At 61.1% G+C, this 47,930-nt stretch carries 44 protein-coding genes and 1 pseudogene; 21 read left to right on the top strand and 24 right to left on the bottom strand.

From position 1 onward, the window contains the following. Positions 1-116 precede the first annotated feature (116 nt). From OLZ32_RS36655 to OLZ32_RS36630, 6 genes are all read right to left on the bottom strand, one after another. Positions 117-1,037, bottom strand: a complete 921-nt coding sequence (locus OLZ32_RS36655; RefSeq protein WP_130787458.1) for a sugar kinase — start codon at positions 1,035-1,037, stop codon at positions 117-119. A gap of 218 nt (positions 1,038-1,255) precedes the next feature. After that, positions 1,256-2,242, bottom strand: a complete 987-nt coding sequence (locus OLZ32_RS36650; protein ID WP_012758516.1) for an ABC transporter ATP-binding protein — start codon at positions 2,240-2,242, stop codon at positions 1,256-1,258. After that, positions 2,235-3,242: an ABC transporter ATP-binding protein gene (locus OLZ32_RS36645; RefSeq protein ID WP_130825752.1), complete on the bottom strand. Its 1,008-nt coding sequence runs from the start codon at positions 3,240-3,242 to the stop codon at positions 2,235-2,237. The genes OLZ32_RS36650 and OLZ32_RS36645 overlap by 8 nt, the downstream gene beginning before the upstream one ends. 2 nt (positions 3,243-3,244) lie before the next feature. After that, positions 3,245-4,162, bottom strand: coding sequence for an ABC transporter permease (locus OLZ32_RS36640; RefSeq protein ID WP_003541889.1), 918 nt, complete (start codon positions 4,160-4,162; stop codon positions 3,245-3,247). Beyond that, on the bottom strand, positions 4,159-5,082 hold the full coding sequence (locus OLZ32_RS36635; RefSeq protein WP_003541883.1) for an ABC transporter permease subunit: 924 nt from the start codon (positions 5,080-5,082) through the stop codon (positions 4,159-4,161). The genes OLZ32_RS36640 and OLZ32_RS36635 overlap by 4 nt, the downstream gene beginning before the upstream one ends. Positions 5,083-5,130: 48 nt before the next feature. Next, positions 5,131-6,711 carry a peptide ABC transporter substrate-binding protein gene (locus OLZ32_RS36630; RefSeq protein ID WP_003541881.1) on the bottom strand — a complete coding sequence of 527 codons (1,581 nt, stop codon included), beginning with the start codon at positions 6,709-6,711 and terminating at the stop codon, positions 5,131-5,133. A gap of 286 nt (positions 6,712-6,997) precedes the next feature. Here OLZ32_RS36630 and bglA point away from each other — a divergent pair, with 286 nt between their 5' ends. The 3 genes from bglA to OLZ32_RS36615 all read left to right on the top strand — a co-directional run bounded on the left by bglA (position 6,998) and on the right by OLZ32_RS36615 (position 9,307). Continuing rightward, positions 6,998-8,644 carry a beta-galactosidase BglA gene (gene bglA / locus OLZ32_RS36625; protein ID WP_264399861.1) on the top strand — a complete coding sequence of 549 codons (1,647 nt, stop codon included), beginning with the start codon at positions 6,998-7,000 and terminating at the stop codon, positions 8,642-8,644. A gap of 74 nt (positions 8,645-8,718) precedes the next feature. Beyond that, positions 8,719-9,024 carry a type II toxin-antitoxin system RelE/ParE family toxin gene (locus tag OLZ32_RS36620; RefSeq protein ID WP_264399862.1) on the top strand — a complete coding sequence of 102 codons (306 nt, stop codon included), beginning with the start codon at positions 8,719-8,721 and terminating at the stop codon, positions 9,022-9,024. Continuing rightward, positions 9,017-9,307, top strand: coding sequence for an addiction module antidote protein (locus tag OLZ32_RS36615; RefSeq protein WP_264399860.1), 291 nt, complete (start codon positions 9,017-9,019; stop codon positions 9,305-9,307). Before OLZ32_RS36620 ends, OLZ32_RS36615 begins: the two co-directional genes overlap by 8 nt. Positions 9,308-9,335: 28 nt before the next feature. Here the strand turns inward: OLZ32_RS36615 and ade are convergent, their stop codons facing one another. Together ade and OLZ32_RS36605 are read right to left on the bottom strand one after the other, a co-directional pair. After that, positions 9,336-11,033 (bottom strand): adenine deaminase, encoded by a 1,698-nt coding sequence (gene ade / locus OLZ32_RS36610; RefSeq protein WP_264399859.1) that lies wholly within the window; start codon positions 11,031-11,033, stop codon positions 9,336-9,338. Between the two features lie 119 nt (positions 11,034-11,152). Next, positions 11,153-12,256, bottom strand: a complete 1,104-nt coding sequence (locus tag OLZ32_RS36605; protein WP_264399858.1) for a branched-chain amino acid ABC transporter substrate-binding protein — start codon at positions 12,254-12,256, stop codon at positions 11,153-11,155. A 481-nt stretch (positions 12,257-12,737) separates the two neighbouring features. Here OLZ32_RS36605 and OLZ32_RS36600 point away from each other — a divergent pair, with 481 nt between their 5' ends. Then, positions 12,738-13,652, top strand: coding sequence for an HD-GYP domain-containing protein (locus tag OLZ32_RS36600; RefSeq protein ID WP_264399857.1), 915 nt, complete (start codon positions 12,738-12,740; stop codon positions 13,650-13,652). A 187-nt stretch (positions 13,653-13,839) separates the two neighbouring features. Here OLZ32_RS36600 and OLZ32_RS36595 read toward each other — a convergent pair whose 3' ends face one another. From OLZ32_RS36595 to OLZ32_RS36570, 6 genes are all read right to left on the bottom strand, one after another. Continuing rightward, positions 13,840-15,165 carry an aspartate aminotransferase family protein gene (locus OLZ32_RS36595; protein ID WP_003541859.1) on the bottom strand — a complete coding sequence of 442 codons (1,326 nt, stop codon included), beginning with the start codon at positions 15,163-15,165 and terminating at the stop codon, positions 13,840-13,842. A 355-nt stretch (positions 15,166-15,520) separates the two neighbouring features. Continuing rightward, positions 15,521-15,838, bottom strand: coding sequence for an ArsR/SmtB family transcription factor (locus OLZ32_RS36590; RefSeq protein ID WP_003541857.1), 318 nt, complete (start codon positions 15,836-15,838; stop codon positions 15,521-15,523). Positions 15,839-15,953: 115 nt separating this feature from the next. Next, on the bottom strand, positions 15,954-16,703 hold the full coding sequence (locus OLZ32_RS36585; RefSeq protein ID WP_264399856.1) for a HugZ family pyridoxamine 5'-phosphate oxidase: 750 nt from the start codon (positions 16,701-16,703) through the stop codon (positions 15,954-15,956). 31 nt (positions 16,704-16,734) lie between these two features. Further along, positions 16,735-17,787, bottom strand: a complete 1,053-nt coding sequence (gene choV, locus OLZ32_RS36580) for a choline ABC transporter ATP-binding protein (protein ID WP_003541854.1) — start codon at positions 17,785-17,787, stop codon at positions 16,735-16,737. Further along, the gene (gene choW / locus OLZ32_RS36575) at positions 17,784-18,629 is read right to left on the bottom strand and encodes a choline ABC transporter permease subunit (RefSeq protein WP_017961531.1); all 846 of its coding nucleotides are present in this window, start codon (positions 18,627-18,629) and stop codon (positions 17,784-17,786) included. Before choW ends, choV begins: the two co-directional genes overlap by 4 nt. Positions 18,630-18,701: 72 nt before the next feature. Continuing rightward, positions 18,702-19,658: a choline ABC transporter substrate-binding protein gene (locus OLZ32_RS36570; protein ID WP_003541850.1), complete on the bottom strand. Its 957-nt coding sequence runs from the start codon at positions 19,656-19,658 to the stop codon at positions 18,702-18,704. 236 nt (positions 19,659-19,894) lie between these two features. On the opposite strand from OLZ32_RS36570, the gene OLZ32_RS36565 reads away from it, so the two are divergent. The 3 genes from OLZ32_RS36565 (at position 19,895) to OLZ32_RS36555 (ending at position 22,927) form a co-directional block, all read left to right on the top strand. Further along, positions 19,895-20,497 (top strand): thymidine kinase, encoded by a 603-nt coding sequence (locus tag OLZ32_RS36565; RefSeq protein WP_003541848.1) that lies wholly within the window; start codon positions 19,895-19,897, stop codon positions 20,495-20,497. 75 nt (positions 20,498-20,572) lie between these two features. Continuing rightward, on the top strand, positions 20,573-21,646 hold the full coding sequence (locus OLZ32_RS36560; protein WP_264399855.1) for a hypothetical protein: 1,074 nt from the start codon (positions 20,573-20,575) through the stop codon (positions 21,644-21,646). 150 nt (positions 21,647-21,796) lie between these two features. Continuing rightward, positions 21,797-22,927 (top strand): DUF2333 family protein, encoded by a 1,131-nt coding sequence (locus tag OLZ32_RS36555; RefSeq protein ID WP_264399854.1) that lies wholly within the window; start codon positions 21,797-21,799, stop codon positions 22,925-22,927. An 11-nt stretch (positions 22,928-22,938) separates the two neighbouring features. Here OLZ32_RS36555 and OLZ32_RS36550 read toward each other — a convergent pair whose 3' ends face one another. Together OLZ32_RS36550 and OLZ32_RS36545 are read right to left on the bottom strand one after the other, a co-directional pair. Beyond that, positions 22,939-23,400 (bottom strand): PAS domain-containing protein, encoded by a 462-nt coding sequence (locus OLZ32_RS36550; protein WP_017989110.1) that lies wholly within the window; start codon positions 23,398-23,400, stop codon positions 22,939-22,941. Positions 23,401-23,446: 46 nt separating this feature from the next. Beyond that, entirely contained in the window at positions 23,447-24,172 is a 726-nt protein-coding gene (locus tag OLZ32_RS36545; protein WP_003541839.1) for a helix-turn-helix transcriptional regulator, read from the bottom strand. A gap of 267 nt (positions 24,173-24,439) precedes the next feature. Between OLZ32_RS36545 and OLZ32_RS36540 the strand changes: the two are divergent. After that, positions 24,440-24,706: pseudogene (locus OLZ32_RS36540) on the top strand (hypothetical protein); the annotation flags it as partial. A gap of 197 nt (positions 24,707-24,903) precedes the next feature. Further along, the gene (locus OLZ32_RS36535; protein WP_003541836.1) at positions 24,904-26,583 is read left to right on the top strand and encodes a formate--tetrahydrofolate ligase; all 1,680 of its coding nucleotides are present in this window, start codon (positions 24,904-24,906) and stop codon (positions 26,581-26,583) included. A 299-nt stretch (positions 26,584-26,882) separates the two neighbouring features. Here OLZ32_RS36535 and OLZ32_RS36530 read toward each other — a convergent pair whose 3' ends face one another. Then, on the bottom strand, positions 26,883-27,842 hold the full coding sequence (locus OLZ32_RS36530; RefSeq protein ID WP_264399853.1) for an extensin family protein: 960 nt from the start codon (positions 27,840-27,842) through the stop codon (positions 26,883-26,885). Between the two features lie 269 nt (positions 27,843-28,111). Between OLZ32_RS36530 and OLZ32_RS36525 the strand changes: the two genes are divergently transcribed. The 6 genes from OLZ32_RS36525 (at position 28,112) to queF (ending at position 35,397) form a co-directional block, all read left to right on the top strand. Further along, positions 28,112-30,364, top strand: coding sequence for a TonB-dependent hemoglobin/transferrin/lactoferrin family receptor (locus tag OLZ32_RS36525; RefSeq protein WP_264399852.1), 2,253 nt, complete (start codon positions 28,112-28,114; stop codon positions 30,362-30,364). A 263-nt stretch (positions 30,365-30,627) separates the two neighbouring features. After that, the gene (locus OLZ32_RS36520; RefSeq protein ID WP_003541832.1) at positions 30,628-32,817 is read left to right on the top strand and encodes an anthranilate synthase; all 2,190 of its coding nucleotides are present in this window, start codon (positions 30,628-30,630) and stop codon (positions 32,815-32,817) included. A 121-nt stretch (positions 32,818-32,938) separates the two neighbouring features. Next, entirely contained in the window at positions 32,939-33,178 is a 240-nt protein-coding gene (locus tag OLZ32_RS36515; protein WP_003541831.1) for a hypothetical protein, read from the top strand. Positions 33,179-33,193: 15 nt separating this feature from the next. Beyond that, positions 33,194-33,865, top strand: coding sequence for a DUF2161 domain-containing phosphodiesterase (locus OLZ32_RS36510; RefSeq protein WP_003541828.1), 672 nt, complete (start codon positions 33,194-33,196; stop codon positions 33,863-33,865). Between the two features lie 153 nt (positions 33,866-34,018). Further along, on the top strand, positions 34,019-34,933 hold the full coding sequence (emfA, locus tag OLZ32_RS36505; protein WP_264399851.1) for a CDF family cation efflux transporter EmfA: 915 nt from the start codon (positions 34,019-34,021) through the stop codon (positions 34,931-34,933). Beyond that, the gene (gene queF, locus OLZ32_RS36500) at positions 34,933-35,397 is read left to right on the top strand and encodes a preQ(1) synthase (RefSeq protein ID WP_003541825.1); all 465 of its coding nucleotides are present in this window, start codon (positions 34,933-34,935) and stop codon (positions 35,395-35,397) included. The genes emfA and queF overlap by 1 nt, the downstream gene beginning before the upstream one ends. A 191-nt stretch (positions 35,398-35,588) precedes the next feature. Here the strand turns inward: queF and OLZ32_RS36495 are convergent, their stop codons facing one another. Further along, positions 35,589-36,386, bottom strand: a complete 798-nt coding sequence (locus OLZ32_RS36495) for a DUF2076 domain-containing protein (protein ID WP_264399850.1) — start codon at positions 36,384-36,386, stop codon at positions 35,589-35,591. A 230-nt stretch (positions 36,387-36,616) separates the two neighbouring features. Between OLZ32_RS36495 and OLZ32_RS36490 the strand changes: the two genes are divergently transcribed. The 3 genes from OLZ32_RS36490 (at position 36,617) to leuA (ending at position 40,777) form a co-directional block, all read left to right on the top strand. Next, positions 36,617-37,201: an ATP-dependent Clp protease proteolytic subunit gene (locus tag OLZ32_RS36490; protein WP_003541822.1), complete on the top strand. Its 585-nt coding sequence runs from the start codon at positions 36,617-36,619 to the stop codon at positions 37,199-37,201. 165 nt (positions 37,202-37,366) lie between these two features. After that, positions 37,367-38,596 carry a benzoate/H(+) symporter BenE family transporter gene (locus tag OLZ32_RS36485; protein WP_264399849.1) on the top strand — a complete coding sequence of 410 codons (1,230 nt, stop codon included), beginning with the start codon at positions 37,367-37,369 and terminating at the stop codon, positions 38,594-38,596. A 429-nt stretch (positions 38,597-39,025) separates the two neighbouring features. Beyond that, entirely contained in the window at positions 39,026-40,777 is a 1,752-nt protein-coding gene (leuA, locus tag OLZ32_RS36480) for a 2-isopropylmalate synthase (RefSeq protein ID WP_264399848.1), read from the top strand. A gap of 90 nt (positions 40,778-40,867) precedes the next feature. Here leuA and OLZ32_RS36475 read toward each other — a convergent pair whose 3' ends face one another. Further along, positions 40,868-41,377 (bottom strand): winged helix-turn-helix transcriptional regulator, encoded by a 510-nt coding sequence (locus OLZ32_RS36475; protein ID WP_264399847.1) that lies wholly within the window; start codon positions 41,375-41,377, stop codon positions 40,868-40,870. Between the two features lie 5 nt (positions 41,378-41,382). Between OLZ32_RS36475 and OLZ32_RS36470 the strand changes: the two genes are divergently transcribed. Next, on the top strand, positions 41,383-42,363 hold the full coding sequence (locus OLZ32_RS36470; RefSeq protein ID WP_264399846.1) for a quinone oxidoreductase family protein: 981 nt from the start codon (positions 41,383-41,385) through the stop codon (positions 42,361-42,363). A gap of 57 nt (positions 42,364-42,420) precedes the next feature. Here the strand turns inward: OLZ32_RS36470 and OLZ32_RS36465 are convergent, their stop codons facing one another. The 4 genes from OLZ32_RS36465 to OLZ32_RS36450 all read right to left on the bottom strand — a co-directional run bounded on the left by OLZ32_RS36465 (position 42,421) and on the right by OLZ32_RS36450 (position 45,594). Further along, positions 42,421-43,266, bottom strand: coding sequence for an anti-sigma factor family protein (locus OLZ32_RS36465; RefSeq protein WP_029873262.1), 846 nt, complete (start codon positions 43,264-43,266; stop codon positions 42,421-42,423). A 2-nt stretch (positions 43,267-43,268) separates the two neighbouring features. Next, complete coding sequence (locus OLZ32_RS36460) at positions 43,269-43,778, bottom strand: RNA polymerase sigma factor (RefSeq protein WP_003541801.1); 510 nt, start codon at positions 43,776-43,778, stop codon at positions 43,269-43,271. 187 nt (positions 43,779-43,965) lie between these two features. Beyond that, positions 43,966-44,526: a tetratricopeptide repeat protein gene (locus tag OLZ32_RS36455; RefSeq protein ID WP_003541800.1), complete on the bottom strand. Its 561-nt coding sequence runs from the start codon at positions 44,524-44,526 to the stop codon at positions 43,966-43,968. Between the two features lie 159 nt (positions 44,527-44,685). Beyond that, the gene (locus OLZ32_RS36450; RefSeq protein ID WP_032986394.1) at positions 44,686-45,594 is read right to left on the bottom strand and encodes a metallophosphoesterase family protein; all 909 of its coding nucleotides are present in this window, start codon (positions 45,592-45,594) and stop codon (positions 44,686-44,688) included. 73 nt (positions 45,595-45,667) lie between these two features. On the opposite strand from OLZ32_RS36450, the gene OLZ32_RS36445 reads away from it, so the two are divergent. Further along, positions 45,668-46,144, top strand: coding sequence for an NUDIX domain-containing protein (locus OLZ32_RS36445; RefSeq protein ID WP_003541797.1), 477 nt, complete (start codon positions 45,668-45,670; stop codon positions 46,142-46,144). Between the two features lie 6 nt (positions 46,145-46,150). Here OLZ32_RS36445 and OLZ32_RS36440 read toward each other — a convergent pair whose 3' ends face one another. Next, complete coding sequence (locus OLZ32_RS36440; protein WP_264399845.1) at positions 46,151-47,137, bottom strand: glutathione S-transferase family protein; 987 nt, start codon at positions 47,135-47,137, stop codon at positions 46,151-46,153. A gap of 194 nt (positions 47,138-47,331) precedes the next feature. Here OLZ32_RS36440 and OLZ32_RS36435 point away from each other — a divergent pair, with 194 nt between their 5' ends. Further along, positions 47,332-47,895, top strand: coding sequence for a GNAT family N-acetyltransferase (locus OLZ32_RS36435; RefSeq protein WP_003541792.1), 564 nt, complete (start codon positions 47,332-47,334; stop codon positions 47,893-47,895). Positions 47,896-47,930 lie beyond the last annotated feature (35 nt).

The following is a 47,930-nucleotide window of genomic DNA, read 5'->3' as shown; positions in this document are numbered from 1 at the left end:
AGCGGGGCAAACGATGCCGACAAAGCGGGGAGCGCTCGCACCTGGCGTTCAACCTGCGCCAGCATGTGCGGCCTAAAAGCATGTTTCGCTAAGCGAATCTGAAAGATCGCGCCGCTTTAGCCGCCATCCAATCCAAGCTTTTCCCTTACGACCAATGCGCCATGTTCGCTGACGACGCGGGCAGCGACCTTTGCTGCGAAGCGGGCGGCGGCAGGTGCATCGCCTGCTTCGAGATATCGTGCGAGAAAAGCGCCGTTGAAGCTGTCGCCGGCGCTGGTCGTGTCGACCACCTTCTCCACCTTTTCGGCCGGAACGAAGGTCTGCTCGCCGGCAAAATTCAGCGTAACACCCTCCGCACCGTTCTTGACGACGATATGGACGGCACCCAGCGCGCGATAGCGGTGGATCGTCGCCTCGATGGAATCATCGCCGAAATGGGCGGCCTCGTCGTCGAAGCTCGGCATGACGAGCACGGAGGAGCGGGCGCCTTCGCTGATCGTCGTGTGCATCACGTCGTAGCTGGACCAGAGCCGCGGGCGGATGTTCGGATCGAAGACGACGAGCTTGCCGGCGGCCTTGGCGCGACGGACTTCGGCAAGCAGCGTCTCGGCATCCTCATGCGGCAGTATGGCAAGCGTGATGCCGGAGAAATAGACGACTTCAGCGCTCTCCACTGCCTCGCGCAGGCGGTCGGGATCGGCTGCCAGGCTGCGGGCGGCGGCGCTGTCGCGCCAGTAGCTGAAGGAGCGTTCGCCGTCCTTCAGGTTGATCATGTAAAGGCCCGGCGTCCTGCCCCTGATGCGGCGAATGAGGCTGGTGCCGATGCCTGCCTTGTCGATGAAGGCAGCCATCTCATCCGACATGGCGTCGTCACCGAGGGCGGTGAAGTAGTCGACCGACCAGTCGGGGCCAAGGCAGGCGCGGACATACCAGGCGGTGTTGAAGGTATCGCCGGCGAAGCCTTTGCGCAGCAGACCATCGCCTGCCTGCGAGAGTTCCACCATGCATTCACCGATCGATAGAAACCGTCTGCTCACCTTGTCCTCCCGGCACTAGAGCGCCGCGCGTCCAACGGGACGCGCTATCACTTTGAATTGGCGCATAACCCCGAAAATCGATTCCGATTTCGGGGTTATGCACTGGTCTCATTCGCTGATACGCGGAGAGTATGAAGGTGGCAAGCGCCGATAATAAGGAAGATGGAACCCCACTTTCGCGGGTGAGGTGAACGCCGCTTGCGCGGCCTTCGTCCCGCTCATGGCCTGTCCATGTGATAACAGGCGGCCTTCTGGCCGGGGCGGACCTCCTCGGTCGGCGGCATTTCGGTGCGACAGATGTCGGTCGCCTTCCAGCAGCGCGGCGAGAAGACGCAGCCTTTCGGCGGGTTGAGCGGCGAAGGCGGGTCACCCTGCAGACGGATGCGGGTGCGCAGGCGCGCAAGCTTCGGATCCGGGATCGGCGCGGCGGAGAAGAGCGCCTGCGTATAGGGATGGGCGGGATGATCGAAGACGGTGGCGCAATCGCCGGCTTCCACCACCCTGCCGAGATAGAGCACCAGCACATCGTCCGAGATCAGGCGCACGACGGAGAGGTCGTGGCTGATGAAGATCAGCGTCAGGCCGAATTCCTTGCGCAGCTTGCGCAGAAGCGTGATGACCTGGCCCTGGATCGAGACGTCGAGGGCCGAAACCGGCTCGTCGCAGATGATGAGCTTCGGTTTGGTGACCACCGCCCGGGCGATGCCGATGCGCTGCGCCTGGCCGCCGGAGAATTCGTGCGGATAGCGGTTGATCATCTCCGGCACCAGTCCGACGGCGGTCATGATCTCGCGGACGCGTTCGGTGCGCTCGGCCCTCGATAGCTTCGGCTCGAAGACGGTGAGCGGCTCGGCGATGATGTCGCCAACCGTCATGCGCGGGTCGAGCGAGGCGATCGGATCCTGGAAGATGATCTGCATGTCGCGGCGGGCGGCGCGCATTTCCTCGTCCGACAGGTCGAGCAGGTTGCGGCCCTGCCAGAGGATACGGCCCTTCTGCGATTTCAACAGCCGCAGGATAGAGCGCCCAAGCGTGGACTTGCCGCAGCCGGATTCGCCGACGATACCGAGCGTGCGGCCCTCGCTGAGGTCGAAGCTGACATTGTTGACGGCTGTGAGAAAGATCGGCGGCTTAAAGAGGCCTTTTGCCGGCAGTTCGAATTGGGTCGTCAGGTTCTCGACCCTCAGAAGCGATCGTTCAGCCATGGTTCAGTAGCTCCTCGCGACGCGGGAAGGGGTGGTAGCATGCGGCGCAGTGATGCGGCGCCAGCGTTTCGAGCAATGGCGGACGGTCGATGCAATCGTCCTGGACCTGCGAACAGCGCGGCGAGAAGTTGCAGCCTTTCGGCAGGTGCTGCAGGTTCGGCGGACGCCCAGGGATGACGACGAGGTCGTCGACATCCTGGTCCGGCCGCGGGATCGAGGCATGCAGCGCTGCGGTATAGGGATGGGCCGGATTGTCGAAGAGCTCATCGACCGGCGCCTCCTCGACGATACGGCCGGCATACATGACGGCGACACGGTCGGCGAGGCCGGCGACGACGCCGAGATCGTGGGTGATCATGATCAGCGCCGTGTTCATCTCCGCCGTCAGATCATTGAAAAGATCGAGGATCTGCGCCTGGATGGTGACGTCGAGTGCCGTCGTCGGTTCGTCGGCGATCAACAGTTTCGGCCGGGTGAGCAGCGCCATGGCGATGACGATGCGCTGGCGCATGCCGCCGGAAAGCTCGTGGGGGTAGAGATGGAAGCGCCGCGCCGGGTCGGGGATGCCGACGCGTTTGAGCATGTCGAGCGCGGCGGCGGATGCGGCGCGTGCCGTCAGCCCGCCGTGCACCTCGAGCTGTTCCGTCAGTTGCCGGGAGATCTTCAGCGAGGGATTGAGGGCGGTCATCGGGTCCTGGAAGACCATGGCCATGTCCTTGCCGCGGATCTGGTCGAGCTCGCGCGGCTTCAGCGAAAGCACGTCCTTGCCTTCGAGCAGCGCCTGTCCCGTCGTTTTGCCGTTCTTGGCGAGCAGGCCCATGATACCGAGGAAGGTCTGGCTCTTGCCGGAACCGGACTCGCCAACGATGGCGATGCGTTCGCCGCGCTTGACCGTCAGGTTCATGTTAGAGACCGCCTTCACCTCTCCATCCGGCGTTTTGAAGGTGATCGAGTAGTCTTTGAGTTCGAGAAGGGTGTCTTTTTGTGTTTCGTGGGACATTCTTAGCGATCCTTCGGGTCGAACGCGTCGCGCAGGCCGTCGCCGATGAAGAGCAGGCTGAGCAACAGGGCCACGAGGAAGCTTGCCGGGAAGACCAGCAGCCACGGCATGCTTTCCATGGCATCGGTTCCCTCGGCGATCAGCGTGCCGAGCGAGGTCAGCGGCTCCTGCACGCCGAAGCCGAGATAGGAGAGGAAGCTTTCGGTGGCGATGATTTCAGGCACCGTCAACGCTGCGAAGATGACCACGGGTCCGACGAGGTTCGGGATGATGTGCTTGATGATGATCTTGAACGGCCGCTGCCCGGATGCGCGGGCCGCTTCGATGAATTCGCGATGCTTGATCGACAGCGTCTGGCCGCGCACGATGCGGGCCATGGTCAGCCATTCCAGCGCGCCGATGGCAGCAAACAGCAGATAGACGTTGCGGCCGAAGATCACCATCAGCAGGATGACGAAGAGGATATAGGGAAGCGCATACATGATGTCGACGAAGCGCATCATGATCGCATCCAGCCTGCCGCCGATATAGCCCGATACTGCGCCGTAGAGCACGCCGATGAAGACGGAGACGACGGTCGCCGTCAGCGCCACGGCAAGCGAGACGCGGGTGCCGTAAAGGACGCGGGCGAGAAGGTCGCGGCCGTTCGGATCGGTGCCGAAATAGTGGCCGGTCTCGATCGAGGGCGGTATGCGGAAGGCCGCCCAATCCGGATCCTCATAGTTGAAGGGAATGAACCAGGGGCCGAGGAAGGCGGCGAGGATCAGCACCGTCAGGACGACGATCGACAGGACGGCGGCCTTGTTGCGCCCGAGGCGGCGCAAGGCATCCTTGGTGAGCGAGCGGCTTTGGGGAGCAAGGCCTTCCGCCTCCAGAAGCTCCTGGGCGAGCAGCTCGCGTTTTGCGGGGTTTAGGATCATCGGTTTCTCACTTTCGGATCGAGCCACGCATAGGCGATATCGACGAGAAGATTCAGGAACACGATGAGCACCATGTAGAAAATGACCGTGCCGAGAACCATGCCGTAATCGCGGTTCAGCGCTGCGTTGACGAAATAGCGGCCGATGCCGGGCAATCCGAAGATGCTCTCGACAACCAGCGAGCCGGTGAGAAGGTAGCTTGCCGCCGGACCCAGATAGGAGACGACAGGCATCAAGGCGGGCTTCAGCGCGTGGCGCATGACCGTCAGCCGCGGGCCGATGCCCTTGGCCTTGGCGGTGCGGATGAAGTTCTGGTTCATTACCTCGATCATCGAGCCGCGTGTGATGCGCGAGATGCGGCCGGCATGCGGCAGCGCCAGCACGACGATCGGCAGGATGAGGTATTTGATCGAGCCATCGCCCCAGCCGCCGACCGGAAACCACGCGAGATGGATGCCGAAGACGAGCTGCAGGATGGGCGCGATCAGGAAGTTCGGCAGTACGACGCCGATCAGGATGAGCGCGCCCAGAATATAATCCGGCGCCTTGTTCTGATAAAGCGCCCCAAGACAGCCGACGGCGACGCCGACAATGATGGCAATCAGGAAGGCAGCCGTACCGATGGTGAAGGTGTAGGGCAGACCGATCATGATCTGCTGGGCGACGGTGAAGTCTTCGCTGGCGAAGGACGGGCCGAGATCGCCGCGGAGCAGGTCACCGACATAGATCAGGTACTGCTGGATGAGCGGCTTGTCGAGATTGTAGTGGATAGCAAGGTTCTTCAAGATCACCGGCGGCAATGGCCTTTCGCCATCGAAAGGGCCGCCGGGGGCAAGGCGCAAAACAAAAAAGCAGGCTGTGACGGCGATCCACAGAACGGGGATCGTCGATAGCAGGCGACGGAGTGCGTATTTGATCATGGTCGTGGGCCGGTCCTTTCCGCAATGCGCGGAAAGGACCGTTTTCCCTTACTCTTTCATCGACAGCCAGCGGGTGCGGTGGATGTCCTGAATGTTGTCGACGAAGCCTTCGATCTTCGGCGATACGACATTCTTCGAGACGTAGTAATAGATCGGCAGGGCGGCGGATTCATCGAGCGCCAGCTGCTCGGCCTTCTTGAAGATCGCGGCACGCTTGGTGAGATCTGTCTCGGCGTTGCCTTCCTTGATCATCTTGTCGTACTCGGGATTCGACCAGCGGCCGTAGTTCATCTGCACGCCTGTCACCAGGAGGTTCAGGAAGTTGTCCGGATCGTTGTAGTCGGCGAGCCAGCCCGCGCGGCCGATTTCGACCTGGCCACGCTGCATCTGGTCGTAATGCACCTTGGTTTCGGCATTGACGAGCTCGACATCGACGCCGAGCGGCTTCCACATGGAAGCGATGGCAACGGCGATGCGCTTGTGGTTGTCGTTGGTGTTGTAGCTGAGGACGGCGTGAAGCGGCTTGTCCGGGCCGAAACCGGCTTCGGTCAGAAGCTTCTTGGCTTCGGCGACCTTCTCGCTATAGGGCAGGTCCTTCCAGCTGACATAGGCCGGCTCGCCGTAATTCGCCGTGCCCGGCGGAACCCATGAATAGGCCGGCAGTTCGCCGGTGCCGAGGATCTGCGGGCCGATCACTTCACGGTTGATCGCCATGGAGAGAGCCTGGCGGACACGCTTGTCGCTGAAGGGCGGCTTCTGCGAGTTGACGACGTAGTAGTAGAGGCCGGAGAAGGGGGCGACATGCGCCTGGCCAGGTAGGTTCTTCTTCATCCACTCGTACTGGTCGGTCGGGAAGTCGGTGAGGATGTCGAACTCGCCGGCGCGGTAGCGCTTCAGCGCGGCTTCCTGGTCTTCAAGCACGAAGAATTTCGCGCCATCGATCTTCAGGTCCTTGGTGTCGTACCACTGGTCGTTCTTCACGGTGGTGACATGCGAGCCCGGAACCCATTCGACCGGCTTGTAAGGGCCGTTGGTGACGATGTTGCCGATCTTGACCCAATCCTGACCCTTCGCCTCGACGACATGCTTCGGCAGCGGATAGGCGGTGTAATGCATCAGGGCATTGATGAAATAGGGAGTGGAGTTTTCAAGTGTGATTTCGAGTGTCTTGTCGTCGATCGCCTTGACGCCGAGCTGGTTGAGATCGGTGATCTCGCCCTTGTTGATCTTTTCGGCGTTCTTGATGGTGAATTGCAGATAGGCATAGTCGGCTGCATTCTTCGGGTCGACGAGGCGCTGGAAGGCGAAGACGAAGTCTCCTGCCGTTACCGGCTGGCCATCGGACCACTTGATACCGTCGCGAAGCTTGAAGGTGTAGACCTTGCCGTCAGGCGAAATCGTCCAGCTTACAGCCTGGCCGGGGATCGGATTATCCTTGGCGTCTTCGGTGACGAGGCCTTCGAAGATATCGCCGGCGATACGGTTTTCCCAGTCGCCGGAAAGTTTCTGCGGATCGAGCGACTGCGGGTCGCCACCATTGTGAATGTTGAGCGTGGCCGCATGGGCCGAAAACGCCAGCAATGTGCCAAGCATTGCAGATGCGAGAAATTTTTTCGCGAAATGGTTCATGGTGGGTCCACCTTTCTAGGCTTTTCGCCTTTATTAGACATTTGTTCCCGGTGTTTGACCTCTTACGTGCAGGTCAGCGCGCACATTATCGCAAAGGCTTTGCGTTGCAACCCCAAATCCGGAGGGTGAAACCGGGTTGTGGACAAGCCTATATACGTCTCCCCCTTGTCGGATCGCGACGATGCGTCGCGGTGTTTCGCAACGCCTTCATAACCGCTTCACATGGTTGTCTTTTGTTTCGTCCGCTTTAGTGTGGCGAGCACAAACGAGGCAGGAGATGTAGCCGATGGCATTGCAGGCAGGCGGGAGTGCAGACTGGTGGCGCGGTGCGGTGATCTATCAGGTCTATCCGCGCTCGTTTCAGGACACCAACAGCGACGGTCTCGGCGATCTCAGGGGAATCACCCGCCGGCTGCCGCATATCGCCAGCCTCGGCGTCGACGCGATCTGGCTCTCGCCCTTCTTCAAGTCGCCGATGGCCGACATGGGCTACGACGTTTCCGACTATTGCGACGTCGATCCGATCTTCGGCACGCTCATCGATTTCGACGAGATGATGGCCGAAGCGCACAGGCTCGGCATCAAGGTCGTCATCGACCAGGTGATCTCGCACACCTCCGACCGGCATCCCTGGTTCGTCGAGAGCCGATCGAGCCGGACCAATCCCAAGGCGGATTGGTATGTCTGGGCCGATCCGAAGCCTGACGGTACGGCCCCGAACAACTGGCTGTCGATCTTCGGCGGACCGGGCTGGGAGTGGGATGGCGTGCGCCGGCAATATTACCAGCACAATTTCCTGACCTCGCAGCCGGACCTCAATTTCCACAGCAAAGCCGTGCAGGATGCGGTCCTCGAGACGGTGAAGTTCTGGCTCGACCGCGGCGTCGACGGTTTCCGCCTGGATACGGTCAACTATTATTTCTGCGACAAGCTGCTGAGGAGCAATCCGCCGCACGAGCCGGATGAAGATGACGCAGGCCTCGATGCGCCCGACAGCAATCCCTACGGCATGCAGAACCACCTCTACGACAAGACGCAGCCGGAAAATGTCGATTTCCTCAAGCGCTTCCGGGCGCTGCTCGATCAGTACGAGGATCGCACGACCGTCGGCGAAGTCGGCGACGGCGCGCGCTCGCTGAAGACGGTTGGCGCCTATACGAGCGGCGGCGACAAGCTGCACATGTGCTACACATTCGATCTGCTCGGACCGGATTTCACCGCCGAGCATATTCGCGGTTGCGTCGAAGCCTTCCAGAAAGCGGTAACCGACGGCTGGGTCTGCTGGGCTTTCTCCAACCATGACGTCATGCGTCATGTCAGCCGCTTTGCGCAGACGGAAGAAGAGCGGCCTGTCATCGCCAAGCTGGCAATCTCGGTGCTTGCGGCGCTACGCGGCTCGATCTGCCTCTATCAGGGCGAGGAACTCGGCCTGATAGAGGCAGATCTCGCCTTCGAGGATCTGCGCGACCCCTACGGCATCCGCTTCTGGCCGGCCTTCAAGGGCCGCGACGGATGCCGCACGCCGATGCCCTGGGAAGCCGGCAAGGCGCATGCGGGCTTCACCTCGGCGGAAAAGAGCTGGTTGCCGGTGCCTTACGAGCAGGCAGCGCTTTCCGTGGATACGCAGGAGGCGAGCGACAACTCGGTGCTGCATCACTACCGCAGGACGCTCGCATTCCGGAAGAGCCAGCCGGCTCTGATCGCCGGCGACATGACCTTCATCGGCACCATTCAGGACCTACTCGCCTTCACCCGTGAAAAGAACGGCGAAAAACTGCTCTTCGTTTTCAACCTGACGCGCAAACCGGCGGAATTCGGCCTGCCCGATGGCATGGTGCTCGGGAAACCGCTTGCGATGCCGGGCTTCGAGGCGGTGGCTGGCGCAGGGTTCGTGAAGCTTGCGGCGCTTGACGGGTTTTGTGCGCGGATTTGATATCTCGCGAGACCGGTTTTTGGTTGTGGAAATGGCGAATTTGACAGGTCTGTATTTTTTAACTTACAATTGATCTGCTCATCTTGAAGCAGACAGCTACTTTTCGAAAGTGGCACAAAAAGTTGAAGGATGGAAAGGCCAAGGCGACGATTGCCTTGCGTCTTCAGCGTCTCGCGAACGGTCATGCCGGCGACGCCTCACCGATCGGCGAGGGGCTGAGCGAACTGCGCATTCACTATGGGCCCGGCTATCGGATCTATTATTGCAAACGCGGAGAAACTATCATCGTGCTTCTCTGCGACGGTGACAAAAGCACGCAGGAAACCGATATACGAACGGCAAAAAGAATCGCCTCGGAATGGAGCGACGATAATGGCTGAAGAGATTTTCGAATTTGATCCGGCTGAGATGCTTGATTCCGACGAGGCCATCGAAGCCTTTATCATTGAGGCATTGCAGACGGGAGACGCGAAATTCATCGCGTCCGCTCTTGGTGTCGTCGCGCGTGCCAAGGGCATGAGTAAGATCGCCAGGGAAACAGGCCTTGCTCGCGAGCATCTTTATAAGGCACTGAGCGAAAACGGAAATCCCACCCTGGAGACCACGCTGGCGGTCATGAAGGCAATCGGGCTTGAGCTGACGACCAAGCAACACGCGGTCTGAGAGCGTCTGTCGCCGGCGATTGATCACATCACCCGATGAGCGCGAACTTGTCCACATCCACCATGCCGCGGTCGGATATTTTCAGGTGCGGGATGACCGGTAGCGGCAGGAAGGCGAGTTGGAGGAAGGGTTCCTCCAGCGTGGCGCCCAGCGCCAAGGCGGCTTTGCGCAGATGGTGCAGCGTATCGCGGACCGTCTCGTAGGGCTCGAGGCTCATCAAGCCAGCGATGGGCAGGGCGATTTCGCCAGTGACTTTGCCGTCTTCGACGACGACGAAGCCGCCCTTGATCTCGCTAAGTCGATTTGCGGCGCGCGCCATGTCGTCCTCGCTGACACCGACCACGCAGATATTGTGGCTGTCATGGCCGACGGTCGAGGCGATCGCACCCTTCTTCAGGCCAAAACCCTGGACGAAGCCGTTGGCATGGTTGCCGTTCTTGCCGTGGCGCTCGATGACGGCGACCTTGATGATATCGTTGGCAAGATCGACTGCCGTCTCGTTGCCCCTGACGGGCAGGCGATAGCGGCGATGCTCGGTGATGATCTTGCCCGGTATGACGCCGATGACGGGCGTCTCGCCCTCGGCGACCGGGACGCCGAAATGGGCGGCGTTGACGGGCCGGGCCTTGACGCTGTCGAGGCCGATCGAGGCAACCGGCCTGCGCGAGGAAAAGAGCGCATCGGTGACGCGGCGACCGGCCGAGAAGACCATGTCGGCGCGGCAGTTTTCCAGGCTGTCGAGAACCACCAGATCGGCGCGCCAGCCCGGCGCGACCAGGCCACGGTCTTTGAGGCCGAAGGCGCGGGCGGCCGAAATCGAGGCGGCGCGGTAAATCGCCAGGGGCTCGACGCCGCTTGCGATCGCCGTGCGGACCATGTGATCGAGATGACCCTGTTCGGCAATATCGAGCGGATTGCGGTCGTCGGTGCAAAGCGCGAGGAAGGGTGAAAGCCGCTCGGTGATAATGGGTATCAGCGCCGCGAGATCCTTGGAGACCGAACCCTCGCGCACGAGGATATGCATGCCCTTGCGGATCTTTTCCAAGGCTTCGCCGGCGGTCGTGCATTCGTGCTCGGTGCGGATGCCGGCCGAGAGGTAACCGTTGAGGTCGTTGCCGGAGAGCAGCGGCGCGTGACCATCGATATGGCCGCCCTGGAAGGCGTCGAGCTTGGCCATACAGACGGGATCCTTGTGGATCACGCCGGGGAAATTCATGAATTCGGCAAGTCCGATGACCTTCGGATGGTGGCGGAAGGGCAGGAGGCGCTCGATCGGCAGATCGGCACCGGAGGTTTCAAGATGCGTCGCCGGCACACAGGAGGAGAGCTGGACGCGGATGTCCATGATCGTCTCCAGCGCGGATTCGAGAAAGAATTCGATGCCGGCGGTTCCGAGCACATTGGCGATTTCGTGCGGATCGCAGATGGCGGTGGTGACACCATAGGGCAGAACGCAGCGATCGAATTCATGCGGTGTGACGAGCGAAGATTCGATGTGCAGATGTGTGTCGATGAAGCCCGGAACAACGATCCTGCCCGAGATATCGATCTCGGTCTCGCCGTCATAACTGCCTGAGGTGCCGACGATGCGATCGGCGCCGATCGCGATGTCCGACTGGACGAGTTCACCGGTGACGAGATCGAAGAAGCGGCCGCCCTTCAGGACGATATCGGCCGGCACACGGCCAACGCCCTGGTCGATGAAGCGCTCGAGTCTGCTGGTCATGGCATTGCTCACATTACAACCGATTCCGAAACTTATAGCCGATCTGCCGCGACAAGCGAGTACCGCAAAACGAAACCGGGCGCCACAGGGGCGCCCGGTCGGTGACGGTCAGCGATGGTTTACTCGGCGGCGACGATCTTGCCGGCTTCCCACTTGTAGAGCGAGAAGCTCTGCGAGGTCAGGTCGCCGGTCTCGCCGTAGGTAACCTTGCCGATGGCGGTCGGGATCTCCTTGCCGTCCTTCAACGCAGTCGCGACGGCTTCCGCATCCTCGGCGCTGCCGGCCTTCTCGATGCCGGCTTTCAGCACTTCGATGGCGGCAAAAGCGTTCAGCGTGAAGGCCTCGGCCGGGATGTTCTTGGCGGCGAGCGCATCGGCTGCGGCTTTGGAATCCGGGCTCTTGGTGGCGTCCGAAGCATTGGTGAAGATCGTGCCTCTAGCCGCGTCCGTGCCGATTGCCCAGAATTCGGTGTTGGAGAGTCCGTCGCCGCCGATGATCGTCGTGTTGGCGGCGAGGTCATGCAGCTGGCGGGCGAGCAGGCCGCCTTCCGGGTGGTAGCCGCCGAAATAGACCACGTCGACCTTCTCGGACTTGATGCGGGTGGTGAGTGCGCTGAAATCCTTGTCACCAGGCGTGATCGCGTCATTGACGACTTCGGTGATGCCGCCGGCGTTCAGCGTCGCCTTGAAGGCGTCGGCGAGGCCCTTGCCGTAGGCGCCCTTGTCGTTGACGATGGCGACGCGCTTGTCCTTGAAATTCTTCAGCACATATTTGGCGGCGACTTCGGCCTGCTGGTCGTCGCGGCCGCAGGTGCGCAGCACGTTGGTCAGACCGCGCTTGGTCAGGTCGGGGGCCGTCGCGGTCGGGGTGACCATCAGCACGCCGTTTTCAGCAAGCACGTCCGAAACGGGAATGGCGACGCCCGATGTCACCGGCCCGACGACGAAGCGGATGCCGTCGCCGACGACCTTGTTGGCGGCGGAAACGCCCTGTTTCGGTTCGCCGGCATCATCGGCCAGTTCGAGGACGACCTTCTCGCCCAGAATCCCGCCCTTCTTGTTGATCTCGTCGACGGCTGTCTGCGCACCGTTCTTCACCTGGTCGCCATAGGCGGCGACGGGGCCAGTCAGCGGCGCGATCAGGCCGATGGTGATATCGGCATGGGCAAGCGGCGCAAAGGCGAGCGACGCGACGAGGGTCGCCGTCAATGTCTTGAGGGTCATTGTCTGTCTCCTTGGATGGGGTCATTCGACCCGCGATGAGGTGCCGCGCCGGATTTTCCGGATCGTTCAACGGCCCCCAGGCCGTGCCAAGGACGATCGATATCGGCGCGATCGATGCGCCCTCCGGCCATATTTGGCTCGGATGGGTGCAACGGCAAGATTTCTAGGAATTTTGGTGAGATTTCGCAAGTTGATAACAAAATGAAACGAAAATCGAGCCGATCCGGCGCGAAATAATCCAAAATCGTCGATCGTGACGCCGTCTGCAGATCTCTGGAGGGTGCTGTACCCGCATCTGCGCGTGCCGATGAACCTGCCGAATTTCGCGAAACTCTTCGTCTTTCAGAATAGTCGAATTCGGTTTCGAGATTAACACTTGATTCTACCAATTAGAGTAGAATCATTGTTCGTGCATATATTGCTGCGATGCAAAAGAACGGTCGATAATAAACAGAGAGATATTTCAGGAACAGAGATCTGGATGCTCAAGCGTATCGAAGCCAGACAGGTGCGCAACGGAATGTTTGTGGAAGCGATCGAGGGTGCATGGCAGGACCCTCTTCTGTCCAAGCGAAGATTTCTGCTGCGCCGTGAAGTCGATGCCCTGAAGCTTCGCAAGAGCGGCATTGAAGGTGTTATCATCAACACCAGCAGGGGCCTCGACATCGACGGTCTGCCAGGCGGCAATATCGAGATCGACACCAAAGCGGCACGCGAGACCATCCAGAAATCCGTGCAGGTGCTGGAAAGCGTTTTCGGCCGGCTCCAGCATGGCGATGGGATCGGTTTCGATCAGGTGGCGCCGGTGATTTCCTCGGTCTCCAAGTCGATGGATGACAATCCCACTGTCTTTCTGAGCGTTACGCGTTTGAAATCCAAGGACGAAGTGACGTTTCTGCATTCCCTTTCGGTGAGTGCGCTGATGATCCTTTTCGCCCGTCATCTCGGACTTGACGAGACGACCGTGCAGATGCTCGGCACGGCAGGATTGCTGCACGACGTCGGCAAGCTCGAAATTCCACTCGAGATACTCAACAAGGAAGGGCGCCTGGACGAGGACGAGATCAAGATGATCCGCGATCATCCGGAAAAGGGGCACGCAATCCTGTCACGCCAGGAAGGCATGCCGGAGATCGTTCTCGACGTCTGCCTGAACCATCATGAGCGTATCGACGGCAAGGGCTATCCCCGCAGGCTTTCCGAAGCGCAGGTCAGCTTCTATGCGCGACTTGCTGCGATTTGCGACGTTTATGACGCCATGACCTCCGTGCGGCCGTACAAGGCACCATGGAGCGCGAGCCAAGCACTGAAATGGATGCTTGGCAATGAAGGGCAATTCGATCGCCGGCTGCTGAAGAAATTCGCCCTCTGCCTTTCCGTCGCCGCCGTGACCTGAGGCCTATCGGTCTTCCCAAACAAAAGGGCCCGCGTGGATTTACAGCGCCGCGCGTCTTTTCAGACGCGCAAAGGACGCTGTAACACTTTGAATTGCTGCATAATTTTATCCTTAAATCGATCCCGACTTGAGGAATTATGCCGGAGATCCGCCGCAGGTCGTGATGCTGGAAGTCTTCAGAGCTTCCTCAAATGTTGTTCTGCAGGATGGTCCGCAGCTTGCCGAAGAGTTCGTCGATGTGGTGCTTCTCGATGATCAGCGGCGGGGAGAGTGCGATGATATCGCCGGTTGTGCGGATCAGCAGGCCGCTTTCATAGGCTTTCAGGAAAGCGGTGAAGGCACGCTTGGTGGGCTCGCCGGCGATCGGGTCGAGTTCGATGGCGCCGATCAGGCCGGTGTTCCTGATGTCGATGACATTGGGGCAGTCCTTCAGCGAATGCAGCGCGTCGGCCCAATAGTCGGAAAGCTCGGCGGCGCGTGTCAGCAGGCCCTCTTCCTTGTAGGTGTCGAGCGTGGCGAGTGCGGCGGCGGAGGCGATCGGGTTGCCGGAATAGGTGTAGCCGTGGAAGAACTCGATCATGTGCTCCGGGCCGTTCATGAAGGCATCATGGATCTCGGAGGTGACGAAGACGGCGCCCATCGGAATGACGCCGTTGGTCAGTCCCTTGGCAGCGGTGATCATGTCGGGCTTGACGTCGTAATATTGCGCAGCAAAGGGGGCGCCGAGGCGGCCGAAACCGGTGATGACCTCGTCGAAGATCAGAAGGATGCCGTGTTTGGTGCAGATCTCGCGCAGCTTCTGCAGGTAGCCCTTCGGCGGGATCAGGACGCCGGTAGAGCCCGCCACCGGCTCGACGATGACGGCGGCGACGGTGGAGGCGTCATGCAGGGCGACGATACGCTCGAGCTCGGTGGCGATGTCGCCGCCATGCTCGGGCTCGCCGCGGGTGAAGTTGTTCTTGCCGGGCTGGTGGGTGTGCGGCATGTGATCGACGCCGGTCAGAAGCGTGCCGAACATCTTGCGGTTGGTGACGATGCCGCCGACGGAGATGCCGCCGAAATTGACGCCGTGATAGCCGCGCTCGCGACCGATCAGGCGGAAGCGTGATCCATTGCCCTTCACGCGGTGATAGGCGAGCGCCACCTTGAGCGCGGTCTCGACGGATTCGGAACCGGAGTTGGTGTAGAGAACGTGGTTCAGGCCTTCCGGGGCGATGTCGACCAGGCGGTTCGCCAGTTCGAAGGCTTTGGGATGGCCGAGCTGGAAGGCGGGCGCATAGTCGAGCTCGCCGGCCTGCTCGCGGATCGCCTCGGTGATCTTCGGGCGGCAGTGGCCGGCATTGACGCACCAGAGGCCAGCCGTGCCGTCCAGCACCTGACGGCCGTCATGGGTCGTATAGTACATGTCCTTGGCGCCGACGAACAAACGCGGCTCCTTCTTGAACTGGCGATTTGCCGTAAACGGCATCCAGAAGGCGCGAAGATCGTTCGGTGCATTGAGGCGATTGGACATGCTGTTCTCCTGGCCGCCGACGGCCCTTTCCCGGGGGCTTCACGCCCATATTTTTACTGCCCGGTCAAATTATCAGGGCTTCCCAAGGCGTCAACGGGAAAAGTCCCGAGAACGGTTCCTAACAGGAAGCTCAGCTTGTTTGGGTTGATCACGGGGCGAGCGCTTCTGCGCGATGAGGCTGCAATTCCTTCCCGTCGGCGAAAGGAACAGAAGACCAGAGCTGTCAAAGACACGACCGGCAAATCGCAAATTTGCCGGTCGTGCCATAAGGTTCAGGTGCTGAAATATCGTTGCCAAGCCTCCGGGAACATCCCCTTCAGCAGGACATCGGCCGACATTCATGTCAGCGCTATCATCAAGCGGCGGATCTATTTCTGTTCTGCACGAGGTAGATGTCTTCGAGCGTTGCCAGGATCTTCATGACCGGCTCTGAGGTGCTCGAATAGTAGATGGTTTGTGCGTCCCGGCGGGTCTTGACGAGCTTTTGAGCGCGCAGTTTCGACAGGTGCTGTGAAAGAGCCGACTGGCTGAGCCCGACCTGCGTCGCAAGCACGCCGACGGCCACTTCGCCCTTCACGAGGCTACACAGGATCAGCAATCTCTTCGGATTGGCCATGGCCGATAATAAAGCTGCCGCCACAGTCGTGTGATCGGCCAAATCAGAGGTTTCCATATGTTATCTTCCTAATGCGAAACGTACATCAAACGTGTTGGCGCAGGGCGCCAGCCGGGATTTTGACTGACACCAAAAGCTACCAACTAGGCTCGAAGATTGTATATACCTAAATTTAAGGTATCGAGTATGCTATTTTAGACATGTTTGAACAAATGTGATTGGCATCCACAGCGAGGGTTTCGAACTCGTATCGCAGCAGGAAGTCGCCGGAAATCATATCGAAACCTGAGGAATCGATACCACAAATGCGCCAAGGACCCGATTCTGGCGCCTTTAGCCTGATAGCGAGGGCTTCGGCTATATCGGGATGGCGTTCTACTAAATCTCGCACTGTCTGTGTCGCCGCGGCGGCGATCGCCTCATTCGCGGCCGACTGGATTACGAGATCGTTCCCGTCGAGCTGGTAGGCGCGGCCGAAGCCGCCATTGAGGCTGGCTTGTTCCGGCTTGAGACGAAAGAACAGGAAATCAGGAAAGTCGATATAAAGCTTCGCCTTGGTGTGGCGAGCGAGAAAACGCGTGCGGATCCGCTCGTAGAATGCATTGCTGCGCTCGACGGGTTCTGCCATGCACTGGGTTGTCAGACGAGGATAGGCGAGGGGATCGCCCTTGCCGGGCTCGCCGGTCAGGAGCGAGGCGCGCGGGTCTCTGGCGAGCGCTCTGGTATGGGCCGACAGCTGCGAAACCAGGATGACCGGCGTGCCGTCGATATCGGTGGCGACCAGCACGCGGCTGGCGGAGGGAAAGCCGGTCTCGGGGTCGAGAACGGCAATCGCCGCGTGCCGGGCGGAGCGCAGAAGCACGCGGGCGAGCTTGCGGGCATCGTCGTCGGTTTCGCGTAGGGGGGAAGGCTGATCTTTCATATCCGCTTTGTGGCAAAGCGGATGGAAAACATCAAGCTTCCTGCTTGCGGCGATGGCGGGTGAGGCCGGCGACGATATCCTGAGCCGAGATGGTGCCGACGATCGCACCGTTCTCGACGATGCCGATACTGCCCGGCTGGCGGGCAAGGGCATCGAGGATATCGATGAGCGGGGTCACGGCGCGGGCCGTGGCGCTGACGCTCATGCCGGCGGCAGTCTGGCCCAGGCCCGGCTGCATGACATCGGCCGCCGTCAGCATGTTGATCGGATTGAGGTTCTGCACGAAATCGGCGACATACTGGTCGGCGGGGTTCTTGACGATATCGTGCGGCGTCCCGCACTGGATGATGCGGCCGCTCTCCATGATGGCAATGCGATTGCCGATGCGGAAGGCCTCGTCGAGATCGTGGCTGACGAAAAGAATGGTCTTCTTCAGCCGCCGCTGGAATTCCAGGAGCTCATCCTGCAGGCGGGTGCGGATCAATGGGTCGAGCGCCGAGAACGGCTCGTCCATGAGCAGAATCGGGGCGCCGGTGGCAAAGGCGCGGGCGAGCCCGACACGCTGCTGCATGCCGCCGGAAAGCTCGTTGACCTTGCGATCGGCCCATTTCGTCAGGTTGACGAGTTCAAGCTGTTCGCCGACGCGGAGCTTGCGTTCGGCTTCCGGCATGCCGGCGAGTTCGAGACCGAAGCCGACATTGTCGGCGACGGTGCGCCAGGGCAGGAGGGCGAATTGCTGGAACACCATCGAGACGGTGTGGGTGCGCAACTCGCGTAGCGCCTTGGCATTGCATCTATAGGGGTTGACGGGGCCGGTGGCCGCCGAGACCGCGACATCGCCACGCACCACGGGAGCGAGCCCGTTGACGGCGCGTAGCAGCGTCGACTTGCCGGAGCCGGAAAGACCCATCAGCACCAAGATCTCGCCTTCCTCGATCGTCAGCGAGGCGTTGGCCACACCGAGCACCAGACCGGTGGCGGCGCCGATCTCGTCGCGCGTTTTGCCCTGGTCGACCATGGCAAGCGCGGTTTCCGGCCGATCGCCGAAGACGATGCTGACATTGTTAAAGCTTACCGCGGTCATGCAGCGCCTCCTTCACCCGCGGTGCGGAACATCCGGTCGAGAATGATTGCCAGGATGACGATGCAGAAGCCCGCCTCGAAGCCCTTGGCGATATTGACGGTGTTCAGCGCACGGACGACGGGCACGCCGAGCCCGGGAGCGCCGACAAGGGCGGCGATGACGACCATCGACAGCGACAGCATGATGGTCTGGGTGAGACCCGCCATGATCTGCGGCGTGGCGAAGGGAAGCTCGATCTTGCGCAGCACCTGTATCGGCGTCGCGCCGAAAGCGACGGCGGCTTCGACGAGGGACGGCGGCGTCGAGATGATGCCGAGGCGCGTCAGCCGGATCGGGGCGGGGATTGCGAAGATGACGGTCGCGATCAGGCCCGGCACCATGCCGAGGCCGAACAGGATGAGCGCCGGGATCAGATAGACGAATGTCGGTATGGTCTGCATGAGATCGAGCACCGGGCGCATGGCGGCATAGACCCAAGGGCGGCGGGCAGCGGCAATGCCGAGCGGAATGCCGATCACCATACAGACGAAGGTGGCGGCGAGCACGAGGGCGAGCGTCTCCGTCGTTTCCTTCCAATAGTCCTGGTTCACGATCAGCAGCAGCCCGAGACAGGTGAAGACGGCAACCGCGATCGACCGGCGCAGCCAAAAGGCGATGGCGGTGATGGCAGCGATGACGATCAGCGGATGAGGCTTCTGCAGCACGAAGAGCAGGCCGTCTATGGCGCTCGACAGCAGGAAGGCGATCTGGTTGAAGAACCATTCGCCGTTCGAGGTCAGCCAATCCACGAAGGACTTGGCCCAGGGGCCAACGGGAATCTTAAATTCGGTGATCCAATTCAAGGGTGCGCCTATCCAGAAAAACAACAATCGGATAAAAATGAAACGGGGCGGCGAGCCGCCCCGTTCATATCATCAGAGGCCGAGGCCGGTCTTGGCGGCCGCGAGGGCTTCGCCGCTGCCGTCGCGGGTCTTGACGCCCGCAAGCCAGGGCTCAAGCGCAGCGGGGTTCGCCTTCAGCCATTCGGAAGCCGCAGCTTCCGGCTCCTTGCCGTCGTTGAGGATCTTGCCCATGATCTGGTTCTCCATGTCGAGGGAGAACTTCAAGTTCTTCAACATCATGCCGACATTCGGGCATTCGTCGAGATAACCGGCACGCACGTTGGTGAAGACCTTGGCGCCGCCGAAGTCAGGGCCGAAGACCTTGTCGCCGCCTGTGAGGTAGGTCAGCTTGAAGTTGGTGTTCATCGGATGGGGTTCCCAGCCGAGGAAAACAACGGGCTTGCCTGATTTGTCGGCACGCGCGACCTGGGCGAGCATGCCCTGTTCGGAGGATTCGACGACTTCCATATCCTTCAGGTCGAACTCGTTCTTCTCGATCATGTCCATGACGAGGCGGTTGCCGTCATTGCCGGGCTCGATGCCGTAGATCTTGCCGTCGAGATCGTCCTTGTGAGCGGCGATATCCTTGAAGTCCTTGATGCCGAGTTCCGCACCCTTGGCGTTGGTTGCGAGCGTGTACTTGGCGCCGACGAGGTTCGGGCCGAAGGATTCGACCGACTTGTCGTCGAGATAGGGACGGACGTCCTTCTCCTGCGTCTCCATCCAGTTGCCGAGGAAGACATCGATGTCCTTGTTCTTCAGCGAGGTATAGGTGACCGGCACCGAGAGAACCTTGACGTCGGTCTCATAGCCGATGCTCTTCAGGATGACGGATGCGGTGGCGGTGGTGGCGGTGATATCCGTCCAGCCGACGTCCGAGAAATGAACGGTGGAGCAGCTGTCGGGATCGGCAGCGAAGGCGGCGGTCGCAACGGAGAGGGCGGCGACGGCAGTTGCGGTAACGAGTTTGAACGTGCTTGTTGTTTTCATTTTAGACTCCCAGTCTTTAAGTTCCCAAGCCAACCATCAATAACCGAGTTTGACAAGCGACCTCAGTGCGTTTGCGCCGTATCGACCCATGCGATTGCGACGTCCGCGGATTTTTTGGCAGCGCCTTGTTTTCGGGGCTTTCAGCGGTTTTCGAGCCGGATTCCTGTGATTATCGCTCACTCAGGGCTTTTCTTTGCCATTCCGAGCTTTCAATAAGCCGATCAAGGAGAAATCGGATGGCAAAACTCTATTTCAACTACTCGACGATGAACGCCGGCAAGTCGACGATGCTGCTGCAGGCCTCCTATAATTACCAGGAGCGCGGCATGCGCACTGTGCAACTGATCGCAGCCTTCGACGAGCGCACTGGTCGGGGCGTCATCGGCTCGCGGATCGGGCTGGAGGCGAGCGCCATTCCTTTCGAGTCGCATGAGGACCTGTTCCTGTTGATCAAGGGACTGAGTGGCGGGGGCGCGCCGATTTCCTGCATCTTCGTCGACGAGGCGCATTTCATGACGCCTGTCCATGTCTGGCAGCTTGCCCGCGTCGTCGACAGGCTCAACATTCCTGTGATGGTCTACGGGCTGAGAACCGATTTCCAGGGCAAGCTGTTTCCGGCCTCGCAGGAACTGCTGGCGATCGCCGACGAAATGCGCGAGGTGCGCACGATCTGCCATTGCGGACGCAAGGCGACGATGGTTGTGCGGCTCGACGCGGAAGGAAAAGTATTGCACGAAGGCGCGCAGATCGATGTCGGCGGCAACGAGAAATATGTCTCGCTCTGCCGCAGGCACTGGGACGACGCGATGAACGGTGCCTGGATCGCCGAGCCGGTCTAAAGCCGCCGATGCTGCCTGTTTTCTTTGGCGCCGCAAGCGACTAGCTTGGGGCAGGAGATTCCCTGGAGAGGCTTGGTGCGCAAACCCCCGCCATTCGACAGCCAGTATGAAGCCGCAGGCAGCCTTGCCGAGAGGATTGCGGCCGAGGGAGCCTATTGCGTCGCCGCGATCGGCGCCTTCAGCGGCGACGAAACCCGATCGGCCGACGAGGTCTTCCTCGAGCAGAATGCCCGCTTCCAGGCCCATATCGCCGATGCTGCGGCGCTCGACGCCCAACTGGCCGAGCTGGTCTTTTCCCTCGATCGGCTGACGGCCGAGGTCTCAGCCGATCTCGACAGTTTCCGGGGGCTGACGCTGCGCGAGAAGATGGCCGGCTGGGTGTCGCGCCAACGGATGTGGCGCATGTATACCGAACGCGTGCGCGAGGCGCCCGTCATCGAGCGGCTGCTCGACCTTTTGACGAAATCGGACGCGCTCGCGGGGCTGATCGCCGGCCAGCGCGCCGCGCTCACCGAACGGCACAAGGCCGCCGAACTCAGCCTTGTCGATATCGTCGAGCAGCGGCGGCGGTTGGTCGTTTCCATCGACATCGCCCGCCTCAAGATGAAGGAGCTCAATGCCAAGGCGCTGACGACGCAGGGCCGTATCGGCGTCTATGGCAACAGGGCGCATTGGGAGCAGATGGAGGCGGAGCGGCGGGCGCTGAAGGCGGAGGCCGAGCGGATTTCCGCCGGGGAGCACGAGATGCGCGACGACAGCCAGCGGCGCGAGCGCTTCATCGGCCTGTTCCAGGCCTTTGTCGATTCGCTGAACGGCCGGATCGCCGCCTGCAACGCGCTGCTGCGCAAGCTGCTGATCGACGTGGAAGAGCGGCTGATCATCTATCAGGCGCAGGTCGATACCGACCGGCCGGGCATGAAGGTGAGGATCAAGCCGGAACTCTTTCCCGATATCGCCGCACCGATCAGGCTGTTCGAGAAGGGCATGCTGGTCGCCCAGGATCTGGAGCGGCGCAAGAGCCGCGCCGATCTCGAATTCGCCAGAAGGTTTCCGACCTATGCCGAACCGCCGCCGGAAACATCGGGAGCGCCTCTGATCGACACGGCGCGCAGGTCTTTCCGTTTCAGCCTGCCTTTCCTGCGCTCCTGACCAGCAGGGGCGAGGCAATACCCCTCTTGCGCAATGCGTTCATTCCGAAAAATCGAAGGGCTCGTGTTGTGCTCGGCCCATCGAGCGCATATGTGGGATGCAGCGGGGCGGCAATGTCCCGATGTTCGCCTCGCCTGACAGGAGACGACGATGCTTGACCGGATAGCCGGTTTTTTCAGGCTGATCGGCCAGATGATCGGCCGCTGGGCCCGCCTGTTTGCCGCCTGGGCCTTCTGGCCCATTCTTGCCGCGCACGGCTGGTATCAGCGCCGGAGCTGGATGATCCGGCTGCCGGTCATCGCGTTCGTGGCGCTGCTGGTCGTGCTCTACGGTTATTTCTTCTGGCAGACGCAGGTCTGGTCGAATTTCAACACCGCTTTCGTCGACCAGTACCGGCTTTCCGAACGCAAGGTTGCCGCTGGGCAGGAAGTGCCGATCGCCGAGGGTGCCAATGCGACGGCGCCGAAGACCTGCCAGCGCTCGGCGATCGTCGACGTCGCGGCCGATCTGACCGATTTCAATGTCAATCAGAACGCGTGGATCTCCTCCATGCTGCTCTACAAGATGGGCTTCTTCGGCATCGACTGGGATCACACGCCTTTCCTCGACAACAAGGCGTCGTTCCAGCGCGGCGTCAATCAGGCGGTCCGGCGGACCTCGGCGGAGCTTGTCGATACGCTTGGGCGGGTGCGCGGCACGTCGGGCATCAACAACGACCTGCAGAGCGCGCGCGGCAATCTGCAGTTCGACGAAAACAGCTGGTATTTCGGGCTCAATCCCTTCGGACCGAAGACGCCGACACCTTCCTATTACCGCTCGGCGATCGGCAGCCTGCGCAAGTTCAACACCGACCTTGCTCTCTGCAACGTCATTTTCGACGGCCGCGCCGACAATCTGATGCAGTTCATCGACCGCATCGCCAACGATCTCGGCGGCACCTCCGACATGCTCGCCGAGCGCTCGGAAAACCACAATCGCGGCTGGTTCGACACCCGCGCCGACGACCGATTCTGGTTCGCCTATGGCCAGCTCTATGCCTACTACGCCATCCTTGCCGCCGCGCAGGCGGATTTCTCGCAGGTGGTGCAGGAACGCAATCTCGGCGCGATCTGGGGCAGCACGACGCGGCAGTTCCAGGCCGCACTGCGCATCCAGCCCGCGATCATCTCGAACGGGCGCGAGGATGGCTGGATCATGCCGAGCCATCTCGCCACCATGGGCTTCTATATTCTGAGGGTACGTTCGAACCTCGTCGAGATCCGCTCGGTGCTCGACCGCTAAAACGTCTGGAGTCAGCGGGGTATCGTGTTGTCCTCGAAGCCGACGACGCGTAGTTTCTCGACAAATTCATAGGTGATGCCGACGATGCCGCCGCCGCTTTCATCGTTTCGGAAGCGGCCGACGCTGCGCACCAGCTTGTAGCCGCCAAGCCGGTTGTCGACACGATAAACGAAATGGAAGCCGACTCCGTAAAGGCTCGCCTCTTCGAAAGTTTGGGCGATCAGGCTGCGGTCCTCCTCGTGGATGCGCGACATCAGCTCTGTCAGGTTGACAGGGCCGTCGCTGTAGGGGAGGCCGAAGATCGCATGGACATCCTCGCTTGCAAAGAAATGTCCTGTCTCGATGTCGATGCGCCAGAAGCCGAAAAGACGATAGGCAGCAAGCATCTGGACGACTTCCGCATCGGTGATACCGATGTGGGCGCGGGATTGTTCTGTCTTGTCAATAACGGGCTGTTCGAAGTGAAGAGGCACGATTCCCCCAGATCACGGGACGACGTGCCGACTCTCTTCTGATTCCTCAGTTGATCAGCTTCAATCGAATTGCCTTAGCTACCAACTGGGTCCGGTTGACGCAATCGAGTTTTTTGATCGCGTTCGTCATATAGGCGTTCACCGTATGATCCGAGAGTGTGAGGATCTGACCGATTTCGATCGAGGTCTTGCCCTGGGCAGTCCAGCGCACAACCTCTAGTTCCCGAGTCGACAGCGCGTTATGCGCGCATTCCTCGTTGCGTTTGACTGCATTGTATGCATCGAGTGCATGGAGAATGATCATTGCCAGCTCGTTGATCTCGCTTTGGCCGAGCGCGGCGCGCTCGCCGCAGAACCAAAAGATCAGACGCTGGCCGTCGGCTGCAGTGGTCGGCATGGCAATGCCTGCCGGTATGGCATGGCGCAGCATCAGGGCACGAAGTTCGGCGGGAAAGGCCTGACCATTGGAGGCGTCGTTGAGGTGCCAGGCCGGCGGCACGGCAGATGCTCTTAACCTTACGCCGAAAGGGCAGCCGCGCATCATGTGGGCACGGTCGAAATCCCTGACATAGGCGGCCGGAAGCGAGCTCTCGATCAGCAGGGGTTTCAAGAGAAGATCTTCCGGGGAGGGGGCGTGCATCAGCGTCGCATGCGACAATCCGAAGGCTGTAGAGACCCTGCCAAGCGCCTGTGCAAACAGGCTGCGCGTTCGTGCGGTCGAAAGTTCTGCCGAAAGCAATGACTGTCTTTCAGAGGTAGTCATGTAAGACATTTGTACGCCTCCGGCAGCCCAATGTTACCGCTATCAAATACAGAAAATCGGCGGGATGCTAGCCCCAATTGACCTAACGCAAGCCGATTCGTTCGAATTGTGAAAAAATAGCCACGGTAGTGCGCGCCTCGGTTGAGTTTCGACTTGCAAAAATAGCGTTGCGGTACCTTTGAGTTCTTTCATGGCGGCATAGGGATGGTCTCGTGCAGCCGGGCAAGGAGAGAATCACTTGGGAGAGTTTCGGAGAAGAACTCGGGTGTCTCCGGCACGGCTGAATATACGAGACTTTCCGCTTATTTCGACGAGATGGGCGTCAATGCCGAGACATACGAGGCGATGATGCCCGCCACATCAACTGAGCGAGGGAGGATCATAGTTCCTTCTCAGGCGCTCGAGCTTGGCATCATCAATGGTATCATTCCTTATGATGAAGAGCCCGGCTTGCACGTCTGTGGGCCGGAGGCGAAGGAAAGCCCTCGATGCCCGAGAAAAGCTGAGGCAGAGATCGTTCCTGTTGCTACTTCCTTCAATTGATCTCAGGACGTGAAAGAGCGTAGCTCGCCGTTTTGCGTCGAGCTGCCGGTTGTTCAAACTCTGAAGGCGCCTCGTCCCGCCCGTCAATCCTTAGCGGCCGCAAGCCTGGCGCTATTCACACCCCGCCGATATTTCGCTATCTCGATGAAGAGAAAACAACGACTCCGCTCCCGCGGGGGCCGGACGGGGGGACATCCATGCCATCAATCAAATCCGATATCGAAATCGCGCGCGCCGCGGCCAAAAAGCCGATCTTCGAAATCGGGGCGAAACTCGGTATTCCGGTCGAGCAGCTCGTTCCCTATGGTCACGACAAGGCGAAGATCAGTGCCGAGTTCATCGCTGCGCAAGCGGGCAAGAAGGATGGCAAGCTGATCCTCGTCACCGCGATCAATCCGACACCGGCGGGCGAGGGCAAGACGACCACCACCGTTGGGCTCGGCGACGGGCTGAACCGGATCGGCAAGAAAGCCGTAGTCTGCATCCGCGAGGCCTCGCTCGGTCCGTGCTTCGGCGTCAAGGGCGGGGCGGCCGGCGGCGGTTATGCGCAGGTCGTGCCGATGGAAGACATCAACCTGCATTTCACCGGTGATTTCCATGCGATCACATCTGCGCACAATCTGCTGGCGGCGATGGTCGACAACCATATCTACTGGGGCAACGAAGAGAATATCGACATCCGCCGCATCACCTGGCGGCGGGTCATGGACATGAACGACCGGGCGCTCAGAAGCATGGTCTCCTCGCTCGGCGGCGTCGCCAACGGCTTCCCGCGCCAGGGTGGGTTCGACATCACCGTCGCCTCCGAAGTGATGGCGATCCTCTGCCTCGCCACCGACCTCAAGGATCTGGAGCAGCGGCTCGGCGACATCATCATCGGCTATCGTTTCGACAGGACACCGGTGCATGCGCGCGACCTGAAGGCAGACGGCGCCATGGCGGTGCTGTTGAAAGATGCGATGCAGCCGAACCTGGTGCAGACGCTGGAGAATAATCCGGCCTTCGTGCATGGCGGGCCCTTCGCCAATATCGCCCATGGCTGCAATTCGGTGACGGCGACGAAGACGGCGCTGAAGCTCGGCGACTATGTGGTGACGGAAGCAGGGTTCGGCGCCGATCTCGGAGCGGAAAAATTCTTCGACATCAAGTGCCGCAAGGCGGGGCTGAAGCCGGATGCGGCAGTCATCGTCGCGACCGTCCGGGCGCTGAAGATGAATGGCGGGGTGAAGAAGGACGATCTCGGCACGGAGGATGTCGCGGCGCTGAAGAAGGGCTGCGCCAATCTCGGCCGGCACGTTGCCAATGTGCGCCGGTTCGGGGTGCCCGTCGTCGTGGCGATCAACCATTTCGTCTCGGATACCGAAGCCGAGATCGCGGCGGTCAAGGAATTCGTCTCGAGGCTTGGCGCCGAGGCGATCCTCTGCCGTCACTGGGCGCTGGGTTCGGCCGGCATCGAGGAACTGGCGCACAAGGTGGTGGAACTGGCCGAATCCGGGCAGGCGAAATTCCAGCCGCTTTACGGCGACGATCTTTCGCTGTTCGAGAAGATCGAGATCGTCGCCTCGAAGATCTATCACGCCGGCGAGGTGACTGCCGACAAGGCGGTGCGCGACCAGTTGCAGACATGGGAGGAGCAGGGTTACGGCAAGCTGCCGATCTGCATGGCGAAGACGCAATATTCCTTCTCCACCGATCCGAACCTGCGCGGCGCGCCGGAAGGCCACATCGTCACCGTGCGAGAGGTGCGGCTTTCGGCGGGAGCGGGCTTCGTCGTCGCCATCACCGGCGAGATCATGACAATGCCAGGCCTGCCGAAATCACCGTCGGCGGAACGGATTTTCTTGAACGACCAGGGCTATATCGAGGGATTGTTCTGATCCGGTGATGGCTTGGCTGGCTGTCTCAATAGACGAAGACGATGGCTTTTCTCCCGTTCGGGACCTATGAGCAGCCAGAGGACCAGCCGTTCCAAAGTGCCTGTCAGCAACACTCCGACAGCAAGAAACCAATGCAGTTTGCCGGTAAAAACGAAACCTATGCCCAGGAAAACGAGAGCCACGATCGCGTAACATGCGATGATCCTCATTCGCGGTCGCCCCTTTCATTGATATTCTGCAGCTTTGATTTGGGTACTTCGGTTCTCGATTCAAGCGTGAAGCGCAACTCTTTGAAATGACTAATGGCAATAACGATAGCCGCCCTTCCTCTCGATCACGTCGAGGTGGAAATGCGTCTCATGGGCGGCGTCGCTTTCGGGGTCGAGGACGGTGGTGAAGTAGAGGCAGCCGGCGGCGCTGACGGTGCGCTGGAAGGCGCCGGTCAGCGTCGAATCCTCGCGGCGGGAGCGGACGGCGACATCCTCACCCTTTTCGAAATGGAAGCTCGCAATATCGATGGCGTTGCCGCGGGCATGCTCGGAGATCTTGCCGGTTCCGGCGCCGTTGCGCAGGCGGCACATATAGGACGTTGCCTGGTTGACGGTGGTGATGCGGCCCTGCTCCGGCAGGGCGGCGGAAGCCGCCGGGATCACGCTGTCCTTCATCCAGCGGGCGAGGGCGAGTGCCGCCGGGCAGCGGATCGTCGCCTCCGGCTTCAGCTTGATTCCGGGCAGGGCTTCGGAGACGATGATCGGCTTGTCGATGCCGCAGCCGTTACCGTCGTCGATGCGCGGCGTGTCCTTGAAGACGACGCCCAGGGACTGGAGTGCGGCCGTGCATTCGGCATGCTCGGCATCGCTTTCGGGTTCGATCGTCAGGTGTTGCTCTTCAAGTGTCTGCTCGCCGGGCGGCTTACCTTCTTCCGTCGGCGGCTGCGAGCTATCGGGGCTGCCTGGCGGCCGCGGCGGACCTTGCATCGGCTCTGCCGACCCGGACTTTGAGGGTGCGACCTGCGGCACTGGCGGCGGGCTCGATGCCGGTGCCTGCGGATCCTTTACATCGGGCTTCGGCTTCGGCTGCGGGGCCGGGACCTCTTCAGGCTTGGGCGGTTCTGCCTTTTCCGAAGAAGGGGAGGCGGGGCTGGTCGCCTGTCCGGCATCTGGCCGAGGTTCGGGCATCGGGCCTTGCGGGGGCAGGCGGGCGCCGGCAAGAAAGGCGGTAGCGGCGCAAAGGATCGCCAATGTCGAAAGTTTTCTCAACGCGTCCGATTCCTCCTATCCGTGGCTAAAGACAACGCATGAGGGCGTTTTTCGTTGCAATTGTGCAACGTCATTGAAGATCGCTAAAACTTGATATAAATATTCAACATAAGACGACGACTTATGTTGACAATGCTCCTCATGTTTTTTATGCGGCAAAAAGAAGGCGGAATTCTGCTCCGCCTTCATCCGTAAAAGCCCAGCCAGCCCCTCGAGCGTGCGACACGCCACGACCAGCCAGCCCGGTAATCATCATTAGAGGGTAGGTTATGATCGTCCGGCATTGGCGTTCGGTTCTATTGGTCTGCACGGCAGCCACAGTTGTTCTTCCTGTTTCGCAGTCTTTCGCGCAAAGCGCTACGGCAGCCACGCCGCAAGTCACGGCGGAGGACAGCACCGTCCTGCAGAAGATCGTCGTCAAGGGCAAACGCGCGGCGCCCGGCAGCGTCGCCGACACGCCGGTTTCGACCGAGATTACCGACAAGAAGCTCGATGAGAAACAGGTCACCAATATCGAGGACCTCGGGCGCAGCGTCGATCCGGGCATTAACGCCTCACGTGGCGATGCCGGCATCAATCTGCGCGGCCTCTCCGGCCCGCGCATCCTGACCATCGTCGACGGCATTCCGATCCCCTATCTCTCGAACAGTTCACGCCAGGGGGCCTTCGCGCCGGCCAACGCCAACGGCGGCGGCGACACCTTCGATTTCAATTCGCTGTCGTCGCTCGATATTGTGCGCGGCGCGGATTCGAGCCGGGGCGGCTCGGGCATGCTCGGCGGCGCCATCGTCGTCAACACGCTGGAGCCGGAGGATCTCATTCCGGAAGGCCGCGACTGGGGTGCGATCGTCAAGTCGACCTATGACAGCGAAGACCGCAGCATTTCCGGATCGGCCGCCGCTGCCAAGAAGATCGGCAACACGTCGATCCTCTTTCAGGGCGGCTACCGCAAGGGCCATGAACGCGACAATATGGGCGACAACGACAGCTACGGTCGTTACCGCACCGAGTCGGATCCTGCCGATTTCGACCAGCACAACCTGCTTTTCAAGCTCCGCCAGGAATTCGAGGGCGGCCACCGCCTCGGCCTGACGGCCGAACGGTTCCGTCGCGATCTCCAGACCGACAAAAGAGATCTGCAGGGGACCGGGCGCACCTATATGATCGACAATTATGATGCCCGTGAGCTGAACGACCGCGACCGCGTTTCCCTCGATTATGATTATGAAGCCACATCGTCTGACGCTTTCTTCACCTCCGCCCGCGCGGTACTCTATTGGCAGGACCTGAAGAAGGAATCGGGCACGAACGGCCGCACGGCGGCCAATGTCGCCTATGGCCGTAACAACGAGATCGAAAATAAGACCTGGGGCTTCAACGGCACCGTCACCAAGGATTTCGAATATTCGAACGTCCGCCATTCGGTGAAGGCAACGCTCGAAGCGACGACGTCGGACTGGACCCAGTACAGCTCCGCGCTATGCCCGACGCCGACGACATGCCCTTCGCTCAACAACCAGTCGGAAGTTCCCGACGTCGAGAGCAAGACGATCGGCCTGTCGATCGAAGACAAGATCGAGTTCGGCGATACGAATTTTGCGTTGACGCCAGGCATTCGTTTCGACTGGTTCAGCTATGATCCGTCAACGAGCGGCGGGTTCGCCAGCAATCCGGCGCTTGCCAAGTTCGGCACGCTGTCCGACCGCAGCGATCAGCACGTTTCGCCGAAGGTGCTCGCCACCTACGAATTGACACTCGATGTGCAGCTCTACACCCAGCTGTCGTCGGCCTTCCGCGCACCGACTGTCGATGAGCTCTACAGCCGCTTCTACAATGCGGGTGGCAACTATGCCCAGCTCGGCAACCCTGACCTGAAGCCAGAAACTGGCTATGGGGTCGAGATGGGCGCCAATTTCGACACGGGTGATTTCAACGGCCGTCTGGCGGTCTTCCACAACCGGTATCACAACTTCATCGAAACGGTGACGAGCGTCAACGCGACCACTGGCATCACGGAGTTCAACTATACCAACGTCAGCAGTGTGACGATCTCCGGTATCGAAGCGAGCGCCGACAAGACGTTCAACAACGGCATCAACCTGCATGCCGCACTCGCCTATGCCTACGGCAGGAACGAGGAAACTGCCCAGCGCCTGCGATCGGTGGCACCGTTCAAGGCGATCATCGGCGGCGGCTGGAGCAACGAGAATTTCGGCTTCGATCTTTCTTCGACGCTTTCGGCGGGCATGCTCACCGACCATCTCGATACGCCTGTCACCAACACCGCCGACACGACCTTCGATGCGCCCGGCTATGCGATCGTCGACCTGACCGGCTGGTGGACGCCGGTCCAGGTGCCGGGCCTGCGCGTGCAGGCAGGCGTTTACAACATCTTCGACCAGGAATATTTCAACGCGCTCGCCGTGCGCGATGTCAACCTGATCTCGACGGCGTCACAGCCGCGCGATTGGTATTCCGAGCCCGGTCGTACTTTCAAGGTCTCGCTGACCAAGACCTTCTGATCTTGATCACGCTTCAAGGCTGGGGAGGGGCGGCTTTCGGGCCGCCCTTTTTCAATCCCGCATTCGCCTCTTGCGCAATCGCTGATCTCAGGCTAACAATTTTTCATGATCAAGTCCTTGAACATTGCTGTTTGGTGGTGGGTTCGCTAAGGCGGCCTCGACCAATCGTGTCCAAAGACGACGAGTGAGCCGCCCGAAACTTCGAGGCGGCTTTTTTGTTTTGTGGCCGCCTGTCGTCCGGGCCCCGATAACGGAGTGGAACAATGGTAACGATCCTGCGGGATGATGGTGCGGAAATCTACGAGACCAAGGGTGGTATTACCGTCACGCGGCAGCGGCGGGCGATCCCCTACGGCGATGCGGTCTCTTCCTATGTCGACAAGCTCGACGAGCGCCGCGGCGCGGTGTTTTCGTCGAACTACGAATATCCGGGCCGCTATACGCGCTGGGATACCGCTGTCGTCGATCCGCCGCTCGGCATCTCTTCCTTTGGGCGCGACGTTTGGATCGAAGCCTATAATGAACGCGGCGAGGTGATCCTCGGCTTCGTGACCGAGCGGCTGAAGACAGTGTCCGACATCGTGCTCGGCGCTTCCTCGGCCCGCCGCCTCGACCTCACCGTCAAGACGCCGGACCGGGTGTTCACCGAGGAAGAACGCTCGAAGATGCCGACGGTCTTCACCGTGCTGCGCGCCGTCACCGACCTGTTTTATTCGCAGGCGGATGCAAGCCTCGGGTTCTACGGCGCCTTTGGATACGACATCGCCTTCCAGTTCGACGCGATCGATCTGAAGCTGACGCGACCCTCCGACCAGCGCGACATGGTGCTCTACCTGCCGGACGAGATCCTCGTCGTCGACAACTACGCCGCCAAGGCCTGGGTCGACCGTTACGACTTCGAAAAAGGCGGCGTGACGACCGAGGGCAAAGCGGGCGATATCGCTGCCGAGCCGTTCGTACGCACCGATGCCATTCCGCCGAAGAGCGATCACCGGCCGGGCGAATATGCCGAGCTCGTGACCAAGGCAAAGGAAAGTTTCCGCAAGGGCGACCTTTTCGAAGTCGTGCCCGGGCAGAAATTCATGGAGCGCTGCGACAGCAAGCCGTCCGACATTTCAAAGCGGCTGAAGGCGATCAATCCGTCGCCTTATTCCTTCTTCATCAATCTCGGCCATCAGGAGTATCTGGTCGGCGCCTCGCCCGAAATGTTCGTGCGCGTTTCCGGCCGTCGCATCGAGACCTGCCCGATTTCGGGCACGATCAAGCGCGGCGACGACCCGATCGCCGACAGCGAGCAGATCCTGAAGCTCCTGAATTCCAAGAAGGACGAGTCCGAGCTCACCATGTGCTCTGATGTCGACCGCAACGACAAAAGCCGGGTCTGCGAGCCGGGTTCGGTCAAGGTGATCGGCCGCCGGCAGATCGAGATGTATTCGCGCCTCATCCACACGGTCGACCATATCGAAGGGCGGCTGCGCGACGACATGGACGCCTTCGACGGTTTCCTCAGCCACGCCTGGGCCGTCACCGTCACCGGCGCCCCGAAGCTCTGGGCGATGCGCTTCATCGAGAGCCATGAAAAGAGCCCACGCGCATGGTATGGCGGGGCGATCGGCATGGTCGGCTTCAACGGCGACATGAACACCGGCCTGACGCTGCGCACCGTGCGCATCAAAGACGGTATCGCCGAGGTGCGCGCCGGTGCGACGCTGCTCAACGATTCCATTCCTGACGAAGAAGAAGCCGAAACAGAACTGAAGGCCTCAGCCATGCTTTCCGCCATCCGAGACGCCAAGACGGGCAATTCCGGCAGAGTCCAGCGCGACGTTGCGAGCGTCGGCAAGGGCGTCAGCATCCTGCTCGTCGATCACGAAGACAGCTTCGTCCACACGCTCGCCAATTACTTCCGCCAGACGGGGGCGACGGTTTCGACCGTGCGTACGCCGGTGCCGGAGGAAATCTTCGACCGGCTGAACCCGGACCTTGTCGTGCTGTCGCCCGGACCCGGAACCCCCAAGGATTTCGACTGCAAGGCGACGATCAAGAAGGCGCGGGCGCGCAACCTGCCGATCTTCGGTGTCTGCCTTGGACTGCAGGCGCTGGCCGAAGCCTATGGCGGGGAACTGCGCCATCTGGCGCTGCCGATGCACGGCAAGCCCTCGCGCATCCGCGTGCTGGAGCCTGGCATCGTCTTCTCCGGCCTTGCCAAGGAGGTGACGGTCGGCCGCTACCACTCGATCTTCGCCGATCCCTCGACGCTGCCGCGTGAGTTCATCATCACGGCGGAAAGCGACGACGGCACGATCATGGGCATCGAACACGCCAAGGAACCGATCGCCGCGGTGCAGTTCCATCCGGAGTCGATCATGACGCTCGGTGGCGACGCCGGGATGCGGATGATCGAAAATGTCGTGGCGCATCTGGCGCGCAAGGTGAAGACGAAGGCCGCCTGACCGCAATTTCGCCTGGCCCTTCCTGCTGTGGGAAGGGCCAGTCAATAGGCCGTCGGGCCGCGACTTGACTTCTTCCGGCAAATCAGAACATTTCAGGAACGACCAATTGGAGCCTGTCGCCGTGGCCAATGCTGAAAAGTTCATCGTTCTCCCTTATCGCAAGAACCGCGGCAATCTCGTGCCCGGCGAAATGCGCCAGGCATCGAACTCCGTCAGCGCGGAAAAGATTGCCTCGGCGATGTCGGAGCGTTTCGTCGGCGTGGCGGCTTATGCGGTGATCGTCGACGAGGAAACCGGCGATATGTCGTCGCCGCGATTGCTTGCACGATATGGCGAGATTGCCGATCTCAACGCCGCCTGAGGCGCGGTTTTCAATATGGAGACATCGCTCTACCTGCCGGTCAAAGCTTTCCTGGAGGCGGCGGGTTATGTCGTGAAGGGTGAGGTCGGCGGGTGCGATCTCGTGGGCCTCAGCGATGCCGAGCCGCCGGTCGTGGTGGTTTGCGAACTCAAGCTCTCCTTCAACCTCGAACTGCTTCTCCAGGTGGTCGACCGCGCGGCGATGAGCGATGAGGTCTGGATCGCGGCCCGCGTCTCCGCCAAGGGTCGAGGGCGGGAGACCGACAAACGCTATCGCGATCTCTGCCGCAGGCTCGGCATCGGCATGCTCGGCGTCTCCGATGCCGGCGAGGTCAGCATCATCGTCAGTTCCGTCTCTCCGATGCCGCGCACCAATCCCAAGCGGCGGACGCGCCTCGTCAAGGAGCATCAGCGCCGCCACGGCGATCCCGCCGTCGGCGGCAGCACGCGGGCGCCAATCATGACCGCCTATCGTCAGCAGGTGCTGCTCTGCGCCGCCGCAATCGAGCGTGGGGTCGGACGGCCGCGGGATATGAAGGCTCAGGTGCCCAATGCCGGCCGAATCCTGCTCGACAACGTCTACGGATGGTTCGAACGCAAGGAGAAGGGCGTCTACGCCCTGACGCCTGCAGGGCAGGCGGCACTCTTGCGCTGGCCGCAGACTATTCTCTCCGAGTCTGCTCCTTGAGCACGCGGAAGGGGAACCTCATTGCCCTTTGACAAATCCGCCGTCTTCCCCCATATCACCATCAACTGAACCGCCTGCGCGATATTCGCGTGGGCGGTTTTGCGTTTCAACGGCTTGAATTCTGCAATTCATTCGCAACCGCAGGGGAACGATATGAGTGATAACGGCGATCTTACGGTCCGCAAGCTGGCGATGTGGGGCATCCCGCTGTCGCTCGGCGTCATGGGACTGAAGATGGTGGCCTGGTGGGTCACTGGGTCGGTGGCGCTGCTGTCGGACGGACTCGAATCGTCGGTCAACGTCGTTGCCGCCTTCATCGCCTTCTTCGTCATTCGCTATGCGCAGAAGCCGGCCGATCACGACCACCCCTTCGGTCATCACAAGGCGGAATATCTGTCTGCCGTCACCGAGGGCGTGCTGATCGTCGTCGCTGCCCTGCTGATCGTCAACGAGGCGGTTGGTTATCTCGCCGAGCCACGCATGCTGGATGCACCCGTGCTCGGCCTTGCGATCAACTTCGCGGCCGGTGTCATCAATGCGATCTGGGCGCGGTTGCTGATCCGGACTGGACGCAGACATCGCTCGGCAGCACTGACGGCGGATGGGCAGCATATCATGTCCGATGTCGTGACCTCCGTCGGCGTGCTCGTCGGCCTGCTGCTGGCGCTGGCAACGGGATATGCGATCTTCGACCCGGTGCTTGCCATTCTCGTTGCCGTCAACATTCTCTATCAGGGCTGGAGGGTGATCTCGCAATCGATTGGCGGGCTGATGGACCAGGCGGTCGAACCGCAGGAGGAGGAAGCGATCAAACAGGCGATTGCCAGCCACGCAGAGGGCTCGATCGGCGTGCATGACCTGAAAACGAGGCGGGCGGGCACCGTCACCTTCATCGATTTCCACATGGTGGTGCCCGGCGGGATGTCGGTGCGGCAGGCGCATGATATATGCGACCGCCTTGAGGATGCCATCAGGGCGGTGCACGAGGGCGCCACTATCGCAATTCATGTGGAGCCGGAGGGCGAAAAGGCTCACGGCATCCGCGTCAAAGTCGTCAAGGAGGCCTAATGCCGAATACCGATGTTTCCAGCCTGTCGATGCTGGGTCAGCAGACCGAAACCGCGCAATCGCCGGAGGAGGCAGTGCTTGAGAAAGTGCCGTCCAACCATGCCGGCACCGATTACGTCGTGCGCTTCACCGCGCCGGAATTCACCTCGCTCTGCCCGATGACCGGGCAACCGGATTTCGCCCATATCGTCATCGACTACATTCCGGGCGAATGGCTGGTGGAATCGAAGTCGCTGAAGCTCTTCCTGCATTCCTTCCGCAATCACGGCGCTTTCCACGAGGATTGCTCGATCTACATCGCCAAGCGCATCGTCGAGCTGCTCGATCCCAGATGGCTCAGGATCGGCGCCTACTGGTATCCGCGCGGCGGCATTCCGATCGACGTCTTCTGGCAGACGGGCAAGCCGCCGGAAGGCGTGTGGCTGCCGGAACAGGGCGTTGCCACCTACCGCGGCCGTGGGTGAGCTGCGTTCGGGCGCAGCCCGAGCAATCGATCCTTCTTTCATCGCAATTCCGGACGAAAAACCGCTGGGCACTTTTTCTGGAATTGCTCTCAATCGATCGCAGCGGCGAGCGCCCTGAGCTTGGAGCGAAGGGCCGGGCGACGGTGCGGCAAGGTAAAACCAACCGCCGTCCTTTCGTTGGCCCTCAAACTTTACACGTCCGTGACATCGTCGCTGGACGAGTCGTCGACATAGTCATCGTCATCGTTGCTGTCGTCGTAATCAGCCTGCTGGATATTGTCGTTGTCCTTGTCGTCTGACGCGGTATCAGCGGCCTGGCGGGTGTCGTCATTGCCGTAATAGTTGTTGATGACGGTTTCTTCGGTGGGCGCACTGGCATTGCCGAAGGGATTGGCGCCGAAGGGCGAGCCCCAGCCGAGCGAGGACATGTGGTTGCCGAAGATACCGCTCAGCGAATTGGCAAGCAGCATGCCACCGGCAACACCCGCCGCCGTGCCGAGCGCGCCGCGCAGGAAGCTGCCGCCGGCCGACGGCGCATAGGCCTGCTGGCTCCAGGGGCCGGTCGGCTGCTGCTGGGGCTGGCGGACTTCGCGCTCGTAGCCGCGGGGATCGTCATAACCGCGGGACTGCTGGCCCCAGGGGCCAGGATTGGAGGGGCCAGGATTCGAGGGAACTGGGGCCGGCTGCTGCGCCTGGGTATTGCCGAAAATCGAGCTCAGGAAACCGCCGCCCTGTTCGGCCTGGCGGTGTTCGCTCTCGCCGGCTTCCAGCTGGCGGACATGCTCTTCGAGTTGCTTGATGTGGTTGGCAGCCGCCTCCAGTCCCTTTTCCTGAACGATGACGGCCTGGGCCAGATAATAGGTGGCGGAGGGCTGTTCGCGTGTCGCCTGGTCGATCAGGGCTTCGGCCTCGCGGTCGCGCGGCGTGGCCGCGGCGCTGCGTACGCGGTCGAAGAGGGCGGTCAGCAATTGGCGTTCTTCGGGTGACATGTCCTGTCTCCTAATGATCTGATGCGGTATTTGCCGCGTGAGGTTGAGGTAGGAACCGATTTAGGCTTTTCAAAGCCTTTCGCCGTTACATTTCGGTAAGGCTTGCAGAACGGCGTGCGGCTTCTTAAGGATATCTCCATCGCTTCGGTGCCTTGTGTTTTTCCCGCATTGTTTTAGGCATTGAGTCGCACTATGTGCGAGGAACCCGAATTCATCTCCAAGAGGTTCGAATGAACGACGAAGACCAGGACGACAAGACGAAGGAACTGCCGCTCGGCAAGGAAACGGAGGCGAATCTTTTCAAGTCGCGTTCGATCTTCATCTACGGACCGATCAATCAGGAATTGGCGCAGAAGGTCTGCTCGCAGCTCGTGGCGCTTGCCGCGGCCAGCGACGAGGACATCCGCATCTATGTCAATTCGCCCGGCGGCCACGTCGAATCCGGCGATTCCATTCATGACATGATCAAGTTCATCAAGCCGAAGGTCTGGATGATCGGCACCGGTTGGGTCGCCTCCGCCGGCGCACTGATCTATGTCGCCACTCCGAAGGAGCGGCGCCTGTGCCTGCCGAACACGCGCTTCCTGCTGCATCAGCCCTCCGGCGGCACGCGCGGCATGGCATCCGACATCGAAATCCAGGCGCGCGAGATCATCAAGATGAACGAGCGCCTGAACAGGATCATGGCAGCGGCCACCGGCCAGCCGCTCGACAAGATCGACAAGGATACGGATCGCGACTACTGGCTTTCGGCCGAAGAAGCGAAGGACTATGGCCTCGTTTCACGGATCGTGACGTCGCAGGCCGATATCTGAGCTTTCCCAGCCAAAACTGCCAAGAACCCGCCCTTGCCTGCCGATCGCAGGCGAGGGCGTTTTGTATTCGGATAATAATGCTTGAACGGAGATGGGTTCCTATCGACAAGGTCTGAACGGAAAGCACTGAATCCGGACTTGCGCCTGCGGCAACCATCATGCTCCATGCGCCATTCGCGCAGCTCGAGTCCCGCCATGCTCAAAGATTTTTCCGTCCAAGCCCTGTTCATGGGGCTGCTGACCGCCTTCGTCGGTTCCGCCAGCTCCTTCGCCGTTGTGCTGCACGGGCTGCAGGCGGTCGGCGCCACGGATGTACAGGCGGCTTCCGGGCTGATGGCATTGTCGATTTCCATGGGCGTCTGCGCGATCGTGCTGAGTGCCGTGACCCGATTGCCGGTCAGCATCGCCTGGTCGACACCGGGCGCGGCACTGCTGGCAAGCACCGGGGCGATCGAGGGCGGCTTCAATGCTGCGGTCGGGGCATTCCTGATCTGTGCTGCGCTGATTATCGTTGCGGGACTGTTCAAGCCGCTCGGGCGAGCGGTTGCTGCCATTCCCGCACCACTCGCCAATGCGATGCTCGCCGGCGTGCTGATCGGCCTCTGCTTCGCGCCGGTGAAGGCGATCGGCTTCAATCCGCTGTTCGGCCTGCCGATCGTCGTCGCCTGGATCGTCGTCGGCGCCTTCAAGCGGCTTTGGGCGGTGCCGGCAGCACTCGCGGCCTTCGTGCTGGTGCTCGCCTTCGGTGTCGATATCCCTGACGGTGCGCTGGGTTCGCTGGAACAATCACTGGTGCCGACGGCGGAGATCGTCCGGCCGGTGTTCAATCTTGCCGGCCTCATCTCGATCGCGTTGCCGCTCTTCATCGTCACCATGGCCTCGCAGAACATTCCGGGTATCGCAGTGCTGAAGGTCAACCACTACGATCCAAAGCCCGGTCCGCTCTTTGCCGTCACCGGCTTCTTCTCGCTGCTGTCGGCGCCGTTCGGCGGCCACGCCGTCAATCTGGCGGCCATCACCGCGGCGATGTGCGCCGGGCAGGATGCCCATGCCGATCCGAAGCGGCGCTATTGGGCGTCCCTGATCGCCGGCGTCGGTTATATCATCCTCGCGCTGCTCGCCGGCGCGGTGACGGCCTTCGTCGCCCTTGCGCCCTCCATCCTGATCGAGGCGGTGGCGGGCCTGGCGCTGGTCGGCGCCTTCTCGTCCTCGGCGATGTCGGCCTTCCAGGCGCCGGACTCACGTGAGGCGGCGGCAATCACCTTCCTCGTCACCGCCTCAGGCGTTTCCTTCGGCGGTATTTCCGGCGCCTTCTGGGGTCTGATCGCGGGTGGGCTGATGCTGGCGCTGTCGCGGTTGGTGAAGATTTGGAAAGATCGAGATCAGTCGAGGTAACGGAAGGTTGTTGTGCTCTCCAAATGGCGGATCCTGGCGCTTTCAGGCAACTCCGCCGGCAATATGCTGGCAGCTCGTCGACCGTTGGCGACGACCAAAAGCCGGGCAAGGACTTGCCAGCTTTACCGTGCGAGGTTATAAGCACGGTCATGAAGACCACTGGCGCCAGAATTTCTGACACGATTGCACGCGGCCGCATCGCCCTGCGTGACAATACGCGCGCCCTGACCTCGCTTCTTCTCCTCGGCCTTACGCGCGGTTGCCGGGTCCTTTGAGGAGCGCCCGGCGGCCGAAAGCCCGCCCGGCCATCGCTCCTCGCGACTCACTTTCAAAATTGACCTAACGACCGACAAGGTCCGCATTTGTTTATCGCCAAGCCCGACGTGATCGGCTAAGAGCGGGCAAATGCCGGGACGAGGAGACGATACGATGGACGCGAAGACGCAATCCCCCCGAGATAAGATGGCCTCCAAGAGCGAGATGAGCCCCGCAAAAGGCATGCCCGACGCCGCGGCGAAATACCGCGCTTATCCGCAGGTGAACATTCCCGACCGCACATGGCCGACAAAGACCATTACCAAGGCACCGGTCTGGTGCTCGGTCGACCTGCGCGACGGCAACCAGGCGCTCGTCGACCCGATGGGCCACGATCGCAAGGCGCGCATGTTCCATCTGCTGATCGAGATGGGCTTCAAGGAAATCGAAATCGGTTTCCCCTCGGCTTCGCAGACCGATTTCGACTTTGCCCGCTGGTGCGTGGAGGAGGGCAATGTTCCCGACGACGTCTCCCTGCAGGTGTTGGTGCAGTGCCGCCCGGAACTCATCACCCGCACCTTCGAAGCACTGGAAGGCGCAAACCGGCCGATTGTGCACTTCTACAACTCCACCAGTGAGTTGCAGCGCCGCGTCGTCTTCGCCAAGGATGTGCAGGGCATCAAGCAGATCGCCGTCGATGCCGCCAAGATGATCACCGATATGGCCACGAAGGCTGGCGGCGGTTACCGTTTCGAATATTCCCCGGAGAGCTTTACCGGCACGGAACTCGATGTGGCGCTGGAGATCTGCAACGCCGTCATCGAGGTCGTCAAGCCGACGCCCGACAACAAGCTGATCATCAACCTGCCGTCCACCGTCGAGATGGCGACGCCGAACGTCTATGCCGACCAGATCGAATGGATGTGCCGCAACCTCGACAATCGCGAGAACCTGATCGTTTCGCTGCATCCGCATAACGACCGCGGCACCGGCATTGCCGCTGCGGAACTGGCACTGCTGGCAGGGGCCGACCGCGTCGAAGGCACGCTGTTCGGCAATGGCGAGCGTACCGGCAATGTCGACATGGTGACGATGGCGCTGAACATGTTCACGCAAGGCGTCGATCCCGAGATCGACTGCTCGAATATCGAGCGCATCAAGGAAGTGTTCGAATATTCGAACCAGATGGCGATCGGCGAGCGTCATCCCTATGTCGGCGAGCTGGTCTATACGGCCTTTTCCGGTTCGCATCAGGATGCGATCAACAAGGGTATGAAGGCAGCGCAGGTCGCCAATCATCCGGTCTGGGAAGTCCCGTACCTGCCGATCGATCCGCGCGATGTCGGTCGTTCCTACGAGGCGATCATCCGCATCAACTCTCAGTCCGGCAAGGGCGGCATCGCCTATATCCTGCAGCAGGATTACGGGCTGAATCTGCCGCGCAACCTGCAAGTGGAGTTCCGCGAGGATATCCAGCGCATCACCGACGTAGAGGGCAAGGAGCTTCCGTCCCGGCGCATCTACGATCGCTTCATCGAGCGCTACGTGACACAGCCGGAAGGGCGCCTGCGCTTCATCGATCATCACACCTATCCCGACACTGAGCACAAGGGTCAGCGGATCGTCGCAGCCGAGATCACCGACAATGGGGAGATCAAGCGCATCGAAGGGCGCGGCAACGGCCCGATCGACGGCTTCATCAATGCGCTGTCGCATTATCTCGGCATCGAGATGTCGGTCGAGGACTATTCCGAGCATTCGCTCCAACATGGCTCGAACGCGGCGGCGATCTCCTATGTCGAGACCTCCTATCCCGGCGGCAAACTCTTCGGCGCCGGCATCAATACCAACATCGTCGCGGCATCGCTGGAAGCGATCGTCTCGGCCGCCAACCGCGTGCTCGACGTGAAGGCTGGAAAGGCCTGATTTCGGAAGGCCTCAGGCCGCGACCGCTCTACCGCATAATTCCTTAATCGGAATCGACTTAAGGGAAAAATTATGCAGCAATTCAAAGTGTTACAGCGTCCTATGCGCGTCTGAAAAGACGCGCGGCGCTGGAGCGCGGCGCGGCCTGACGATGCAGTCGGCAATCTCGCCGGCTTCATTTCGCGCTTCTGCGTGGCGCTGGCCCCATTGGCAGAGCGCCAGCAGCACCGGTTCGAGACCAAGGCCGAGTTCAGTCGCGCTGTATTCGACGCGGGCGGGGACCCCGGCAAAGACTTGTCGGGCGACCAGTCCGTGCTCCTCCATCTCGCGCAGCTGCTGGATCAGCACCTTCTGGGTAATGGCGGGCATCATCCGCTTCAGCTCCGAAAGACGCTTCGGGCCTGAGAAGACGTAATAGAGGATTATGGGCTTCCAGCGTCCTGAGATCACCTTCAGCGCACGCTCGACCGGCAGCTCGGGGAGTCTTTTCATCGGCTCAGCCATGGTCACCTCCTGGTGGGTATGGCACGAAAGAGTGTGTATTTTTATCTGATAGTCTATTGCTAAACCTGCCCCACGCCAATCAGACGTGAGGTTCATCTGCCATGAAAGCCGTCCAATTCACTCGCTTCGGTCCGCCCGATGTTCTCGAGGTCGTGGAACTGCCGGTCCCCGAGCCGGGGCCGGTTGAGGTTCTCGTCCGCGTCCATGCGGCGGGTGTCAACTTCTTCGAGGTGTTGATGCGGGCCGACCGTTACGCCGTAACGCCCGATCTGCCGATGTTTCCCGGTGTCGAGGTCGCGGGTACGATCGAGCGAGCAGGGCCTGGTGCCGACCGCTCGCTCATTGGCATGCGGGTTGCCGTTCCTCTCTTTGCGATCGGGCGCGGTTCGGGCGGCTATGCCGAATTCGTCGCGGTCGACAGCGGGGCGGTGATGCAGCTGCCGGATGCGGTTTCGTTCGAGGCGGCTGCCGGGCTGATGGTGCAAGGGTTGACGGCGTTGCATCTGCTGCGCCGCAGTCCCGCGAAAGGCAAGAATGTTCTCGTGAGTGCGGCAGCGGGCGGTGTCGGGTCACTGCTGGTGCAGCTTGCAAGACGCCAAGGGGCGAAGATGGTGATCGCGGCGGCGAGCAGTGACGAGAAGAGGGCGCTTTCCCTGTCTCTCGGCGCCGATCATGCGGTCGATTATACGGCGCCTGGCTGGCAGGAGAACGTCAAAAGGCTGACCGGAGGGCTCGGCGCGGATATCATCTATGAAACCGTCGGCGGCGCGTTTTCAAGGGCGGCACTCGATGCGCTGGCGCCTTGCGGCGAGCTGGTGCTGGCGGCGATGGGGCGGTTCGGGCTTGAGGCGGCCGATGTCGAGCACATGCTTGACCACAATCAGTCAATCAAGGGATTTTCGCTGTTGCCGCTGCTGACGCTTCAGGGGGTGCAGGAGGATGTTGCCGAACTCTTCGAGCTTGCCGCGGCGGATGCCCTGACGGTTATCGACGGTGGTCGTTTCCCACTGCATCAAGCGGCGGAAGCGCATCGCGCCATCGAGGGGCGGCGGGCGGTCGGCAAGGTGGTGCTGGTACCTTAAATCAAAGAAGGCGACGCACGATGTCGTGCGATACCGCTCGGCATCATGCTCCGGCAATCAGATCGCGGTGGCGATCTCCATGGCGAGTTGGCCGAGCGTTGCTTCGGCGGAGGGGCCGGCAAGCACATAGGAGGTGCCGGCATTGTGCCAGGTCACGAGGCCGATCTCGTCCTTGATCGTTTCCTTGAAGTCGTCGGTCTCCGGCGGCTGCGCGTCTTTGCGGAAACAAATGGAGATGATGTCGCCGTCGGAATTAGAATAGACGAGCTGTCCGACAGGGCGGCTATCGCCAAGGATGACGCGCGCGCCCTGGAAGGTCCAGGCTTCGGCGCTCAGATCCGGCACGCGAAAGGGCACGCCGATCGCCGTCGTCAGCCAGCTGGAGATTTCCTCGGCCTGCGAGGCGGGCACTTCGACGAGATGACGGGGCTGGCGGATCAGCAGGCGCTGATAGGCGGTGACGTCGCCCAGCCAGTCGCTGGTATTGGCCGGTGCCGTATTGGTGGTCGCCGTGCTGGCAATCTCGTCGGCATCCGGCGCGGTGCCGACGAAATAGCCGATACCACAGCCGACGACAAAGAGGATGAGGGCGGCGGCCAGCGCCTGCGGGCCGCTCGGCGCCAGTTTCACTTGCGGGCGCGTGGCGCGCTGGGCGATCGGCGTTTTCGGCGGCTGCGTGCTCTTGATCGAGCGGACGAGGGCGAGCGGCACCGGCTCCTTCAGGATATCGTCGAGGCGGCGGCGGCCGAAATCAGCCCCGTGGCGCAGCTTCTCATGCAGCCGGCGTGCATTCTCGTCGCTTGCCAGACGCTGCTCCAGTTCGTGCCGCTGTTCGGGCGAGACTTCGCCGTCGAGAAGGGCGGTGAGCTGGGCTTCGAGCGGCAATTTCCTAAGATCGAGCAAATTCAGAACCTGTGGATCGGGTGGGTGCCGGCAAGCCCGGCGAAATGCAGCCTCGCGGTCGCGAGCTGCGAGACGACGTTTGCCACCGGAATACCCATGATGTCGGCCGCCTGCTGGTAGCTATGGCCTTCGACGTCGACCAGCAGGAACATGCTGGAAACGCCATCCGGCATATCGGAAATCATGTGATGGATGGTGTCGGGATCGACCGCGGCCGAACGTTCGCGCGCGGCCTCGCGAATATCGGTGACGTTGCCGCGGACGGAAGCCTTCGGCTTGCGCTTTCGGTTGTCGTCGGTCCATTGCTGGCGGGCAAGCGTGTAGATCCAGCTTTCCAGCCGGCCTTCGCCGCTCCATTGATGACCTTTGGAGATGGCGCGTTGACAGACGGCCTGAACGAGTTCATCGGCCACGGCAACCTCACCCGCGAGCGTGATCGCGAAGCGGCGAAGGCGGGGCAGGAGGCCGACGAGATCACGCCGGAGATCGATGGTCGTTGCGGGCTGACGCATTGTCTATCCAAGAAGCATTCACAATGGTTTCGCGGACGAAGGGTTCGCCGTCGGGCGCGAAACCGACTTTATCGACGCCGTCGATGCATGCGCTTTATGAAACAAGTCTCCTGCACTTCGCAAGCATCCGGTCGTCTTCATCCCTCTTTCCCAAGGGATTTTCGTATTGTGGCCTGCAAAGCTTGCGTCAATATGTCTTGTAGCCGTTCAAGCTTTGCAGCAGGGAGCGATAGGCCCAGGTGCCTTCGCCGCCGCGATCACGGATTTCGACAAGCTGGACGCGAGCACCCTGGATGTCTCCCTGTTCCACCAGCGCCATGCCCATATAGGAGCGGGCGAGGATATAATTCTCATCCGCCTGCAGCGCCTTGCGGTAGTAGGACATGCCGAGCTCCATGCGGCCGGCCTTGCGGTTGGCGTAGCCGAGATAGTTCAGGACGCGCGGGTCGTTCTGGTTGCGAGCGAGATTGAGCACCGTGATGGCGTTCTCATACTGGCCAGCATAGGCAAATTCGCGGGCGAACTGATAGAGATCGTCGTCGTTGAAGCTGCTCTTCTTCGGGGTGACACATTCCTTCTTGGCCTTGTCCCAGACCTTGCCGCCAGTGCAGGTCTTGGTCGTTTGGGTCTTGGGCGGCGGATTGGTATCATCGTTGCTGTCGCCGGCCGCGAAAGCGGCCGTGGCGATGCCGAAGGCAAAGCCGGCGGCGAGCGAAAGTCTGGACAGGTGGCGGAAAGAAGAAGTCATCGGCGCGCTCCGTTCTCAGGCAATGCAGTTGTTCGGATTGTACGCTTACCACTAAAAATACCAAGAGGGTAAGCAACCTCCATGGCAAATGTTGCGGCGGCGGCCGGCCGTCCTCGCGGATCGGTTCAAGTGCTGCACAAAAAGAGTCCGGAAGTGGAGCTAACGCGCGAAAATATCGGCGCTTTCCGGCATCACCGCGTCGCCGGCCCTGTTGAGGCTGAAGCGCTCGCCGCTGAGCTCCCAGGCACCGGGTGAGCCGTCGATGGAGAAGAGGTTGTAGGCGGCGGGCGGCTTGATGCTGCCCGGTCCCTGCGAGGCAGAGGCGATGCCGACGACCGGCACTGGCTGCATCTGGCCGCGCAGCCAATGCAGCGTGTTCAGGTGCGTATGGCCGTGCAGCACGAGTTCGGCGCCACCCGTCGAAATCACGGCGGCGAAGCGGCGGATGCCGATCATCCGTTTGTAGAAGGCCGTGGCGCCGCGGATCGGCGGGTGATGGATCATAACGACGCGGAAGAGACCGGCTTCGCCAGCCGCACGCAGTATGTTGACAGTATCGCGGGCCTGTCGCGCGCCGAAAAAGCCCGAGGCGGCGAAGGGAGGGGTGGCAACGGCCGTCGAACAGCCGACAATCGCGACTTTGCCGCGGACGCGCAGATAGGGGAAGATATGGCGGTCGTCCGGCCATTGCGGCGGCGCGAGATCGCCGCGGACATAATCGTACCAGGCGCGCATCGTCTTCTCATAGGCGCCTGGCACATAGGCGTCATGATTGCCGGGAACGACTGACGTGTTCGCTGGATCGCCGAGCGCGCGCAGCCATGCAGCGGCGGCGCGAATTTCAATGCCGCTCGCCAGATTGACGAGGTCGCCGGTGACGGCCACGTGATCGGCCTGATGGGCGCGGATGTCGTCGAGCAGCAGATCCAATGTGCTGCCGAAAAGGTGCTTGCGTCGATTTCGATGCCAGTTCACAAAGCCGGTTATGCGTTTTGAAAACAGCTCCTGAATGGAAAGACTGGGCAACGGCCCGAGGTGGACGTCGGAGATATGCGCGAGCTTGAACATGTTACGAGACATAGACCAGCTTATTGACAAATCAAACACATCGGGCGCGATGAATAGCTGAAACGGAGCGATAGTGGATAAAGAGAACCGGCCCCTCTACATGAGGCTGGCGTTGCGCCTGCTGCATGTCTATTTCAGTTTCGTCCGCAGCATGACCATGGGCGTGCGTGCCGCCTGTTTCGATGCAGACGGACGCATCTTTCTCGTGCGCCACAGCTATGTCGGCGGCTGGCATATGCCGGGTGGCGGCCTGGAGCGCAACGAGACGGTCGAGGAAGCGCTTGTCAAGGAATTGCGCGAGGAGGGCAACCTCAGGATCATCGGCAAGCCGCAGTTGATCCAGGTCTACTTCAATACCACGACCACGAGGCGTGACCATGTCGTCTTCTACCGGGCGACCGTCGAGCAGACGGCGCCGCGGCCGCCGGACTGGGAGATATCCGACAGCGGCTTCTTTTCCCTCGACGACTTGCCCGAGGGCACCACCAAGGCGACACACCGTCGTCTCGCAGAGCTTCGCGGCGAGCAGGAGCCCGATCACCGCTGGTAAGAAGTATCAGGCGGCATTTAGCCTGGCGCGGCCATGCGGGCTGTCGAGATCGAGCGCCGGGCCGACGGGAACGATGCCGGTCGGATTGATCGTCTTGTGGCTGCGGTAATAATGCTGCTTGATGTGGTATAGGTTCACCGTCTCGGCCACGCCTGCCGTCTGGTAGAGGTCCCTGAGATAGCCGGGCAGGTTGCGGTAATCGGCGATGCGGCGGATGTTGCACTTGAAATGGCCGACATAGACGGCGTCGAAGCGCACCAGTGTGGTGAACAGGCGCCAGTCGGCCTCGGTCTGACGGTCGCCGAAGAGGTAACGGCCCTTGCCGAGGCGTTCGTCGAGCAAGTCGAGTGTTTCGAACAATGTGCCGACGTTTTCGGCATAGGCTTCCTGGGTGGTGGCAAAGCCCGCCTTGTAGACGCCGTTGTTGACGGTGTCGTAGACGGTGGCGTTCAGCGCATCGATTTCGGAGCGAAGGTCCTCGGGATAGAAATCGGCTGTCGAGCCGGTCAGCCCGTCGAAGGCACCGTTGAACATGCGGATGATCTCGGCGGATTCGTTGTTGACGATCGTGCCGGTCTTCTTGTCCCAGAGCACGGGAACGGTGACGCGGCCGGAATAGTGCGGATCGGCCCTGACATAGACCTGCCAAAGCGCGGACGCGCCGAAGAGGTGATCGCCGGTGGCGCCGTCGCCGACCTTGAACTCCCAGCCGTTCTCGACCATCAGCGGATCGACGACGGAGACCGAGATCAGTTCCTCGAGCTTCTTCAGCTTGCGGAAGATCAGCGTGCGATGCGCCCAGGGGCAGGCGAGCGAGACATACAGATGATAACGCCCGGCCTCGGCCTTGAAGCCGCCGCTGCCGGAGGGAGCGGCCTCACCGTCCGATGTCACCCAGTGGCGGAACTGCGAGGGCTGCCGCTTGAAATGGCCCTTGCTCTCCTTCGTGTCGTACCAGACGTCATGCCAGACGCCGTCCACCAGCATTCCCATGATCTTCAATCCCTTGATTGCGTGTTGGAACGGAAGATATCGCAGATGGCAGGGCTTTACAGGCGGCAAAGATTGAACAGTGCGTCACGCCGTGCATTTTGCGTTGGACGGCGGAATTTTTTCCTGCTATCGGCCTTTTCACGATTTTCGGACCCCTGCTTGATGTTCATTTCCAGAAACCCGCGACGACGCTGATGCTCCCGAACGCCCAAGGCGTGTTCGAGACCCATCAATCTGTCCATCCGGTTTCTGTCATCATGTACAAGCACGATCTCGTCTACCTCACTGAAGACGCGTCTCATGACGCCGCCATCGAACACATCAACGAAGAAGCCTTCGGTCCCGGCCGTTTCACGCGCGCTGCCGCGCGCATCCGTGAGCAGGGGCCGCATGATCTGTCGCTTTCCTTCATCTGCACCGATAATGGTGAGACGATCGCCTCCGTGCGCATGACGCCGGTGCTGGCCGGTACGGTGAAGGGACATCTGCTCGGCCCGCTCGCCGTCCGCCCCTCCCACAAGAACAAGGGCATCGGCCGGGAACTGGTGCGGATTGCGGTAGAGGCGGCAAGACGCAAGGGCTCGGAAGCCGTCATCCTCGTCGGCGACCCACCCTATTACGGCCCGCTCGGCTTCGAGAAGGTCGCCTATAACGCGCTGTCTTTTCCAGGCCCGGTCGATCCGGGCCGTGTGCTCGTCGTTCCGATCGCCGAGGGCGTGCACGCGCGGCTGAAGGGTACAATCGCCTGGCGCGAATGATTTAGAGCGCCGTGCGTGCTTTCGGAAAGCACGAT

Source organism: Rhizobium acaciae, from assembly GCF_025941625.1.
In the GTDB taxonomy this organism is placed as follows: domain Bacteria; phylum Pseudomonadota; class Alphaproteobacteria; order Rhizobiales; family Rhizobiaceae; genus Rhizobium; species Rhizobium acaciae.
Note: the sequence above shows the minus strand (reverse complement) of the source record. Positions and strands in the feature narration are given on the sequence as shown.

Excerpts from the sequence above, each read along its gene's own strand:
- OLZ32_RS36435 (WP_003541792.1), top strand. The coding sequence starts at position 47,332 with ATGCTCCCGAACGCCCAAGGCGTGTTCGAGACCCATCAATCTGTCCAT.
- leuA (WP_264399848.1), top strand. The coding sequence starts at position 39,026 with ATGGACGCGAAGACGCAATCCCCCCGAGATAAGATGGCCTCCAAGAGC.
- ade (WP_264399859.1), bottom strand. The coding sequence starts at position 11,033 with ATGACCAGCAGACTCGAGCGCTTCATCGACCAGGGCGTTGGCCGTGTG.
- OLZ32_RS36485 (WP_264399849.1), top strand. The coding sequence starts at position 37,367 with ATGCGCCATTCGCGCAGCTCGAGTCCCGCCATGCTCAAAGATTTTTCC.
- OLZ32_RS36635 (WP_003541883.1), bottom strand. The coding sequence starts at position 5,082 with ATGATCAAATACGCACTCCGTCGCCTGCTATCGACGATCCCCGTTCTG.
- OLZ32_RS36650 (WP_012758516.1), bottom strand. The coding sequence starts at position 2,242 with ATGGCTGAACGATCGCTTCTGAGGGTCGAGAACCTGACGACCCAATTC.
- OLZ32_RS36455 (WP_003541800.1), bottom strand. The coding sequence starts at position 44,526 with ATGACTTCTTCTTTCCGCCACCTGTCCAGACTTTCGCTCGCCGCCGGC.
- bglA (WP_264399861.1), top strand. The coding sequence starts at position 6,998 with ATGGCATTGCAGGCAGGCGGGAGTGCAGACTGGTGGCGCGGTGCGGTG.
- queF (WP_003541825.1), top strand. The coding sequence starts at position 34,933 with ATGCCGAATACCGATGTTTCCAGCCTGTCGATGCTGGGTCAGCAGACC.
- OLZ32_RS36545 (WP_003541839.1), bottom strand. The coding sequence starts at position 24,172 with ATGTCTTACATGACTACCTCTGAAAGACAGTCATTGCTTTCGGCAGAA.
- OLZ32_RS36615 (WP_264399860.1), top strand. The coding sequence starts at position 9,017 with ATGGCTGAAGAGATTTTCGAATTTGATCCGGCTGAGATGCTTGATTCC.
- choV (WP_003541854.1), bottom strand. The coding sequence starts at position 17,787 with ATGACCGCGGTAAGCTTTAACAATGTCAGCATCGTCTTCGGCGATCGG.
- OLZ32_RS36525 (WP_264399852.1), top strand. The coding sequence starts at position 28,112 with ATGATCGTCCGGCATTGGCGTTCGGTTCTATTGGTCTGCACGGCAGCC.
- OLZ32_RS36645 (WP_130825752.1), bottom strand. The coding sequence starts at position 3,242 with ATGTCCCACGAAACACAAAAAGACACCCTTCTCGAACTCAAAGACTAC.
- OLZ32_RS36490 (WP_003541822.1), top strand. The coding sequence starts at position 36,617 with ATGAACGACGAAGACCAGGACGACAAGACGAAGGAACTGCCGCTCGGC.
- OLZ32_RS36605 (WP_264399858.1), bottom strand. The coding sequence starts at position 12,256 with ATGACCCTCAAGACATTGACGGCGACCCTCGTCGCGTCGCTCGCCTTT.
- OLZ32_RS36440 (WP_264399845.1), bottom strand. The coding sequence starts at position 47,137 with ATGGGAATGCTGGTGGACGGCGTCTGGCATGACGTCTGGTACGACACG.
- OLZ32_RS36630 (WP_003541881.1), bottom strand. The coding sequence starts at position 6,711 with ATGAACCATTTCGCGAAAAAATTTCTCGCATCTGCAATGCTTGGCACA.
- OLZ32_RS36495 (WP_264399850.1), bottom strand. The coding sequence starts at position 36,386 with ATGTCACCCGAAGAACGCCAATTGCTGACCGCCCTCTTCGACCGCGTA.
- OLZ32_RS36510 (WP_003541828.1), top strand. The coding sequence starts at position 33,194 with ATGGAGACATCGCTCTACCTGCCGGTCAAAGCTTTCCTGGAGGCGGCG.
- OLZ32_RS36475 (WP_264399847.1), bottom strand. The coding sequence starts at position 41,377 with ATGAACCTCACGTCTGATTGGCGTGGGGCAGGTTTAGCAATAGACTAT.
- OLZ32_RS36555 (WP_264399854.1), top strand. The coding sequence starts at position 21,797 with ATGCTTGACCGGATAGCCGGTTTTTTCAGGCTGATCGGCCAGATGATC.
- OLZ32_RS36470 (WP_264399846.1), top strand. The coding sequence starts at position 41,383 with ATGAAAGCCGTCCAATTCACTCGCTTCGGTCCGCCCGATGTTCTCGAG.
- OLZ32_RS36450 (WP_032986394.1), bottom strand. The coding sequence starts at position 45,594 with ATGTTCAAGCTCGCGCATATCTCCGACGTCCACCTCGGGCCGTTGCCC.
- OLZ32_RS36640 (WP_003541889.1), bottom strand. The coding sequence starts at position 4,162 with ATGATCCTAAACCCCGCAAAACGCGAGCTGCTCGCCCAGGAGCTTCTG.
- OLZ32_RS36520 (WP_003541832.1), top strand. The coding sequence starts at position 30,628 with ATGGTAACGATCCTGCGGGATGATGGTGCGGAAATCTACGAGACCAAG.
- OLZ32_RS36600 (WP_264399857.1), top strand. The coding sequence starts at position 12,738 with ATGCTCAAGCGTATCGAAGCCAGACAGGTGCGCAACGGAATGTTTGTG.
- OLZ32_RS36590 (WP_003541857.1), bottom strand. The coding sequence starts at position 15,838 with ATGGAAACCTCTGATTTGGCCGATCACACGACTGTGGCGGCAGCTTTA.
- OLZ32_RS36565 (WP_003541848.1), top strand. The coding sequence starts at position 19,895 with ATGGCAAAACTCTATTTCAACTACTCGACGATGAACGCCGGCAAGTCG.
- OLZ32_RS36535 (WP_003541836.1), top strand. The coding sequence starts at position 24,904 with ATGCCATCAATCAAATCCGATATCGAAATCGCGCGCGCCGCGGCCAAA.
- emfA (WP_264399851.1), top strand. The coding sequence starts at position 34,019 with ATGAGTGATAACGGCGATCTTACGGTCCGCAAGCTGGCGATGTGGGGC.
- OLZ32_RS36460 (WP_003541801.1), bottom strand. The coding sequence starts at position 43,778 with ATGCGTCAGCCCGCAACGACCATCGATCTCCGGCGTGATCTCGTCGGC.
- OLZ32_RS36595 (WP_003541859.1), bottom strand. The coding sequence starts at position 15,165 with ATGTCCAATCGCCTCAATGCACCGAACGATCTTCGCGCCTTCTGGATG.
- OLZ32_RS36585 (WP_264399856.1), bottom strand. The coding sequence starts at position 16,703 with ATGAAAGATCAGCCTTCCCCCCTACGCGAAACCGACGACGATGCCCGC.
- OLZ32_RS36570 (WP_003541850.1), bottom strand. The coding sequence starts at position 19,658 with ATGAAAACAACAAGCACGTTCAAACTCGTTACCGCAACTGCCGTCGCC.